Origin of the sequence: Corallococcus sp. CA041A, assembly GCF_003612075.1 — a bacterium.
In the GTDB taxonomy this organism is placed as follows: domain Bacteria; phylum Myxococcota; class Myxococcia; order Myxococcales; family Myxococcaceae; genus Corallococcus; species Corallococcus exiguus.
Genome location: NZ_RAWF01000055.1, coordinates 1 through 40,697 on the forward strand (window position 1 = coordinate 1; position 40,697 = coordinate 40,697).

The 40,697-nt window shown below is 69.7% G+C and carries 34 protein-coding genes; 10 read left to right on the plus strand and 24 right to left on the minus strand.

Annotated features, from left to right (window positions below; all coding sequences use genetic code 11):
- Window positions 1-106 precede the first annotated feature (106 nt).
- The 5 genes from rnk to D7V77_RS12290 form a co-directional block, all read right to left on the minus strand.
- Window positions 107-523, minus strand: a complete 417-nt coding sequence (gene rnk, locus D7V77_RS12265) for a nucleoside diphosphate kinase regulator (RefSeq protein WP_120576460.1) — start codon at window positions 521-523, stop codon at window positions 107-109.
- 363 nt (window positions 524-886) lie between these two features.
- Window positions 887-1,354: a DUF1629 domain-containing protein gene (locus tag D7V77_RS12270; protein ID WP_306770416.1), complete on the minus strand. Its 468-nt coding sequence runs from the start codon at window positions 1,352-1,354 to the stop codon at window positions 887-889.
- A gap of 131 nt (window positions 1,355-1,485) precedes the next feature.
- Window positions 1,486-2,685 carry an AHH domain-containing protein gene (locus tag D7V77_RS12275; RefSeq protein ID WP_306770415.1) on the minus strand — a complete coding sequence of 400 codons (1,200 nt, stop codon included), beginning with the start codon at window positions 2,683-2,685 and terminating at the stop codon, window positions 1,486-1,488.
- A 607-nt stretch (window positions 2,686-3,292) separates the two neighbouring features.
- Window positions 3,293-3,892 (minus strand): DUF1629 domain-containing protein, encoded by a 600-nt coding sequence (locus D7V77_RS12285; RefSeq protein WP_211486776.1) that lies wholly within the window; start codon window positions 3,890-3,892, stop codon window positions 3,293-3,295.
- The gene (locus D7V77_RS12290) at window positions 3,889-5,220 is read right to left on the minus strand and encodes an AHH domain-containing protein (RefSeq protein ID WP_120576464.1); all 1,332 of its coding nucleotides are present in this window, start codon (window positions 5,218-5,220) and stop codon (window positions 3,889-3,891) included. Before D7V77_RS12290 ends, D7V77_RS12285 begins: the two co-directional genes overlap by 4 nt.
- A gap of 85 nt (window positions 5,221-5,305) precedes the next feature.
- On the opposite strand from D7V77_RS12290, the gene opgC reads away from it, so the two are divergent.
- Complete coding sequence (opgC, locus tag D7V77_RS12295; protein WP_120576465.1) at window positions 5,306-6,415, plus strand: OpgC domain-containing protein; 1,110 nt, start codon at window positions 5,306-5,308, stop codon at window positions 6,413-6,415.
- Between the two features lies 1 nt (window position 6,416).
- Here opgC and D7V77_RS12300 read toward each other — a convergent pair whose 3' ends face one another.
- From D7V77_RS12300 to D7V77_RS12315, 4 genes are all read right to left on the minus strand, one after another.
- The gene (locus tag D7V77_RS12300) at window positions 6,417-7,493 is read right to left on the minus strand and encodes a nitronate monooxygenase family protein (protein WP_120576466.1); all 1,077 of its coding nucleotides are present in this window, start codon (window positions 7,491-7,493) and stop codon (window positions 6,417-6,419) included.
- 293 nt (window positions 7,494-7,786) lie between these two features.
- Entirely contained in the window at window positions 7,787-8,731 is a 945-nt protein-coding gene (locus tag D7V77_RS12305; protein WP_120576467.1) for a serine hydrolase, read from the minus strand.
- Between the two features lie 12 nt (window positions 8,732-8,743).
- Window positions 8,744-9,946 carry a DUF819 domain-containing protein gene (locus D7V77_RS12310; protein WP_233596901.1) on the minus strand — a complete coding sequence of 401 codons (1,203 nt, stop codon included), beginning with the start codon at window positions 9,944-9,946 and terminating at the stop codon, window positions 8,744-8,746.
- Complete coding sequence (locus D7V77_RS12315; protein WP_120576468.1) at window positions 9,943-10,962, minus strand: dipeptide epimerase; 1,020 nt, start codon at window positions 10,960-10,962, stop codon at window positions 9,943-9,945. Before D7V77_RS12315 ends, D7V77_RS12310 begins: the two co-directional genes overlap by 4 nt.
- A gap of 96 nt (window positions 10,963-11,058) precedes the next feature.
- Here D7V77_RS12315 and D7V77_RS12320 point away from each other — a divergent pair, with 96 nt between their 5' ends.
- Complete coding sequence (locus D7V77_RS12320; RefSeq protein WP_120576469.1) at window positions 11,059-12,453, plus strand: M20/M25/M40 family metallo-hydrolase; 1,395 nt, start codon at window positions 11,059-11,061, stop codon at window positions 12,451-12,453.
- A 137-nt stretch (window positions 12,454-12,590) separates the two neighbouring features.
- Here D7V77_RS12320 and D7V77_RS12325 read toward each other — a convergent pair whose 3' ends face one another.
- The 6 genes from D7V77_RS12325 to D7V77_RS12350 all read right to left on the minus strand — a co-directional run bounded on the left by D7V77_RS12325 (window position 12,591) and on the right by D7V77_RS12350 (window position 21,624).
- Window positions 12,591-13,124: a TetR/AcrR family transcriptional regulator gene (locus D7V77_RS12325; RefSeq protein WP_158624386.1), complete on the minus strand. Its 534-nt coding sequence runs from the start codon at window positions 13,122-13,124 to the stop codon at window positions 12,591-12,593.
- Between the two features lie 129 nt (window positions 13,125-13,253).
- Complete coding sequence (locus tag D7V77_RS12330; protein WP_306770414.1) at window positions 13,254-14,009, minus strand: class I SAM-dependent methyltransferase; 756 nt, start codon at window positions 14,007-14,009, stop codon at window positions 13,254-13,256.
- A gap of 134 nt (window positions 14,010-14,143) precedes the next feature.
- Complete coding sequence (locus tag D7V77_RS12335) at window positions 14,144-17,020, minus strand: HEAT repeat domain-containing protein (protein WP_120576472.1); 2,877 nt, start codon at window positions 17,018-17,020, stop codon at window positions 14,144-14,146.
- Window positions 17,013-18,230 carry a VWA domain-containing protein gene (locus D7V77_RS12340; RefSeq protein ID WP_120576473.1) on the minus strand — a complete coding sequence of 406 codons (1,218 nt, stop codon included), beginning with the start codon at window positions 18,228-18,230 and terminating at the stop codon, window positions 17,013-17,015. Before D7V77_RS12340 ends, D7V77_RS12335 begins: the two co-directional genes overlap by 8 nt.
- Window positions 18,227-20,539, minus strand: coding sequence for a DUF5682 family protein (locus tag D7V77_RS12345; RefSeq protein WP_120576474.1), 2,313 nt, complete (start codon window positions 20,537-20,539; stop codon window positions 18,227-18,229). The genes D7V77_RS12340 and D7V77_RS12345 overlap by 4 nt, the downstream gene beginning before the upstream one ends.
- Window positions 20,539-21,624: an AAA family ATPase gene (locus D7V77_RS12350; RefSeq protein ID WP_120576491.1), complete on the minus strand. Its 1,086-nt coding sequence runs from the start codon at window positions 21,622-21,624 to the stop codon at window positions 20,539-20,541. The genes D7V77_RS12345 and D7V77_RS12350 overlap by 1 nt, the downstream gene beginning before the upstream one ends.
- Window positions 21,625-21,901: 277 nt before the next feature.
- Between D7V77_RS12350 and D7V77_RS12355 the strand changes: the two genes are divergently transcribed.
- On the plus strand, window positions 21,902-22,603 hold the full coding sequence (locus D7V77_RS12355; protein WP_120576475.1) for a hypothetical protein: 702 nt from the start codon (window positions 21,902-21,904) through the stop codon (window positions 22,601-22,603).
- Window positions 22,604-22,768: 165 nt separating this feature from the next.
- The gene (locus D7V77_RS12360) at window positions 22,769-24,100 is read left to right on the plus strand and encodes a ferritin-like domain-containing protein (RefSeq protein ID WP_120576476.1); all 1,332 of its coding nucleotides are present in this window, start codon (window positions 22,769-22,771) and stop codon (window positions 24,098-24,100) included.
- An 11-nt stretch (window positions 24,101-24,111) separates the two neighbouring features.
- Here D7V77_RS12360 and D7V77_RS43690 read toward each other — a convergent pair whose 3' ends face one another.
- Window positions 24,112-24,273: a hypothetical protein gene (locus D7V77_RS43690; protein WP_158624387.1), complete on the minus strand. Its 162-nt coding sequence runs from the start codon at window positions 24,271-24,273 to the stop codon at window positions 24,112-24,114.
- A 185-nt stretch (window positions 24,274-24,458) separates the two neighbouring features.
- Between D7V77_RS43690 and D7V77_RS12365 the strand changes: the two genes are divergently transcribed.
- Window positions 24,459-25,721: a C39 family peptidase gene (locus tag D7V77_RS12365; protein WP_120576477.1), complete on the plus strand. Its 1,263-nt coding sequence runs from the start codon at window positions 24,459-24,461 to the stop codon at window positions 25,719-25,721.
- Between the two features lie 241 nt (window positions 25,722-25,962).
- On the plus strand, window positions 25,963-27,402 hold the full coding sequence (locus tag D7V77_RS12370) for a glutamine synthetase family protein (RefSeq protein WP_120576478.1): 1,440 nt from the start codon (window positions 25,963-25,965) through the stop codon (window positions 27,400-27,402).
- On the opposite strand, the gene D7V77_RS12375 is transcribed toward D7V77_RS12370, so the two are convergent.
- The 4 genes from D7V77_RS12375 to D7V77_RS12390 all read right to left on the minus strand — a co-directional run bounded on the left by D7V77_RS12375 (window position 27,399) and on the right by D7V77_RS12390 (window position 31,399).
- Window positions 27,399-28,247 carry a DUF1206 domain-containing protein gene (locus D7V77_RS12375; protein ID WP_120576479.1) on the minus strand — a complete coding sequence of 283 codons (849 nt, stop codon included), beginning with the start codon at window positions 28,245-28,247 and terminating at the stop codon, window positions 27,399-27,401. The two genes, D7V77_RS12370 and D7V77_RS12375, sit on opposite strands and share 4 nt — an antisense overlap.
- Before the next feature lie 128 nt (window positions 28,248-28,375).
- Entirely contained in the window at window positions 28,376-29,227 is an 852-nt protein-coding gene (locus tag D7V77_RS12380; RefSeq protein WP_120576480.1) for an aminoglycoside phosphotransferase, read from the minus strand.
- Window positions 29,224-30,537, minus strand: coding sequence for an AAA family ATPase (locus D7V77_RS12385; protein ID WP_120576492.1), 1,314 nt, complete (start codon window positions 30,535-30,537; stop codon window positions 29,224-29,226). Before D7V77_RS12385 ends, D7V77_RS12380 begins: the two co-directional genes overlap by 4 nt.
- Before the next feature lie 55 nt (window positions 30,538-30,592).
- Complete coding sequence (locus D7V77_RS12390) at window positions 30,593-31,399, minus strand: S9 family peptidase (RefSeq protein ID WP_120576481.1); 807 nt, start codon at window positions 31,397-31,399, stop codon at window positions 30,593-30,595.
- 119 nt (window positions 31,400-31,518) lie between these two features.
- On the opposite strand from D7V77_RS12390, the gene D7V77_RS12395 reads away from it, so the two are divergent.
- The 3 genes from D7V77_RS12395 to D7V77_RS12405 all read left to right on the plus strand — a co-directional run bounded on the left by D7V77_RS12395 (window position 31,519) and on the right by D7V77_RS12405 (window position 36,062).
- On the plus strand, window positions 31,519-35,085 hold the full coding sequence (locus tag D7V77_RS12395) for a serine/threonine-protein kinase (RefSeq protein ID WP_233596908.1): 3,567 nt from the start codon (window positions 31,519-31,521) through the stop codon (window positions 35,083-35,085).
- A 135-nt stretch (window positions 35,086-35,220) separates the two neighbouring features.
- Window positions 35,221-35,565: a VOC family protein gene (locus D7V77_RS12400; RefSeq protein WP_120576482.1), complete on the plus strand. Its 345-nt coding sequence runs from the start codon at window positions 35,221-35,223 to the stop codon at window positions 35,563-35,565.
- A 17-nt stretch (window positions 35,566-35,582) separates the two neighbouring features.
- A complete protein-coding gene (locus D7V77_RS12405; protein WP_120576483.1) occupies window positions 35,583-36,062 on the plus strand; it encodes a PaaI family thioesterase in 480 nt (159 codons plus the stop codon).
- A 293-nt stretch (window positions 36,063-36,355) separates the two neighbouring features.
- Here the strand turns inward: D7V77_RS12405 and D7V77_RS12410 are convergent, their stop codons facing one another.
- The gene (locus tag D7V77_RS12410) at window positions 36,356-37,258 is read right to left on the minus strand and encodes an SDR family oxidoreductase (protein ID WP_120576484.1); all 903 of its coding nucleotides are present in this window, start codon (window positions 37,256-37,258) and stop codon (window positions 36,356-36,358) included.
- 80 nt (window positions 37,259-37,338) lie between these two features.
- Between D7V77_RS12410 and D7V77_RS12415 the strand changes: the two genes are divergently transcribed.
- Window positions 37,339-37,971: a TetR/AcrR family transcriptional regulator gene (locus D7V77_RS12415; RefSeq protein WP_120576485.1), complete on the plus strand. Its 633-nt coding sequence runs from the start codon at window positions 37,339-37,341 to the stop codon at window positions 37,969-37,971.
- Window positions 37,972-37,998: 27 nt separating this feature from the next.
- On the opposite strand, the gene D7V77_RS12420 is transcribed toward D7V77_RS12415, so the two are convergent.
- From D7V77_RS12420 to D7V77_RS12430, 3 genes are all read right to left on the minus strand, one after another.
- Window positions 37,999-38,499 carry a hypothetical protein gene (locus D7V77_RS12420; protein ID WP_120576486.1) on the minus strand — a complete coding sequence of 167 codons (501 nt, stop codon included), beginning with the start codon at window positions 38,497-38,499 and terminating at the stop codon, window positions 37,999-38,001.
- A gap of 64 nt (window positions 38,500-38,563) precedes the next feature.
- Window positions 38,564-40,219: a sigma 54-interacting transcriptional regulator gene (locus tag D7V77_RS12425; RefSeq protein ID WP_120576487.1), complete on the minus strand. Its 1,656-nt coding sequence runs from the start codon at window positions 40,217-40,219 to the stop codon at window positions 38,564-38,566.
- A gap of 25 nt (window positions 40,220-40,244) precedes the next feature.
- A complete protein-coding gene (locus D7V77_RS12430; RefSeq protein WP_120576488.1) occupies window positions 40,245-40,628 on the minus strand; it encodes a hypothetical protein in 384 nt (127 codons plus the stop codon).
- Window positions 40,629-40,697 lie beyond the last annotated feature (69 nt).

The window sequence follows — 40,697 nt, forward strand, 5'->3', positions numbered from 1 at the left end:
GAAAGATCGTCGGCAGCGTCAGATGTGGATAAGAGACAGGGGTGGGAATGACGCGTCAGCGCGGGACGCGGACACGGCGCTGACGCGTCATGGGAGGACGCGGGGCCTACAGGTGGAAGTGACCGGCGGCCTCCGGCTGGTAGGGCACGGCGATGATGCGCAGGCGGCGGGTGCGGCCCTGGGGGAGGGGCCACTCCACGGTCTGGCCCACGGACAGGCCCAGGAGGGCGCTGCCCACGGGGGCGAGGATGGAGATGCGGCCGGCGTCGCTGTTGGCGTCCTTGGGATAGACGAGCGTGACTTCGCGCGTCTCGCCGGCCTCTTCGTCTTCATAGACGACGGTGCTGTTCATGGTGACGACGTCGCGGGGAATGGTGCTGGAGGACGTGACGACGGCGCGGGCGAGCTCGGACTCCAGTTGCTCCACGAGCTCGGCGTTGCGAGCGTTGCCGTATTGTTCGACGACGCGCTCCAGGCGCTGCAGGTCGGTGTCGGTGACAATGAGGGAGTGGTCGTGGGTCATGGCGGTTGCCTCCTGTGGGAAGGGGGATGGGGACGGCATGCACACCTGGAAAGGTGGGCGTGCGTGGCGCGAAGGTTCAGTGGGGGTGGAGCGGACGCCGTCCGTCGTGAGCTACGCGAGACGGGCGGCGTGGGTGACAAGCCAGGCGGTGGCTCGGCCGTGCGCGGGCAGCGTCCGGCGCACGGAAATCCGGCGCGGAGCACGCTGCAGGCAGGCTGTGAGCGAAACCGTCATCTGACGAGGAACCCGGGGGTTGCGACTGCGGTGAAGTGCTGAATGTAGCCGTGTGCGCCCTGATTGCAACCGAGCCTCGGAAACAAGCGGCCTGGCGGACAGTCGCCGTGACGCACGGAGGCGCGGAAATCAGCGGAGCGGGGACACGTCCTTGAACTGAACACCCGTGGCGCCAATCGATTCCAGCGCGAGCTTGATGTCCTCGGGGATGACGAGGACCACTTCCCAGTGCAGGGGCCGGAAGACCCTCGCGCTACCGAGCCGTGTGGTGTCGATGCGCATGCCCCAGACGGAGAGATAGGTTCCTACCTTCTCCGTCAGCCCATTCTTGGGCGTCCAGTACCGCGCTTCCTCCGAAGCCTCATCGTCGATGCAGTTCACGCGACGAATGGCGTTCAAGATGAAGAAGTCATCGGACTGTCCCTCGATGTTCACGGGGAAGAGCTGGATGTCGTTCGGAGCCAACCGCTCGAAGATGGCGGCGACCCGGGAGGTGACCACCGGCGTGCCGAATGCCGCATGGGAGTAGTCAAGCGTATTGCCTGGAATCTCCACCGGGACCCGCAGGCTTCCTTCCCACGAGCTTGGTCGACCCATCCTGAACTGCCAGGAGTCCTCAAGGTCCCGCCCCTGGGCGTCCTGTGGATGCCCCAGTTCCCAGCGGCCCTCAATGTACACGTCATCAGCGAGTTCGAAATATCGCAAGGACATGGGTCGGGTTCCTGCACTCACTCCGTGCGGGTCACCAGCTTGTTGAGGAAACTGCCCTTCTGGACGATTTCACTCGCCAGAACGCGCAGCGCACCTTTCAACGCCTCTCGGCATTGGTCGATGGTTTTGCAGGTCGACGTTACCTGTTCAAGTCGCTGATGGACTCTTTCATGGTACTCGCGAGGATGCGGACCTCGATGGCCGGGAACGTCCACCTGGTTCTCGGGATCGTTCAGTGACATCCCGCCCTTGTCGAAGATCCGCTGGTAGCGCGGAGTCCACGGGCCACCGTTCGCGGTGGACGTGCTGAACTTGTCCGAGGCGATATGGTGCTTGGGTCCTGGCACCTCCACAGGCCCACCGGTCGCCACCGCGCCCGGCGCCAGGGTGAGCAGGATGTCCCCCGTCGTGGACATGGCCACGGACTCCACCTGAGAGACCGCGCCCAGTCGGAAGCCGCCCTCCGCCACGCCCACGAGTGACGCCTGCGCCGAACCGGGCAGCTTGGGCAGCTTCGCGGCCAGCGTCTCCGCCGTACTGCCCAACGCCGCCGTGGCCAGCATGACGAAGGCCCGCGCGGCGTTCTCACCCAGCACCTCGCCGTACTGCTCCCCCGCGTCCCGAAGCTCGTCGAAGGTCGTGGCCTCCACCACCGCCTCCGAGAGCCGCATCCATCCCTGGATGAGGCTCCACACCGTGTCGACGCCCAGGTACGCGATGAGCACCGCCGTCATCGTCGCCGCGACGCCCTTCGACACCGGCTCGGGCAACAGCCACAATCCCAGATACAGGGCGCCGGTCGTGACGATCATGGAGAGCACCGCCCCGCGATCCGTCATCCCGCGCAGTGCGTCCTCCGTCTCGTCCCACACCGAGTCCAACGCGATGGAGAAGGCCAGCGTGCGCTTGCCGTCCTCATCCAACGTAGACCCGCGCTCCAGCAGGTGGAGACAATCGCCAGTGAGCGCCTTGCGTTTGCACCATCGGCCATACGCCGCCGCCAGCTCCACCTCCGGTGCATCGTTGAGTCGGAGGTGTCCGCGCCCAGGCTCCTGCACGGAGATGAGTCCCAGGTGCCCACGCACGTGAGCGTAGGGGCGTGACGGAAGCGAAGCTGCCAGCAGCCGGCGGGCCGCCTCCATGGGGTACGAGGAAACAGGCGCGGTGCGTGCGAGCCCCGCGACCGCGGACACGAAGGCGTCTTCGTCCAGCGCCACGGGCCGGACGCCCCGCTGTGGCGTGTGGACACGGGTGGGTTCTCGACCCGCACTGAGCCGCACGGTCCGGGACGCCGCACAGCCGGTCCCTACGAACAGCATCCACGCGATGACGGCTGCGTGCGTCATCCGGACAGTGACACTGGATCCGAGCGACCGGTGCGGTTTACCCGGGACGTGGGCCTGCGGCATGGGTGAGTGAAGTCTATCTCGAGCCTCTCCCTCGCCTTACTGAATTGGCCGCACACTGCGGACGGCGCGGCTTCGGTCTCCGTCACCAGGGCCCAGCCCTCGCGTGACAGGCCAATACCCTGCCCCGCCCACAAGGCGGCGCTGCCCACGGGCGAGGATGAAGATGCGGCCCGAGTCGCTGTTGACGTCCTTGGATAGACGAGCGTCACCTCACGCGTCTTATCGGCCACATACGGAGACCCGGAGCGAAGCACGCTGCAGGCAAGCTGTGAACGACACCCTCATCTCACGAGGGACCCGGGGGCTGCGGCTGAGGTGAAGCGCTGGATGCAGCTGCGTCCTCCCTGATTGCAACCGAGCCGCGGGAAACGGGTGGCATGGCGGACAGTCGCCGTGACGCACGGAGGCGCGGACTTCAGCGGAGCGGGGACACGTCCTTGAATTGCACGCCCGTGGCACCGATGGATTCGAGCGCGAGCTTGATGTCCTCGGAGACGATGAGCGCGATGAGCCAGCCCCAAGTGCGGAAGACCTTCGCGTCCCCCGTCCTGGCAGGGTCGATGCGCAGCCGATGAACCGCTTGATAGGTGCCGACCCGCTCGGGCCGTCCATCCTCCGGCGTCCAATAGCGCACCTCGCCCGAAGCGGTGTCGTCGATGCACTTCACGACGCGCACAACGTTGACGAGGAAGTACGGGTCCGGGGCGCCCTCCAACGTGACCGGGAACAACTCCACGTCCCCCGGAGCCAGTCGGGACAGAACCTCCGCGACCCGTTGGGAAACGATAGGGACAGCACCCGCGTCCGCGAGCGAGAAGTCGAGCGCCCTTCCCCGCGCATAGGACGGAACGCGCAGCGCGCCCTCCACCTGCGCGGGAGTTCCCTGCATGAACAGCCACGAGCCGTGGTCCTGCCCCTGGGCATCCACGGGCGTTCCAAGCTCCCAGCGGCCGGGCAGTGTCACGTCGTCCGTGAGCTTGAAGTACCGGGGCGTCACGCGGGCATCCTGCCTCATCCACCACTCCGGGTGACCAGCTTGTTGAGCCAGGTGTTCTCCGTCGCGAGTTCCTTCGCGAGGATCCGCAGCGCCTGCGTCAGGTCGACCCGGCACTGCTGAATCGTCCGGCATGTGCTGGTCGCGAGCCTCAACCGTTCAAAGACCTCCGCGTGGTACTCCTGCGGATGCGGCCCCCTGTGCCCCGGAACATGAACCTGGTTCTCCGGGTCGTTCAGGGACATCCCGCCCTTGTCGAAGAGTTGTTGATAGCGAGGCGTCCACGGGCCTCCGTTCGCGGTGGACGTGCTGAACTTGTCGGAAGCGATGTGGTGCTTCGGCCCCGGCACGTCCACGGGCCCGCCGGTCGCTACCACGCCCGGCGCCAGGGTGATCAGGATGTCACCCGTCGCGGACACGGCGACGGACTCCACCTGCGCGACCGCCCCCAGCCGGAAGCCGCCCTCCGCCACGCCCACGAGTGACGCCTGCGCCGAACCGGGCAGCGTGGGCACCTTCGCGGCAAGCGTCTCCGCAGTACTGCCCAGCGCCGCCGTGGCCAGCATGACGAAGGCCCGCGCGGCGTTCTGGCCCATCACCTCGCCGTACTGCTCCCCTGCGTCCCGAAGCTCATCGAAGGTCGTGGCCTCCGCCACGGCGTCCGCGAGCCGCATCCATCCCTGGATGAGGCTCCACACCGTGTCGACGCCCAAATAGGCGATGAGCACCGCCGTCATCGTCGCGGCGACGCCCTTCGACACGGGCTCCGGCAACAGCCACAAGCCCAGGTACAAGGCGCCAGTCGTGACGATCATGGAGAGCACCGCTCCGCGATCCGTCATGCCCCGTAGCGCGTCCTCCGTCTCGTCCCACACCGAGTCCAACGCGATGGAGAAGGCCAGCGTGCGCTTGCCGTCCTCATCCAGCGTGGCCCCTCGCTCCAACAGGTGGAGACAATCGCCATCGAGCGCCTTGCGCTTGCACCACCGGCCATACGCCGCCGCCAGCTCCGTCTCTGGAGCATCACTGAGCCGGAGGTGTCCGCGCCCAGGCTCCTGCACGGAGACGAGCCCCAGGTGTCCACGCACGTGGGCATAGGGACGTGACGGAAGCGAAGCCGCCAGCAGCCGGCGGGCCGCCTCCATGGGGTACGAGGAAACAGGCGCGGCGCGTGCGAGCCCCGAGACCGCGGACACGAAGGCGTCTTCGTCCAGCGCCACGGGCCGGACGTCCCGCTGCGGCGTGTGGACACGGGTGGGTCCTCGGCCCGTACCGAGCCGCACGTTTCGGGACGCCGCACAGCCGGTCCCCACGAGCAGCATCCACGCGATGACGGCCGCGTGCGTCATCCGGACAGTGGCACTGGATCCGAGCGACCGGTGCGGTTTACCCGGGACGTGGGGCTGTGGCATGGGTGAAGAGAGTCTACCCGCCATGAAACGCCGCCCCGAGTTCGACAGCCTGCGCGGAGTGCTGCTCGTCCTGATGACGCTGACGCACCTGCCCACCCGGCTGAGTGTCATCGGCAATCAGCCGTTCGGCTTCGTGTCCGCCGCCGAGGGCTTCGTGTTCCTCTCCGCGTTCCTCGTGGGCGTGGTGCACGCGAAGAAGCTGGGGACCTCGAGCCCCGTGGCGATGTTCAAGAGCCTCTGGAGCCGCGCCCTCAAGGTGTACGGCTACCACGTCGCCCTGCTCTCTTTCGCGTTCACCATCATCGCCACGCTGGGCGTCGCCGCGCGCAGGCCCGCCATCCACAACCTGCTCGGGTTCTTCCATCAGGACCCGTTCACCGCCCTGTGGAGCAGCCTGTTCCTCCTCTACTGTCCCCCGCTGCTCGACATCCTTCCGCTCTATGTCGTGCTGCTGCTGCTCACTCCCGCCGTGCTGCTCGGTGCGCGCAAGGAGGGCTGGTCCCGGGTGCTGGGGCTGAGCGCCCTCATCTGGGTCTGGGCGCAGGTGGGCCTCAAGCGCGCCCTGTATGACCTGCTCGTCGCCATCCCCGTGCTGCCGTGGCCGCCGTTGAGCATCGACCTGTCGGGCGCGTTCGACCTGTTCGCGTGGCAGTTCCTCTGGGTGCTCGGGGTGTGGATGGGCGTGGCCCGCGCCACCGCGCCGGAGCAGCGCGAGCCCGTGTCGCGCCGGCTCCTCACGGGCGCCATCGTCGTCAGCCTGGGGTTCTTCGTCGTGCGCCACCTCGACGTGGACCTGGGCGCCGCGGGGGTGCTGTTCGACAAGTGGTCGCTCGCGCCGCTGCGGCTCGTGAACTTCCTGGCCGTGGCGCTGCTGGCGAGTTGGCTCGCGCCCCGCCTGTTCCAATGGCTGCGCCCCAAGGTACTGGAGGCGCTGGGACAGGCGTCGCTGCCCGTGTTCGCCGTGCACGTGGTGCTGTGCCTGCTCAGCCTGTCGCTGCTGGACGAGAACGAGGACCCGCTGGACTACTGGGATGAAGTCGCGGTCCTCGTGGCCACGTTCTGCAGCATGTACTTCGTGGCGCTGCGCCAGCGCATCGCGGGCCGGAGCGTGGGCCCGCCGTCAACGTCCTGAGTCAGCCGCGCACGGCGGCCAGCGCGGCGTCGGTCTCCACCACCAGGGCACGCACCAGGTCCGCCGCGGGGCCCTCTCGCGAGAGGCCAATGCCCTGCCCCGCCCACAGGGCCATGAAGCGCGTGTCGTTCTGCTTCGACGACGCGGCCCGCAGCGTGCGCGTGGCTCCGTGCTGCTGCGGGAACGGCAGGATGGCTCCGGCCTCCTCCAGCGTGGTCGTCAGCTCGTTGGGAATCGCGCGGGCCGGGCGGCCGGAGAAGGCGCGGGTGATGCGTGACGATTCATCCCGGGCCTCGCGCAACAGCGCCTTGTGGGCCGCCGCCGCGCTGGACTCCTGGCACCGCAGGAACGCCGTGCCCAGCTGCACGGCCGCCGCGCCCAGCATCCGGGCCGCCGCGATGCCGCGTCCATCCATGATGCCGCCGCTGGCGATGACCGGCACCCGCACGGCGTCCACCATCTGAGGCACGAGCGCCATCGTGCCCACCATGCCCGCCTCGAACGAACCGCCGAAGGAGCCCCGGTGGCCTCCCGCCTCCGACCCCTGCGCGACAATCGCATCCACGCCCGCGGCCTCCAGGGCCTGGGCCTCGCGCACGTTCGTCGCCGTGCCCACGACAAGGATGCCGCGCGACCGGAACGCTTCCAGCACTGGCGCGGGCGGAATGCCGAAGGTGAAGCTGAACACCGTGGGCGCCGCGTCGAGCACGGCCTCCACCTGCTTCGCGAAGTCCGGCATCGCCGCCGCCGGAATCACGGGAGGAGGCAACCCCAGTGCCACATGGAAGCGCTCGATGATGGCGAGCGTGGGCGCCGGGTCCGCGGGAGCCACCGCGGGCTGGGGAGCGAAGAGGTTGATGGCATAGGGCCGAGAGGTGAGTGAGCGCACCGCGCGGGCCTGCTGGACGATGTCCTCCGGCTGCACGTACGCGGCGCCCAGCGAGCCCAGGCCTCCTGCCTCCGACACCGCCGCGACCAGCTCCGGCGGCGTCAGGCCCCCTGCCATCGGAGCCTGGATGATCGAATGCACCACCCCAAGCCGCTCCGAGAACCTACGCCACGCCTGCGGATCCATCATGGCCCCACCTCCCGTGACTCACGTCGGACAGCATTAACAACCCGAGTTCACGCGGGGACGCCATGCGCCCCAAAGGCATCAGTCCTGCTTTCACGGTCCATGCCAGGCACGGAGCGTTTCGTCCGCCTCTCCCGCCCGAACTGGCAAAACCTGTCCGACTGTCGGACAGGTTTCCGCCGCGCGGTCCCGGCCTGTCCGACGGTCCGACAGGTGTCCGTTGTCCGAACCTGTCCGACTGTCGGACAGGTTTTCGCGGTCCGCCTCCGGCGGGGGCCCGCTGGGTTCTCACCTTCTCATTCGCAGTCGTAGTTCGGCGCGGGCGCCCCGGGCTCCAACACGACGGGTGCAGGACCGCCATCCCGCGCCACGGCCTCCCCACAATCCAGCGCCGCGTCCTTCGCCAGGTGCCGGTACAGGACACACGACGCGCGCTCCACGAAGAACGCCTGCTTCGGCCAGTCCGGTCCTCGCGAGGCCAGGATGGCCACCGCATACCGTCCTCCGTCCGGCAACGTCACCAGCCCCACTTCATTGAGCACGTTGTAGCGCGCGTCATCTCCACAGCATCCCGGCGGCAGCCACCCGCCCTTGTGTTGGAGCGACGCGCGGGCGCTCGCGGGCAGGCGCGTTCCCAGCCAGCCGCCGCAGCCGTCCCGAGGCGTCAGTTCCATCCACTTCAGCAGCCGCGCCGTGGGCTCCGGCTCCAACAACTCCCGGCGGTCCAACCGCGCCAGGAACGACACCATGTCGTCCGCGCAGAAGTAGTTGTCCCGCCCCATCACGCGCGGAGAGTTCGTCGCCCAGCGCTCCCGGCCGTAGTTCCACTTCGTCAGCGCCGTGTGCTCCAGGCCCAGGCCGCGAAGATAGACATTGATGGCATCCGGGCCGCCCACCAGGTCGATGACCTCGCCGGATGCTTCGTTGTCCGACGTGCGGAACACCTTCTCCGCGAGCGGTGCCACCGTCGCCAGGTCCCGCTGTCCCAACGCCGCCGCCACCCAGAACACCTTCGCGGAGCTGGCGGAGATGTGCGGCTCCAGGCCGGAGACGCTCGCCGTCTCCCCCGTGCGCAGGTCCATCACCGCGAGCGACAGGTCCGTCCCGGGCGACAGGCGCGTGGCCTCGCCCGCCAGCGACTCCACCACCACCTTCAGGGACTCACGTGGAGCGCCCGGCTCCGGCTTCGTCGCGCAACCACCCATCGCCAGGAACCCTGCCCAGAGCAGCACCGTCCGCATCCGCGACTCCCTTCAGTGAATCAGCCGGTGCACCTGCTCCAGCATCAGCGCCGTCACCAGCCCGCAGTACGTCCCCAGCACATACCCCAGCACCGCGAGCAGCACGCCCACCGGCGCGAGCGCGGGATGGAACGCCGCCGCCACCACCGACGCGGAGGCCGTGCCGCCCACGTTCGCCTGCGACCCCACGGCCGCGAAGAACACCGGTGCCTTCAGCCAACGGCGCGTGCCCATCGTCACCGCCGCGTGGATGCACATCCACAGCGCTCCCACCGCCACCAGCGCGGGCGCATCCCACAGACGCCGGAACTCCGCCTGCGCGCCAATCGTCGCCACCAGCAGGTACAGGAACAGCGAACCCATCCGGCTCGCCCCCGCGCCCTCCAGCCTGCGCACCGGCGTGAACGACAGCACCACGCCCACCGTCGTCACCAGCAGCACCACCCACGTGAAGCCCGTCACCACGTTGCCCAGGTCCGGCAGCATCTTCGCCAGCGCCGTGCACACCACCGTCACGCCGAACGCCACCGCCAGCATCGAGAGCAGGTCGGACAAACTCGCGGGCCGGGCGGACGCCGCCTGGATGCGCGCGGACTCCTCGCGCACATGGTCCAGCGCGGTCCGGTCCGCGCCGATGCTCGCGTCCATCGCCTTCTCACGCCCGGCGAAGGACAGCAGCACCGCTGTCCACACGTTGGACACGCCCACGTCCACCACCACCAGCATGCTCAACGTGCTGTCCAGCGCGCCCACGCTCTGGCCAATCGCCACGAAGTTCGCGCTGCCTCCAATCCACGACCCGCTGAGCGCCGCCAATCCCTTCCACGCCTGGTCCCCCAGCTCCGCCGGCACCAGCCACCCCAACGCCAGATACGCGAGCGGCCCGCCCACCATGATGCCCAGCGAGCCCGCCAGGAACACGCCCACCGCGTTGCGCCCCAGCCGCGCGATGGCGGGCAGGTCCACCGACAGCACCAGCAACACCAGGCTCGCGGGCAGCAGGTATACGCGCGTGAAGCGGTACAGCTCCGACTGCGTGGGGATGACGCCCGTGTTCGACAGCAGCGTCGGCACGAAGTACGCGAACACCAGCAGCGGCACGACGTTGAAGAACCGCGCCACCGCCGGGTAGCGCTGCAACGCATACAATCCCGCCAGCACCGCGAGCAGCACGGCGAGCACCGCCATGGGGTCCTGGATGAGCGGTGGCGTCACCGGGGCTCCACGCCCAGGCCCGCGCCCGCTCCCAACTGGATGCGGCCCTGCACCACCGGATGCGCGCGGTACGGGTCCTCCGCGAGCAGCAGGTTGCCGTCCAGGTCCACCCAGTCCACCAGCGGCGCCAGGTGCGCGCCCGCCGCGATGCCCAGCCCCGTCTCCACCATGCAGCCCAGCATCACCTTCAGGCCGCACGCGCGCGCCGTCTCGATGATGCGCAATGCCTCACGGATGCCGCCGCTCTTCTGGAGCTTCACGTTGATGCCGTGGAAGCCCTCCGCCAGCTTCGGCACGTCCGACGCCTTCGTCAGCGACTCGTCCGCCACCAGCGGCAACGGCGAGCGAGCGCGCAGCCACTTCGCGCCCTCCACATCCGCCGCGGGCAGCGGCTGCTCCACCAGCTCCACGCCCTGCGTGGACAACCACTGGATGTGCGCCAGCGCCTCGTCCGGCTTCCACGCCTCGTTCGCGTCCACGCGGATGGTCTGCCCCGTGAGCGCGCGCACCGTGCCGAACACCTCCTGCACGCGGTCCGCGCCCAGCTTCACCTTCAGCACCGGGAAGTCCGCCGCCTCGCGCACCTTCACGGCCAGCGTCTCCGGCACGTCGATGCCAATGGACATGGACGTCACCGGCTGCCGCGTCGGGTCCACGCCCAGCATCCGGTACAGCGGCACGCCCATCACCTTGCCCGCCCAGTCATGCAGCGCCAGGTCCACCGCCGCCTTCGCCGCGGGGTTGTCCGGCAGCGCCGCGTCCACGGCCTCGGACACGTCGCGGAAGTGGCGCAGGTCGCGTCCCTCCAGCACTGGGGCCAACTTGTGGAGTGCCGCCTCCACCGTCTCCCACGACTCGCCGTAGCGCACGTTCGGAGCGGCCTCGCCGTACCCCACGTGGCCTTCCGAGCGCACCTCCACGAACACGTTGCGCTTCACCGTGCTCGTGCCCCGGGCGATGGTCCAGGCGTGACGCAGCGGCAGTTCCACGGTGCGAAAGCTCAACGGCGAGGCCATGGCGGAATCCCTCCAGGGCCCTTCCCTTAACACGGCACTCCTTGCAAACACCGCTTCCGTTGCCTTCCCAGGCCGGAAGGGGCGAGCCTCTCCACCATGCGTCTCCTGCCCCTCGTCATCGCATTGTTCGCGCTGGGTCCAAGCCACGCCGCGTCATCCCGTCCCGCGCCGAAGGACGAACTGAGGACGCTGCTCGCGGAGCTCATCGCCGCGGACACCTCCAATCCGCCCGGCAACGAGACGGCCGCGGCCCAGGTGGCGGCGAAGTGGCTGCGCGAAGCCGGCATCGAAGCGGAGCTCATCGAGCCCTCGCCCGGGCGCGGCAACCTGCTGGTGCGCTTGAAGGGCAGCGGCAAGGGCCGGCCGGTGCTCGTACTCGCGCACCTGGACACGGTGCCCGCCGTGAAGACCGAGTGGGTCACCGACCCGTGGACACTCACGGAGAAGGACGGCCTGCTCTACGGACGCGGCATGCAGGACAACAAGGGCATGGCCGCAGCGAGCATCCTCGCGCTGCGCCGGCTGAAGCAGGAGGGCGGCACGCGCTCGCGCGACATCCTGCTGTACCTGGGCGCGGATGAAGAGGTGGGCTCCGGACAGGGACTGGACTGGATGATGGAGCACCGCCCGGAGCTCAAGGAGGCGGAGTTCGCGCTCAACGAGGGCGGCCTCACAGAGCTGTCGCCGGACCGCAAGGAGGTGCGCTTCGTGGCGCTCCAGGCCGCGGAGCGCGTGTCCCGCAACGTGACGCTCAAGGCCACCGGCCCCGGAGGTCACTCCTCCGCGCCGCCCGTGGACGCGGGGCCCCTGGTGCGGGTGGCCGCGGCGGTGGCGCGCGTGGGCGCCCTCACCTTCCCCGCGCATCTGACGCCCGCCGCCAGGCTCCACGTGCAGGGCCGCGCCCAGGCGACTCCCGGCGAGCTGGGCGAAGCGTTGCGCCGCATCGCCGCATCGCCGGACGCGCCGCCCGAGGACGCAGTGACGACCGTGGCCCGGTTGGACCCCGCGCTGGGCGCCGTGCTGCGCACCACCTGCGTGCCCACGGTGTTCAAGGCGGGCACGAAGTCCAACGTCATTCCCGCCACCGCCGAGGCCACCGTGAACTGCCGCCTGCTGCCGGACGCGGATCCGAAGGCCGTGCGCGAGCGCATCGTCGCCGCGGTGAATGACAAGGACATCCAGGTGGAGATGGACGTATCGCCGCCGGACTCGCCCATGTCGCCCGTGGGGGACAACGCCATGTTCCGCGCGGTGAAGGCCGCCGCGGCGAAGGTGTGGCCAAAGGCGCCGGTGATTCCCCGCATGTCCACCGGCACCACCGAGTCCGCCACGCTGCGCCGCGCGGGCATCCACGCCTATGGCATCGACCTCTTCGCTCTCACTCCGGACGACGCACGCACCGCGCACGCACCCAACGAGCGCGTCCCGGTGACGTCACTCCAGCCCGGCGCGGAGTTCGTCTACCTCACGCTGAAGCACCTGACGCGCTGAACGCACCGGCACCACCTCATCACGGGCCCTCGCATCACATCCGGCTCTTGCTCAGGGGGCATGCGTGAACCCCAGCAGGACCGTGGTGGCTCTCCGGCTGGGTGAGCCACCGTCACGGAGCCTCGCGGGCAGCCAGGCTATTTGCGCGTGAGCTCTTCGATTCGGCGGATGACCGCCGCTCGCGTCTGGCTTGAGACCGTGCGGTGCTCGAGCATGTCCGACATCCACAACCCGTCGATCGCCAGACGGCAGAGCGTGAGCTCCGCCGACTCTTGCTCCTGAGGGCTGAGTTGCTCCTCCCGCGCCTCGTCCCAGATGGAGCTCCAGAGCTCCCGGACCTCCGGGTCGAAGAGCATGAGCCCGATGAGCGAGCGCATGACGCGGGCCTCGTCGTCATCAGGGGAAGCGGCGACCGTCACCCGGAGATACGCGCGGGTTCCCCTGCCGTTGGCGTCCGGATCCTTCGCCATCTCGGCGGCGACGGCCCCGGCGAAGCGCTGGGTCACGTCGTCGAACAGCGCATCGAGCAGGATGGGCTTGCTCTGGAAATGCTGCAGTAGGTCTTCCTTTGGGACACCTGCCCGCCCCGCGATGGCATCGAGCGTCACTGCCTGAAGCCCCTGAGCCAGGATGAGGTCCGCGGCCGCCCGAAGAAGCTTCTCGCGGGTCACGTCAGGCTCCTTGTTCCTCGACTCGGTCATCGCCATCACCTCTCGCGACAGGAACGCCGCCGCCCGTCTTTCCCAGTTAATCACGAGTAACGTCGGAATAGGCTCGGAGTCTCATCCGACCTTCCCGTGTCAGGGGGATGCGATGGGACCCGGAAGGTATTGCTGGAGCCAGACCTTCTCGAGCCCCCAGGTGAACAGCATCCAATGGGAGGAGTGGCCGCTGAAGCCCTCCGCCTCGATGGGACGGGTGACGGTGATGATGCGCGTGCCAGGGGCGCAGGTGCGCAGGTGGGTGACGAGCCGGGCCTTCGTCTCCGGGCTGAACGCCACCCAGTTGCAGAAGATGTGGGTCGCGTCACCCAGGGGCTCGCGGGTCATGTCGCCCACGGTGAGCGTGATGCCCGCCGGCTGAAGCCACGGCGCCACGCGTGCCACGTGGTCCGAAATCAGCTCCACGCCATGCGCCTCGGCGCCCCACCAGCGCGCGGCGAGCAGCACGCGTCCGCGCCCCGCGCCCAGGTCCACCACCCGGCTGCCGCGCCCCACGCCCGCCCTCTTGAGGAACCACAACGCCGTCACCAGCGGCGTCTCGCCGTACATCAACTCGCGGAATGACTGTCCCGTGGTCTGGAGCGCCCGCGTCATCTCGAAGGTGCGTCGCCAACGAAAGGGCGTCCACAAGATGCGCTGCCACCACAACCCGAAGTACGGCTTCAGGAGCCGGGGGCGGAGGAGCAACAGCAGCAGGTCGGTGACGCGCAGCACGACCGCGATGACGATGCCTTGCATCTGGAGCGACAGCCGCTCGAAGAACGGCAGCTCGAACTCGCCCATCGTGTCGTCGCGGCGCGGTGGGGGCGAGGGAGGAGGAGCGGGTTCCGTCATGCCGCGCGGAGGCTGTCCGGATTCGGGACGCCACGCAATGGCTGCGCGTCGGACCGGGACGCGCTGGGAGGCCGTTCCCCGTGCCGGCCTCCCCCACCCGCATCGACCTCACCTCGAAGCTGCCGAGCGGAGCGTCACAGCAGCTTCTTCGCCGCCTTGGCCAGGGCCTTGTCCGCGGCCAGCGCGGGCACCTCCATGAGCCGCTGGGCGATGTGCTTGCCCACCGCCGTACTCGACGCCGCCACCTTCAGGTACACGGCCGCGCGAGCCAGCAGGTCCGGATGTTCGAGGGACGCCTTGAGACGGGCCTCCAGCGCCCTGGCCAGGTCGGTGGGCTGGAAGTTCTCGAAGACGCTCCGGAACGCCTTCCGCTCCAGCTCCTCCGGGCGCCGCTCGGCCAGGTCCAGCGCTGGCTGCAGCAGGGCCAGCCCCAGCGAGCGCATGGCCTCCGCGACGACGCCGGGCTTCCACCCGTCCACGAACGCCAGCAGCAGGGCCTCCGCGCCGCGCACGTCGCCCAGCATGCCCAGCGCGTACACGGCGTGCTTCGCCTCCACGTCGTCGTGGCCTCGGCCCTGCACCATCAGGATGAACCGGTCGAGGACCTCCGCGTCCCCCATCCGGGCCAGCGCCTCCGCCGCCTCGCGCCGCACCTCGCGCGCCGGGTCCCCGTGCAGCACCTGGCGCAGCACGGGCATGGCCACCGTGCCCAGGTCCGCCAGCATGGCCACGGCCGCCCCGCGCGCGTCCTTCGTCGTCTCGGACAGCGCCGCCTGCATCAGCGGCACCGCCTTCTCCTTGCGGCGCCGCGAGAGTTCCACCACCGCCGCCTCGCCCGTCTCCCGGGCCTGAACGTCCTCCAGCGTCTCCTTCGCGAACAGGCGCAGGCCCATGTCATGGCCCTTGCGCGTCACCGCATCCAATTCGCGCCGCGCCTGCACTCCGCCCATCGCACCCAGCACGCGGAGGGCGGTGCGGCGCACCATGCGGCTGTGGTGCTCACCGAGCGCGCTCCGCACGGAGCCCAGCGCGTTCTCGCCCAGCGCCGCCACCGTCCGCGCCACGAAGGCGCTCGCCGCGCCGTCGCTCCACGTCGGGTAGAACTCCCTCGCCAGGACGTCCGGCCCAAGGCTCGCGTAGTAGCGCGCCGCGTGCGCCGCCGCCTCGTAGCGCGTCAGCTCCCCGCGAGCCCGGCGCACCATGGCCTCGCCCGGGGTCAGCACCTCCTCCGGCTTCTGCACGTGGATGCTCGGGTGAGTGGGCACGGACTCCAACTGGGACAGGTCCACCTGCACCGCGCCCGACAGCCGCACCAGCGCGATGCCCAGCACCTGGTACACCTTGATGAAGTCGTCCAGCCGCTCCGCCGGATCCGCCCGCTGCGCCAGCGCCTCCAGCAGCGCGCCCGGCTTCTCCAGCCCCAGCTCCTTCAGCCGGGACACCAGCGGCTCCACCGTGCGAGGGCTCACCGCCGACAGGCCGCTGGCGAACGCGTCCGCCAGCTCGTCGCGAACCTCCGCCAGCGCGATGGCCGCCCGCGACGCACCCGCCGCCCGAGCCGCGTCCGCCCAGCCGCTGCGGGGCAGCGCATTCGGCGCGGCCGGGGCCCGCACGCGTCCGCGACGGCGGGGCGACACGGGCACGTCCTCCGCGCGTCCCAGCGTGCGCAGGTCCAGCCCTTCCGGCGTCCGCACCACCACGGCCGAGGGGAACAGCGTGGGCAGCGCCGCCTCCAGGCCCACATCGCCCAGCACCGCCACGAGCTTCGCGTCCTCCAGCGCGGTGGACAGCGGCTCCTCCAGCGACGGGTCCACGGGCAGGAAGAGTCCGCGTCCCGTGCCATCCACGAACTGCGAGCGGGTCCCGCTGGCGAGCAGCGTCTCCGCGCGCACGGACACCGGCAGCAGGTCCGGCGCGAACACGTCCTTGCGGTGCTCCTGGAAGGCCGTCATCACCGCGCCCACGTCCGGCAGCGCCACCTCCACCAGCCGCTCCAGCGCCGCCCGGTCCACCGACGGCGCGTCCTTCCAAGACTCCAGGTCCAGCCGGTGCGGCGCGAAGCCCGGGTACTGCCCGCCGTGCGCACCCTGGAGCACGGCGCCCGCGTGGCTGTTCTTCGGCGCCACCGTCTTGAGGTTCGCGGGGAGGATCTGCTTCTCGCTGTAGTGCCCGCCCGACACCAGGTCCACGAAGCGGCTCTCACGGACCATGAACCGGTCCGGCGTCACCTTGGAGGAGAACGCGTACTCCACCAGCTTCAGCCCTTCGACGGGCGCGCGGTCCTTCTTCGTCCACGTCTTGCCGATGAGCTCCTCGACGTGGCGGGGCTCCAGCGCATCGCCGCCCAGGTGCTTCTCCACCTTGCGCGCGGTGAGCAGCATGTCCGCCACCAGGTCCGCGTACACCGGCGCCTCGAAGGTCCCCGTGCGAGCCGCCGCCGCGTCCAACAGGCCCGCCAGCTCCACCGCTCGCGCGGACAGCCGCCGCAGGCCGTTGGCCCGGAGCGCTTCACCCAGCGAGCGCACCTGCTCCGGCCGGTCCGCGCCCAGCGACGCCACGCCCGACAGACCCAGCTCGCGCACCAGCGTGGACACCTGCCCCACGCCCGCCTTCATCAGGTCGCCCGTTTCGGCCTTGCCCTTCTTCACGCTCTTCTTCGCACCACCGGAGCCCGCCGGCGCGGCCGGAGCCGCCTCCGCCGTCACGAAGGCCTGCGGGGCCCGGGCCCACGCCACCAGCAGCGCCGCCGCGTGCTTGCAGAAGGGGCGCGAGCGCGCCGCCATGCACGAGCACCGCCCCTTCACGTCCGAGCGCGCCTCGCCGAACACCAGCGACACCTTGTACGGCGTCGCCCCGGAGCCCGCCGCGTCCGCGAAGAGCCGGTTCTCGAAGCGCGACAGGTTGGTGAGCTGCTTGCCGTCGAACAGCTCCGAGCCCTTCTGCAGCTCCGCCTTGTCGCTGATGATCTCCGTCATTGCGCCCATCCCGATGACGGGCCGTACCTCAGCCATGACGCTCCCCCTTCTTGTCGACGGACGCGAGCAGCGGCGCCAGGTCCTGGTTGCGCATCACCCGCTCCACCACGTCCACCAGCTTGCGGGGCGTGCACCCGAAGCACGGAATCCCCAGCGCGGTGAGCTGCTCCGCCATCGCGTGGTCATAGGAAGGCCGCCCGCTGTCCGACAGCGCCAGCAGGCACAGCACCTTGGAGCGTGAATCCACCAACTGCCTCAAGCGGGCCACCAGCTCCTCGGCGTTGCCGCCTTCGTACAGGTCGGTGATGAGGATGAAGAGCGTCTTCTCCGGCCGGCGCACGTAGTGCTCCTGCGCGTACGCCACCGCCCGGTTGATGTCCGTGCCCCCGCCCAGCTGCGCGGAGAAGAGCACCTCCACCGGGTCCGCCAGCACGGGCGTCATGTCGACAATCTCCGTGTCGAACAGCACCAGGCTGGTTTTCAGCACGTCCAGCGACGCGAAGATGGCCGCCATCACGGAGCTGTACACCACGCTCTCCGCCATGGAGCCGGACTGGTCCACCACCAGCGTCACGTCCCACTCGTGGTGACGGCGCTGGTTGGGCCAGAAGTAGAAGCGCTCCGGAATGAGCCGCTTGCGCTCCGCATCCCAGCCCTTCAGGTTGGAGCGGATGGTGCGGCGCCAGTCGATGTTGCGCGCGATGGGGATGGGGCTCGTCCTGTCCCGCCTGAGCGCCCCCATCACCGCCGTGCGCAGCGGGGACTCCAGCTTCTTGCGCAGGTCCTCCACCACTTCCCGGATGATGGCGCGCGCGGTGTCCTTGGCCTGCTCCGGGATGAGCCCCCGGGCGCTCACCAGCGTCGTCACCAGCTCCAGGTTCTTGTCCAGGAAGGGCAGCGTCTCCGGCTCGAAGAGCAGCTGGGTGAGCCCCTTCTTCTCGATGGCGTCCTTCTGCACCAGCGCGATGACGTCGTCCTGGAAGAAGTCGCGCAGCGCGCCCAGCCACTTGGGCAGGTACGGCTTCGAACCGCCGCGCCCGGCCGAGCGCTCGCCGTAGACGAAGGAGAGCGCGTCATCCAGGCCCTCCAGGTCGTCGCCCGTCAGGTCCACCGTGCCCGCCCCAGCGCCCAGCGCGCTCAGGGAAGGGCAGGAGCCCGTCTTCTCCGCCTCCGGGCCCAGCGCCAGCCGCCAGCGCAACAGGGCGTCGCGGTCCTTCGGGTCCAGGTCCTTGGGGTCCACGCTCATAGCAGGTCATCCAGGTCGTCGAGCGCCTTGCCCAGGTCCGCGCTCAGGTCCTTCAGCGTCGCCTTGTCCTTCTCCTCCAGCACCGCCTTCACCGCGCGGCCCTTGTCCTTCAGCTGGCGCACGCCCATCACGTTCTCCATCAGGTAGCGGCGCTCCGTGGCCCCCAGCGCGCCCAGCGCCCGGCGCAGCACCGGCAGCGTCTGCCGGAAGCGCTCCGGCTCCACGCTGGTGAGGAAGTCATCCAGCGCCTTCACCACGTCGCGGCTCTTCACCAGCACCAGCGCGTTCACCTGGAAGAAGCCCTCCAGGTACGCCGCCGCGTCCGCGGGCTCCACCGCCGCCGACAGCCGCCGGCCCACCTCCAGCGCCACGTCCGCCTCCGGCAGCTCGCGAGCCAGGTACAACAGGCCCGTGGCCAGGCCCGACGTCGACGGGTGCACCGCGTGGCTCCCCATCAACCCGCGAGCCTCCGCGAGCCAGCCCTCCTTGTCCGCGCGGGGCTGGGACAGCGCCACCTCGTGCAGCGTGCGCAGCGCCTCCAGCACCGGGGGCACGCCTTCCGGAGCGCAGGCACTGGCCTCGCGCACACGCAGGAGCGCCCGGCCGAAGGTCTTCTCCCCCAGGGCCGCCACCGCCTCGTCGCCCACGTCCGAGTGCGCGCGCGAGGTGCCATAGGCCATCAACCCCGACAGCCCCCGCGCCGCGCTCGCCAGCGACGGCAGGTCCGCGTCCGTGGCCGCGAGCGCGTCACAGGCCTTGAGCGCCTGCGCCACCGTCTGGGAGCAGCCGGTGATGACGGACTCCAGGAGCACGTCCGCCGCCTCGGCCGTCGTCTTCGCCTGCGTCAGCCGCTCCTGGAGCACGCGCGTCGTCACGCCCTCCAGCGAGTCGCCCAACACAATCTTCTCCACCAGCGCCACGTCCGTGGACGGCGTCCACTGCGCCTGCCAGGCCTCGCGCACGCGCGTGAGCGCCGCGTAGCCGCCGGCCTCTGCTTCCGCGCCCTGCTTGCGCGACGAACCCGTCCCGGACAGTGACGCGTACGGGATGCCCGCCACGCGCAGCCGGTGGAGGAACACGGAGGAGCCCACCTCCACCGGGTTGTTGAGCCGCAGCGTGAACGTCTCCGGGCTGTCCGTGCGCGGCAGCCGCCGCTCGCCCACCTCGCGCCAGAACTCCGCCTGGAGCGAGTTCTGCCCGATGCGGCTCGCCACCTGCCCCACTTCGTGGCCGATGACGCTCTTCCACAGGAAGCTGTCCACGTGCGTCGCGTCACCACGGCACAGCGTGGCCACGGTGGCCTCGCGCAGCTCGTCCAGGCCCGGGGCGCTCTTCTCGCGCAGGTCCGACAGCGTCACCGCCAGCCGGTACGCCTCCAGCACGTCCGACAGCGACGCGGAGAAGCCGCGCATCCGCAGGTGCGACGCGAAGTCCAGCAGCACCTCCAGCGTGGCCCGCCGGAAGTCGCAGTTCGCCTCGTGGGCCTTCTGGTAGAAGTGCGGCGCCCGGTTGCCCGCGCCGTACCCCAGCTGCTCCGCCAGACGCGGGAAGCTGTACGGAATCACCGTCACCGCGCACGGCCCGGCCGCGGGCAGCTTCGCCTCCTCCTTCGGATCCACGTCCCCCGCCAGGAACGCCGCGGTGTGCGCCGCGCCCGCCACCACCGCCACCTTCTCCGGCGCCACGCCGCCTGCCACCACCTCCAGCACCTTGCGCGCCATGAAGGCGTCGCGCTGACGGTGGTAGGCCAGCCGGGGCCCCGCGTTGACCACGTCCGCCCAGGCGGTGAGCACCGGCCGGAACTGCTCCGGGCTCCAGTCCGGCGCCTCGAAGGACGCCTCCCAGAACTCCTCGAAGGAGCGGAACCCCTGCGAGCGCGCGAACGCCTCCGTGAGCGGAATGGCTTCATCGGGAACGGGCTCGCTGCCCTCCGGGGCCTCCGTCTCCACGCCTGGCCCGGGCACATGGCGGTCCACCGCGAGGCTGACGCCCACCGGGATGTCGATGAACTCCGCCCGCGCGCCGTTCGCCCGGGCCCACTTCAGCGCTTGGTACTCCGGCGAATACGCAGCGAAGGGCCACAGCGACGAGGACGGGGTGCCATCCGTGCGGTAGCCCAGGATGGCCACGGGCGGCCGGGTCTGCTTGTCGCACAGCACGTCCACCAGCGCCGTCGCGTCGCAGGGCCCCTCCACCAGGACGACGGCGGGCTTCACGCGCTCCAGCCACTTCATGAGCACCGCGGTGGTGCGCGGCGAGTGGTGACGGACCGGGAAGTGCTGCACCCGGGAGAGCAGTGCCAGGTCCATCAGCCCCTCAAGAGCTTCTTGCTCGCGGTGTACAGCTCCTTCCACGGGCCCGTGCGGCTCTTGGCCACCGTCTCCATGTATTCGCGCAGCGCCTTCACGTCGTCCTCCTGCTCCTTCACCACCGCGCCCACCAGCGACGCAGCCAGCTCCTGCGACGTCACCGTCCCGGAGCCGAACTGCTGCGCGAGGATGGAGCTGTTGAACAGCACGCTGATGGCCTCCGCCGTGGACAGCACCGCGCCCGGCGTGCGCACCTTCGTCTTGCCGTCCTTCGTCACGCCCTTGCGCAGCTCGTGGAAGAGCGTCAGCAGCACGCGCGACAGCTCCTCCGGCGGCGGCACGCCCACCTGGTAGTCCGTGCGCAGCTCCGCCTCGCGCTTGGTGACGATCTGGATCTCCTGCTCCAGGTCCTCCACCACCGGCACGGTGACGAAGTTGAAGCGGCGCTTGAGCGCGGCGCTCATCTCGTTGACGCCGCGGTCGCGCGTGTTCGCGGTGGCGATGAGGTTGAAGCCGCGCTGCGCGCTCGTGATCTCCCCCAGCTCCGGCACCGACACCTGCTTCTCCGACAGGATGGAGATGAGCGAGTCTTGAATCTCCGGCGACGTGCGCGTCACCTCTTCAAAGCGGGCGAACTTGCCCGTGCGCATGGCGCGCAGGATGGGCGACGGCACCAGCGCTTCGGGCGTGGGGCCCTGCGCGAGCAGCAGCGCGTAGTTCCACGAGTACTTGATGTGGTCCTCGCTGGTCCCCGCCGTGCCCTGGACGACGAGCGCGGACGTGCCGCTGACCGCCGCGGAGAGGTGCTCAGACAGCCAGCTCTTCGCGGTGCCCGGCTCGCCCACCAGCATCAGCGCGCGGTCCGACGCGAGCGTGGCGATGCACACCTGGATGAGCCCCTTGTCACCTACGTACTTGGGCGTGATGGCCACGCCCCCCACGGGCTTGGGACTGCCCAGGATGTACGTCTCCACGGCGCGAGGCGACAGCGCCCAACCCGGTGGGCGGGGCTTGTCGTCATGCGCGGCGAGGGCGTCCAGCTCGTTCTTGTACTTCGCTTCGGCAGGCAGGCGGATGTCCGGCATGAGCTGCACGCTATCCACTCGGTCTGACATCCGGCAAACGCTTCGGCTGCCTGGCGGGTTGTCTTGAAAGAGGTAGAGCGCGCCACCGGGACGCAGGTGCTCACGCAGCCGTGAAACCTCCACGCGGACGTCGTCCTCCGCGAACAGGATCCGCCCCTCAAGTTTTCGAGTCCTGCTCGGCTTTTCGAGCCCTCCGGCGCGCCCTCCCTCCTGTGAGGAGGTGTTGGCATCCCCATTGCTCAGGGCTCTGGACACACTGCCTGCCCAGGAGCCTCCCTTGAACATCCATCGACTGCGCCGTCTCTTCTCGCGGACCCTGCTCACCTCGCTCGCCATGCCCCTGGTGCTGGCGGGCTGTGGCGGACCGGAGGGCAGCGTGGACCTGACGGGCTACTCGGAGATCGCGTGCACGGACCAGGGCATCGCCATCAGCGACCTGACGCTGACCCCAGAGCCGGACTTCGTGCAACTGCGCTCCTTCGACCCCGACACCCTTGGAGACCAGACGCGCTCCCCCTCTGTCAGCGTGAGTTCCTCTGGCCAGCCCTGCGCGACGGCCACAGACGTCACCGCGTGTGAGACCGCGCTGGAGGACGCGACCGTCACCTCCGGCTTCCACTACAACTGCACGGGCGAATGCCGCCAGCACTTCCTGGTGACGACCCGGGGTGACGAGGTGAAAACGTATTCGTCGCAGGCGGAACTCCAGCAGTTGCTGGGCACCATCGACACGGAACAGGAGGCGGTGCTCCAGGCCTTCGCGTCCAGCTACTCCTTCGTCTGCGGGACCAAGGAGCAGGGGGCGGTGAAGAAGAACGCGGATGGGAGCTTCAATGTCATCGGGACGAATGGCTACGCCTGCGGACCGGGCACGAATCTGACGCAGTACGTGCTGCATGTGACCGCGTCCGGCAAGGTCGAGAAGCTGGAGACGCGCATCCTGGAGGAGGGAGACTCGGTCTGCCCCGACGGCCGGTAGGGCTCCAGGTCGACCTGCGAGCGCGGCGTCCATGTCCTGTCCCCCTCAACTTTCCGAGTCCATCTCGACTTTCCGAGCAACGCGAGATGGGGGCTTCGCCGGGAAGACGCCCTGGCATCCGCATTGCTCAGGGTCCCGGACACACGTCCTTCCCAGGAGCCTTCCTTGAACATCCATCGACTGCGTCGTCTCTTCTCGCGGGCCCTGCACGCCTCGCTCGCCACGCCCCTGGTGCTGGCGGGCTGTGATGGCTCGGAGGGCAGCGTGGACCTGACGGGCTACTCGGAGATCGCTTGCACGGCTCAGGGCCTGTCCGTCAGTGACCTGACGCTGACGCCGGAGCAGGACTTCGTGCAGCTGCGCTACATCAACGCCAACGGAGGCCAGGCGCCCGCCACCTACGTCAACGTGAGCTCCTCCGGCCAGCCCTGCGCGACAGCCACCGACGTCCCCGCGTGCACGACCGCGCTGGAGAGCGCGAACGTCACCACGGGCTTCCACCATGTCTGCATAGACTTCTGCAGCGAGTCCTTCCTGGTGACGACCCGGGGTGACGAGGTGAAGACGCACGCGACGCTGGAGGAGCTCCAGCAGGTGCTGGGCACCATCGACACGGAACAGGAGGCGGTGCTCAAGTCCTTCGCGTCCGACTACTCCCTCCTCTGCGGAGACAAGAAGTATGGCGCGGTGAAGAAGAACGCGGATGGCAGCTTCAACGTCGTCGCGACGAAGGGCTACGCCTGCGGACCGGGCACGGAGCTGACGCAGCACGTGGTGCGCGTCTCCGCTTCCGGCGAGCTCCAGGAGCAGGAGAAGCGCGTCCTGGAGAAGGGAGACCCCAACTGCAACATCGGCCGTCGGCCGGTGGGGCTCCAGGTCGCGGAAGCCTGCGAGAGCCCGGAGGCGCTGGGCCGCTACTTCGCGAACGCGGCGCACCTCGAAGCCGCGTCAGTGCATGCGTTCCTGCGGCTGCGGGATGAACTGGCGATGCACGGCGCGGACGTGGGCCTCCAGGACGCGGCGCGAAGGAGCGCCATGGAGGAGGTCCAGCACGCCCGGGTGACAGAGCGGCTCGCGCACCGCTTCGGAGGCACGCCCCAGCGTCCGGTGGTGGAGGAACTGCCCCCGCGCTCCCTGGTGGACGTGGCGCTGGAGAACGCGGTGGAGGGCTGCGTGCGTGAGACGTACGGCGCACTGCTCGCGCACCACCAGGCGCTGCACGCGCGGGACCTGGAGGTGCGCGAGGCCATGGTCCGCATCGCGGAGGACGAGACGCGGCACGCCGCGCTGTCGTGGGACATCGACCAGTGGGCCCGGCCGCGCCTGTCCGCGGAGGAGCGTGAGACGCTGCGCGAGGCCCAGCGGCGCGCGGTGGCGGCCTTGCGCGAGGACGTCGCGGTGCAGCTCGACGCGAGCGTCATCACGATGGCGGGCATGCCCACGCCGGAGGCGGCCCTGGCGCTGCTAGACACGCTGGAGCAAGACCTCTGGGCTTGAGCCGCCTCTTCTCATGAGTCTCTGAGGCTCTGCTCCGGCGCCTTCCACCGCATGGCCAGTTCCCGGGCCATGCGGAAACGTTCGCGCCAGGACTGCAACTCTGCTTGAGCGGAAGGCCCTTCAGCCGCGGACTCCTTCTCCACGAAGTCACTCAGATCCTTGAGCGTGCGCATGGATTCTCCAAGGGTGAGGCCATGCCTATGACCCACGGAGCGTGATGCCGCACCGCAGGGTCGCGCACGGCGATCTAGCAACCGCGTCTGACATTCCATCCCCTGGACCCGAATCTGTCTGCCCGGCTCGACTTTCCAGGAATCCAACTTGAGCCCACGCATGAGCGTTTGCGAAACTCGCCCCCGTGAACGCCCGCGCTCGCGTCCTCTCCGCTGTCCTGCTGGCCACCTGCATCTGGGCCTGCGCCTCCTCGCCGCCGTCGGCCCCGCCGGACACGTCGTCTCCGGAGGCCGGCTCGCCCGCGCGCCTCTGGCAGAAGACGTCCGTGTCAGGGGACCTCGCGCGCTTCTCCCGTGACGGCACGCGCGTCACCGCCGACGGCGCGCTGGAGCTGGACCCCGCCACCGCGAAGGACGGCACCGACCCGTTTCCCGCGGGCGGCTGGTTCGACGGCGGCAGCTTCTACAACGGCGGTACCTTCCGCGTCGGCACCGCCACCTCCGAGGTCCAATCCGTCCCCGGCGGCTTCGACAGCGTGGTGCCGTCCTTCGACGCGCAGACGCCTCCCGGCACCTGGGTGAAGCTCACCGTCTCCGCCCGCATCGAAGGCACCTGGACCAAGGACTACGAGCTGGGCGTCTGGGCCTTCGACACCACCACCGTCGCGCGCCACAGCGTGGACAACCAGGGCGACGCCGACGGCAACGTCCTCACCGACACCCTCAACCTCAAGCGCCGCGCGGATGCCCTGCGCGTCACCGCCCACCTCTTCTCCGAACGCACTGACATCAGCCCTCGCGTCCGTGCGCTCGCCGCCGCCGTCACCGATACGCGCCTCAAGCCCCAGGACGCCACGTCGGACCGCACCGGGTGGGGCGTCGTGCTCGACGTGCCGGGCTACTCGCAGATGATCTACCCCGACGGCGGCGAGGTCTGGTGCTCCCCCACGTCCACCACCATGCTGCTCGGCTACTGGAGCCGGAAGCTGGGCCGCGCGGACCTGGAACACCCCGTGCCCACCGCCGCCGCCCATACCTATGACTGGGTCTACAAGGGCACCGGCAACTGGAGCTTCAACACCGCCTACGCCGCCAGCATGTCCAACGGCGCCCTGCACGGACTCGTCGCCCGCTTCGACTCGTTCGCCCCCGTGGAGCGCCTCGTCGCCGCCGGCATCCCCGTCAGCATCAGCATCGCCTACGAACCCGGAGAGCTTCCCGGCGGCGCCTCCCGCCGCACCGACGGCCACCTCATCGTCGTGAAGGGCTTCACCGACACCGGCGACGTCGTCGTCAACGACCCTGCTTTCGGCTCCAACGAAACCACCCACGCCACCTACCCCCGCGCCGAGCTGTGGCGCGCCTGGCAGCACTCCCGGGGCGCCGCGTACGTGCTGTGGCCCGCCGGCACCGCCCTGCCCGAGCAGGGGCTCGTCCCCCTCCCTTGAGCTGCGCGTCCGAATGCGGACACGCGACCAACGCAGCGCGGCGCGCAGTGTCCACTGGCCGGGGCGTCAGACACCCCGTCCCTTGACGTTCAGGCGTCCGTGCGCGACCCGACAAGACCTTTAGCCTTCAGTCCGCCTAAATTAGGCTTGATTTTGGGTCGCGGAATGTAAATACCTGCGACCGCGATTTTGATGTTCCCGCCGGTACTCCGGAACCGGGGACACGCCTGGAGGCAGGACCATGGAGCAGAAGCCGCTGCGGGACTTCCTGGAGATTCCCTACGACGAGCTGGAGGAACTCAACCTCAAGGTGAAGCGCCAGCGCATCAAGCGCGAGTCGCCGGACAAGGTTCGCGAGGAGCGGATCAAGTACCTGACCGACGAGAAGCGCATCAAGGCCGTCACCGTGTGCTTCACCGACCTGGAAGGTCGGCTGCACATGCTGGATTACGACAAGAAGTTCCTCCTCAAGAGCGCGGACAACCTCACCTTCGACGGCTCCTCCATCCGCGGCTTCTCCGCGCAGGCGGAGAGCGACCTGCGCCTGAACGTGGACTGGAGCGCGTTCTACTGGCTGCCGTCCGACATCTTCGGCCCCGGCAAGGTGCTCGCGTTCTGCGAAGTGCTGGAGCGCGACGGCACGCCGTACCACTCGGACATGCGCGGCCAGCTCAAGCGCGCCACCGAGCAGCTGTTCCAGAAGGACGGCACGGTGTTCCACGCGGCGCCGGAAATCGAAGGCTTCCTCTTCAAGAGCCGTGACGCCGAGCGCCACTACCACGAAGAGGGCAAGTTCGAGTTCATCTCCATCGGCGGCTACTACCACGCGCTGCCGGGCGACGGGCTGCGCACCTTCATCGACAAGGCCGCGGAAGCGCAGCGCGCCATGGGCTTCGAGAACGAGAAGGACCACCCGGAGGTGGCGCCCTCCCAGTTCGAGATGAACTTCTCCTACAGCGAGGCGCTGGTCGCCGCCGACCAGATCCAGCTCTACAAGCTGCTCTGCCGCCAGGTCGCCGCGCAGCAGGGGCTGACGGCCAGCTTCCTGCCCAAGCCCGTCACCGGCGTGAACGGCAACGGCATGCACATCAACATGTCGCTGTCGAAGAACAACAAGAACCTCTTCTACGACAAGGGCGGTCAGGACGGCCTGTCGTCCATGGGCTGGGAGTTCATCGACCGCATCCTGAACAACGCGAACGACATCTGCCTGGTGCTCAACTCCAGCGTGAACTCGTACCGCCGGTTGGATCCGCACTACGAGGCGCCCAACCAGATCAAGGCCTCCGCGAACAACCGCGGCGCCATGGTGCGCATCCCGTTCGGCAACGAGCGCAGCGCGCGCGTCGAGTGCCGTTCGGTGGCGCCGGACGCGAACCCGTACATGGTGCTCTTCACGCTGCTGAAGACCGGCCTGGAGGGCCCGCAGCCGCAGGAGGACGCGGAGACCAAGCGCAGCCGCACGCGCTTCCTGCCGGACAACATCTACGACGCGGTGCGCTTCTTCAAGGGCAGCCAGTTCATCGCGCAGACGCTGGGTGAGCAGGTGCAGGGCAAGTACGCGGAGCTGAAGGTGTCCTCCGCGGACCGTTGCCCCAAGCAGCTGGGAACCCGCGTGAAGGACGCGGAGATCCAGTTCCACCATGAGGTGACGAACCAGTACCTCTGGAACCTCTTCTAGAGTTCGCGGTAGCGCGCCTGGAGGAACAGGTAGGCGGCGTAGGCCACCAGGCCCGCCGCCACCACTCCCAGCAGCACGTCGCCCGCGGGTTGGCGGGCGACGACGGCCAGGGCCTCGCCCAGGCCCTTGGCCTCGCCCGGGTTCGCGTCCACGCCCGCGAGCACCAGGAAGCCGCCGATGACGGCGAACACCACGCCGCGCGCGGCGATGCCGAACTGGCACACCCGCTCCACGCGGTGCTGATGCGCCGCCGCCAGGCCCGTGAGCGTGAGCTTCTCCCGGAACTTCGCCTTCCACGCCGTGTGGAACTGCTTCAGCGCGAAGCCGACGATGCCCAGCCCCACCAGCACCACCAGGACGCGGCCGAAGGGCTGCTCCATCAGCGTCGCCGTCCAGCCCTGGGTGCCCTTGCCCTTCCCCTGTGACGCGCCCACCACGGTCTTCACGGCGAACAGCGCCAGCGAGCCGTGGATGACGCCGCTCACGAAGTACATGGCGCGCGTGGCGATGCCCTTCGCGTCCGAGCCCTTGTCCTCCGTGTCCGCGAACGCCTGCGCGAATCTCCAGATGACGTAGCCGACGAGGCCCACGGCCAGCAGCGACAGGAGCACCATGCCGAAGGGCCCGCGCGCCACGGTGGAGACAGCGCCATGGCTGTCCGTGGCGCGTCCGCCCTCGCCCGCCGCGAGCTTCAGCGCGAGCACGCCGATGATGGCGTAGACGCAGCCCTTGGCCGCGTAGCCCATGCGGCCCAGCTTCTTCGCCCACGGGTGGTTCGCGGCTTCCTTCGCGCCGCGCGACAGCCGCTCCATGCCCGGCCCGCGCATCACGTCCATCGTCGCCATGCGGTCTGCTCCTCCCGGCCTTCTGGACCGAAAGGACAGGGTGCGCATCCGGCGGCGCGAACGGACGCAAGGCGCTCCCCCCGGTTCCCCATCCGGACCGGGAGCAGAGGGCCCGGCTGGCTGGCCGCTCAGGGAGCGGCAGCGCCCGGGATTGGCACCCAGGTCAGCGCCTCGGGCGCCTCGGCGAAGAGCGACTTCAACGCGGGAACCTTCGCGTGGTGCCGCTTCATTTCGACCCACACGGTCGGGTGGCTGATCTGCAGGAGCGCGTCTCGCAGCAGCTTCAGACGCTTGGCGGACGCACCTGCGCGCTTCTCCGCGCAGTACTCCCCCAGCCTCGCCCGATACCCGTCGAAGGCCTGCTTACGAGCGGTCGGTAGGGGGACACGATTGAGTCCGAGCACATTCAGCGTGTACTTCGCCCGGGCCTCGTCGCGCGTCCTGCCCTTCGCTGTCACGACGAATTCAAAGGTGTTGAGGATGTCGAGCGTCAGCCACTGCGTGGCATCATCCTTGCGCGGGTCGAGGAGCACCGGCTTGCCGGCGGCAGGTTTCTTGAGCGTGGGCGCGGGCTGGCCCTTCTTGCGCTTGGGGTGGGCGAGCAGCGTGGGGCTGCGGCTCGTGCCGACGAAGACCGCGAACTGGTTGTTCTTCGGACCGTTGCAGGGACCGCACGCGTAGCAGTAGTTGTCCCAGACAAAGGCACGCTCCGGATAGAGATCCTTCGGCCAGATGTGCTCGACCTCGTCGGCCACGGAGTCTTCACAGTAGGAACAGCGCCGTGCGCCGGAACACATTCGCGTGAGAACCTCCTTCACGCTCGTGAAGGTCGCGTTCTTCTTTGCATTGTACCGGGAGAAGAGCCGCTTCGCCTCCGCGACGCGGGCGGTGTAGCCGCGAAGGGCGAGGACCTCGCGCTGATACGCCTTCAGCCGCTTCGCGACCTTCGTGTCGAGGCGCAATGGGGACAGCCGGATCATGCCTTCGGCTCCCGCGGCTCCGAAACGTACGCGACGGTCGGGGAGGACCGCCGCAGTTCCTGCTGCCGCGCCATCTCCTTCTTCGTCAGTCCGTCCGTCAGTTCTTTGGCGTTCAGGCCCGCGAGCTCATCGACGCGCGCCTGCGACGTGCGCGAGCGGGTCGTCCGCTGCAGACCAAAAGCACCGGTTCCGAAAGCCTCAAGCACATTGCCGAAGACAAGACGTTCCCGGTCGAGGCCAGTGAGGAACCGCGACTCCTCGTCAGCACCCGGCGCGGCGAGCTTGAACACGGTGCCAGACTCCGCCGCCTGGCAGACCAGCGGGCTGTGGGTCGTGACGATGAACTGGATGTTGGGAAAGTGCCTGCAGAACCAGGGGCCAATCTCCCGCTGCCAGGTCGGATGAAGATGTGCATCGACCTCATCAATCATCACGACGCCGGGCCGGGAGACGATACTCCCCGTCTTGTCGAAGAGCGCGAGCTTGGGGTACGCGAGCGAGAGCTGCCGGAGCAATTCGAACGTGATGCTGAGGACGGCACGGTACCCGTCGCTCAGGTTCTCCGCTGGCACGCGCGCCTTGGAGGCATTGCGGAACACGACCTCGTGCGGTGTGACTTCGTCGATATGCATCCCATGGGGAAGAAACCCGGGCTGGTTCACGAACGTGATCACCTTGTCCACGGTCACGGGTGCAGCGCTCGGTTTCCGCCGTCCTCCCGGCGTGTACTCGAGCAGCGCGAGCTCGCACAGCCACCTGAGACCGGACGTCAACGCCACCGACTCGCCGAAAATCGAGAGGTGGCGAGCCACGCGCGACTGCGCCTCAAGGAGCTTCTCCCACTCCCGGTCACCGCCGGTGAATCGGCGGAACGGCCCGTAGGACGCCGAGAACCATCCGTGCGGGCTCCACCAGATGTTCGACTCGGGCGGCGCGCCGCGCGTCCTCCACTGCGGGGACCCGACGACCCGCGGTTTGGGGTGACGGAGCACGTCGACGCCCACGCGCAGCGGCCCTTTCACGGTGGACCGGTCGGGAAGCCGATCCGCCTTCGGATCGGTTTCGACCCGGAGATGGATTTTCGCCGAACTGGTACCGAAGCGCACCCAGTCATTCCAGTTGAGGCGCAGCATGGGCGCCTCTTCCCATCCGACGAGCGCGAGTGCCGCGGCCCTCAGGACGGAGCTCTTCCCCACTCCGTTGTCTCCAATGAACACATGCCACCCGGCTCGTGGAGCCTTGGGCGGCAACTCCCAGTCGAGTTCCTCGATGCCGCGGAAGTTCCGGATGGAGATTCGGCTCAGGTACATGAACGGCACGATACCAGTGCATACGACGACAGGGATGCCCGACTGGCATTGTCGCTCAGCGCAGGGTGCGCACGGCCTGGACCACGCGGGGCCACTCCTTGGAGCGCGGGTCGATGAGCTCGAAGTGGCCCGCGCCCTTCAGGGGGACCAGGTGCACGGGGTCCTTCTGCTGGATGCCCCGGGCGTGGAAGCCCTCGCTGACCTTCAGCGGAACGGTGTCGTCCTCGGTGCCATGGAGGAGGACCTGCGGCAGCTTCAGGGGCTGGAGCGCGGCGGGGGACGCCACGGCGTAGCGCTCCGGGACCTGTTCCGGGGTGCCTCCCATGAAGGTCTTCACGATGCCGTTGCCCAGGTCCAGCGCGGCGCCCTGCGCGAGGTCCAGCACGCCGGCCAGGGACACCACGCCCTTCAGCTTCAGCGGGGCATCGCGGTACAGCGGATGCTTCGGTGTGAGGCGGTGCCGCGCGGCGAGCCACATGGCCAGGTGTCCGCCCGCGGAGTGGCCCATGGCCACCACGTTGGAGAGGTCCAGCCCCAGCGACGGAGCCGCGCTCATCAGGTGGTCCGCCGCGGAGGCCACGTCCTCCAGGGTGCCGGGGAAGCCGCCGCCGTCCTGGCCCACGCGCCGGTACTCCAGGCTCCACGTCGCGAAGCCGCGCTTCGTCAGGTCCGCGCACAGGTGGCCCGCGTGCTCCAGGCCGTACTCCGCGCGCCAGAAGCCGCCGTGGACGAAGAGGACCACGGGGTGCGGGCCCTTGCCCTTGGGCTTGCGCAGCTCGGTGAACTGCTGCGGGGCTTCGCCATAGGCGATGCGCGCGTCCGGCGGCGGCTGCGGCGTTTCCAGGACCCACATGGAGCTCATGCCGCGCATCTTGGGAACGGGCGGCCGGGCACCGCAAGTCGCGCCGCGCCGCCGTGCGTGGAGGCCGGGGGCTCCGGTACGCTCCCCGCGTGCTTGAGGCGAATGAAGCGGAGCTGCGCATGGCCCTGGCCGAAGGCCTGCTCTCCCGTGAGGACGTGGACGCCCTGCGCGAGGAGGCGGGGCGGCGCGGAGTGTCCCCGTTGCAGCTCCTCGTGGAGCGGGGGCGGCTCACCGGGGATTCGCTCGTGTCGCTGCGCCGAAGCCTGGAGGTGGAGACGCCGCTCCCCGCGAGCAAGGGAGAGTCCCCGCGCGACAGCGCACCGCATGCACCTCCCATCGAGGAGGAACGTCCGCGCGACGGTGCGCCGCACGCCACGCCCGAGCGCGTGGCGCATCCGCCAGACACCGCCGACGACACGTTGCCTCCAGGCGCGGCCCCCGCCGCCGTGGTGGACGGTCCCGCGTTTCCGGTGCCGCACTGGACGCTCTACCGGCCCATTCGCTTCCTGGGTCAGGGCGGCATGGGGCGCGTCTTCCTCGCGCGGGACCTGCGGTTGCACCGCGACGTGGCGCTGAAGTTCGTTCGCGACGAGGACCCGGAGCTGTCCCGCCGCTTCATCTCCGAGGCCCGAGCCCAGGCCCGCGTGGACCACGAACGCGTCTGCCGCGTGTACGAGGTCGGTGAAGTCCAGGGCCGCGCGTACATCGCCATGCAGTACATCGCGGGGGCGCCGCTGCACACGCTCGCCGGCACGCTGTCCGTGGAGCAGAAGGCGCTCGTGCTCCGTGACGCCACGCTGGGCGTGCACGCGGCCCATCTGGCCGGGCTCGTGCATCGTGATCTCAAGCCCTCCAACATCCTCGTGGAGCGTGGCGAGGACGGCGCCCTGCGCCCCTACGTCATGGACTTCGGCCTGGCGCGCGATTGGTCCAGTGACGATGCCGCCACCGCCACCGGTACCGTGCTGGGCACGCCCCAGTACATGGCCCCCGAACAGGCTCGGGGCGAAGTCACCCGGCTGGACCGGCGCGCGGACATCTACAGCCTGGGCGCCACGCTGTACCACCTGCTCACCGGCCAACCGTCTGTCACCGGTGCCAATGGATTGGAGGTGCTCGGCCGCATCGCCACCCAGGAGCCTCGCCGTCCTCGGGAGCTGGACGCCGGGATTCCGGCGGACCTGGAGGCCATCGTCCTCAAGTGTCTGGAGAAGGACCGCTCGCGGCGCTACGGATCCGCGAGGACACTGGCGGACGACCTCACGCGGTTCCTCGAAGGCGACCGGGTGCTCGCGCGCACGGGCCCTACGTACCGCGTGCGCAAGTGGATGGCCCGTCACAGGGTCGCCGTCGTCGTCGCGAGCATCACCGGGTTCGCCGTGGCGGGCGCCGTGGGCCAGGGCGTGATGGCCCGGCGGGAAGTGTCTCGGCGCGAGGCCCTGACCCGGCGCTTCACCGAGGGCGTCGAACGCATCGAGGCCCAGGCCCGCTACTCCGGCCAGGCGCCCCTGCACGACACGCGGCCGGACCGCGAGGCGATGCGCGCCCGCATGCGTGACATCGAAGCCTCCATGCGCGACGCAGGTCCCGTCGCGGAAAGCCCGGGCCATTACGCCTTGGGGCGCGGGTTCCTGGCGCTGGGGGACGAGGAGTCCGCGCTCACGCACCTGGAGACCGCCTGGGCGAAGGGCTTCCGTGAGCCTCGCGTGGCGTATGCGCTCGCGCTGGTGCTGGGCCATCGCTACCAGCGCGAGCGATTGGAGGCGGACCGCATCCCGGACGCGGCCAGCCGCGAGGCGAAGCGGCGCGAAGCCTGGACGCACTCTCGTGACCCGGCACTGGCCTTCCTGGAGCAGGGCCGAGGCGCGGAGGTGCCCGCCCCCGAATACGCGGAGGCCCTTCGCGCCTTCCATCAGGAACGCTTCGAGGACGCGCTGAAGTCACTGGACGCGCTGGGCGCGCGGCTGCCGTGGTTCCACGAAGCGCCACGGCTCCGGGGCGACGTGCTGCTCGCTCGCGCCGTGCGCCATGCCCTGGCGAGTGAACGCGACGCGGCCCGGGACGACCTGGAGGCCGGACGGCGGGCCTACGACGCGGCGGCGGACATCGGCCGCAGTGTGTCCGCCGTGCACCGAGCGCGGGCGGAGTTGGAGCAGGAGGCCTTGTTCCAGGAACTGTCCGGCAAGGGAGACGTGCTGCCCGCGTACACGCGCGGGATGGAGGCCGTCTCCCGCGCGCGCACGGCGGCTCCCGATGAAGCGGATACCTGGGTGCTGGAGGCCCTGCTCCACCGGAGCCTTGCGCAGGCGAGCCTCAGCAGTGGAGGCGACGTGGAGCCGCTCCTCACACGCACGCTCGACGCGGCGAAGGAGGCGCTGCGGCTTGCTCCCGAGAAGGTGGAGGCGCGCCACGCGCTGGCCATGGGCTGGTGGCAGTGGGCCCGGTACCGTCAGGACCGGAACGAGGATCCGCGCGAACAACTGCGGGCCGCCGTCGCCGCCTTCGAATCCATTCCCGAGTCCTCGCGCGACTACGACTTCCACCTGGACCTGGGGCTCGTCTTCAAGGTGTGGGCGGATTCAGAGGACGGGCGAGGCGGGGACTCGCTGCCCTTCCGGCAACAGGCCATCGCGTCCTACCGACGGGCGTTGGCGCTGGACGCGAAGCGGCCGGATGCGTGGATCAACCTGGGCACGGCCTACGTGAACCGGGCCAACCATCCGCGCGCACCGTCGAAGGACGCGGACCTGGAGGAAGCTCGAACGGCACTGGAGCGCGCGAGCACGCTCGACCCGGGGCACGTCGTCGCGTGGTTCTACCTGGCGGAGGTGCACCGCGCGCTCGCCTTGCGCCTGCGAGATCACGGCGGCGACGCGGGGCCAGGACTCGCCCGCGCGCTGGAGGCCTATCGCCAGGGCGTCGCCATCAACGCGAAGCTGCCGCCGCTCCAGAACGGCGTGGGGACCATCCTGCTCGACCAGGCCCGCGAGGCGTGGGACCGGGGAGATTCACCAGAGCCCCTGTTGGACCAGGCGGAGCAGGCCTTCCAGCAAGCCATCGCCATCGCGCCCAAGGTGGGCTTCGCGCACAACAACCTGGGTGAAGTGCGCATGTGGCGCGCGACCTGGCGCCTGCTGCGCGACCAGGATCCCACCGCGAGCGCGAAGGAAGCTCAGGTCGAACTCCAGCAGGCCACCACGTTGCTGCCCGGACTCGCGGAGCCGTGGGCCAACCTGGGCCAGGTGCACCACACCGTGGCCGCGTACGCGCTGAGGCACGGGAAGGATCCACGACCTGCGCTCGCTCAGGCCACGGAGGCGCTGGAGCGTGCGTTGAAGCTCAACCCATCACTCGCACAGGCATGGCGCTGGCGGGGAGAAGCGCGGGCGCTCCAGGCTCGCGAGGAGGCCCGGCGGGGACAGAAACCAGACGCGTCCTTCCAGGCCGCGGCGAGCGATTTCCAGAAGGCACTTGAGCTGGATCCCGAGAACCTGGATCCGCGCCTGGCCTACAGCGCGCTCCTTCGCGAATGGGGCTCGACGGCCTCCAGTCCGGACACACGAGCCCACCTCCAGCAGGGACTGTCCCTGACAGAGACCGTGCTCACCGCGCGCCCCCGGTGGAAGGACGCGAGCATCTTGCGCGATGATCTGCGTCGCGCACTCGCGAAGCTGCCACCGGAATGACGGCACCCACTGCGTGCCGTGAGGAGGCATTGCTTGAGCCACCGCGCATGACGGCCTGGCGCGGGTTGGTGAATGCACGGCATCTTCGCCGCTCCAGGTGTTGCCGCGCAGATGCAACGTTCATAGCGTCGGCGCATGCCGCTCGCCCTCTACGCCGGAATCGCCGTCTCGGACTACGCCACGGCTTGCGACTGGTACTCGCGACTGTTCGGCGGACCGCCCACGCTCGTCGCCACGCCCACGAAGGCGGTGTGGGATCTCGCGGAGCACCGGTCCATCTTCATCGATGAACGCCCCGAGCACGCGGGCCACGCGAACCTCTCGATCTTCGTGGACGACCTGGACGGCCTCGTGGCCCGGCTCGCCGAGCGGGGGATCCACGCGGAGAAGCAGGAGACGTACAAAGACGGCGTCCGCAGGGCCACCTACCGGGACTCCGACGGGAACGAGCTCGGCTTCGGCAGCGCCCCCCAGCGCTGACCACCTGGAGCATTTCCATGAGCACAGGCAGGCCACCCTTTGGACCGCGGGTCTTCACCCCAGCGGACGCCGCTTTCGAGCAACGCGTTCGCGACAGCTTCGCGCGCCAGCGCGTCATGGACACGATTGGCGCGTCGCTGATCTCCGTGGCACCGGGCGAAGTCATCATCGAGCTGCCGTTCCGGGAGGACCTCACGCAGCAGCACGGCTATCTGCACGCGGCCATCGTCACGGCCATCGTCGACAGTGCATGCGGTTACGCGGCGTACTCGCTGATGCCCGTGGACGCCGCCGTCCTGACGGTGGAGTACAAGGTGAACTTCCTCGCGCCCGCCGCGGGCCGGAAGTTCATCGCGCAGGGCCGGGTGACGAAGCCCGGCCGGACGCTCACGGTCACCACGGGTGACGTGTTCGCGGAGACCGATGCAGGACTCAAGCCCATCGCGACCATGCTCGCCACGATGATGGCCGTGAGCCAGCGGGAGACTTCGGGCTGAGCTGAGTCATCCGGGGCAGCGTCGCCCAGACCTCCCCGCTCCCCACCTCCTGCCAGCGACCTTCCAAAACCTGTCCGACTGTCGGACAGGTTCGTGCGCTGCGGCCGGGGAGGCCCTGCCGGGCTCTCACCTTCTCATCCGTGCGGACGGACAGACTTGTCGTCCGATTTGCGCGAACGTGCGCCCTCCCCTCGCCCATCGGACAGCAGGACGCCGCCGGTCCAGCGACTCCCGAGCGGCCTCGTGTCAGACCCGGCCCGTAGAACCGGGACGCCAGCGCTCCTCCATCGCGCTCACAGGATCGTGCCAGCGTCCGGTGCGAAGTAGTGGTCGTCGTCGAGGTCCGCCAGGAGCCCGGGCCCTTCGGGTCGCCAGCCGAGCTGTTCACGCGTGCGGGCGCTCGACGCAGGAGCATCGATCGCGAAGAGCGTCCCCAGGAAGCCGAGGAAGTCGCCCGCCTCCGCTGGCGTCTTCGAAGCGACCGGCACCCCCAACCGGCGGCCGATGACAGCCGCGATGTCACGGGCTGGCACGCCCTCGTCGGCCGCGGCGTGGAGCCTTGAACCCGCGGGGGACCGCTCCAGCGCGAGCCGGAAGAGCCGGGCCGCGTCGGACCGGTGCACTGCGGGCCAGCGATTCGCCCCATCCCCGACGTAGGCGGCCACGCCCTTGCGCCGCGCGGAAGCGATGAGGTGCGGCACGAAGCCGTGGTCGCCCTTGCCGTGAACCGACGGTGCAAGCCGCACGATGGACGTGCGCACACCGCGCTCGGCCAGCGCGAGCATCATCGCCTCCGACGCGCCGCGCCCCGATGGAGCCGCCGCGTCGGTCTCCACGGCGATGCGTCCCGGCGCCAGGCCCAGCAACCCCGCCGCGATGACGAGGGGCCGCTGGGAACCCTCGAGCGCCTTGCCCATGGATTCAATCGCGCGCGCGTCAGCACGCACCGAGTCCGCGAAGCGGGAGAAGTCGTGGATGAACGCCAGGTGGATGACGCCGTCCGCCTTCGCCGCTCCCGCACGCAGGCTGTCCGGGTCGTCCAGCGAACCGCGATGCACCTCCGCCCCCGCCGCCTCCAGGGCCCGGGCCGAAGCATCCGAGCGGGCAAGCCCCACCACCTGATGCCCTGCCCCCAAGAGTTCAGGGACGACCGCCGAGCCGATGAAACCAGACGCACCCGTCACGAATACGCGCATGGAAAGCTCCTTGATGTCAGCTACTGACATCACTACTAACAAGTGATGTCAGTGACTGCAATCAGGTTAAGCTTGGACCCATGGGCCGCTGGGAACCCAACGCACGAGACCGGCTTGCACAGGCCGCGATGAGCCTGTTCCAGGAGCACGGGTACGACCGGACGACGGTGGAGGAGATCGCCGCGCGCGCGGGGCTCACCGAGCGGACGTTCTTCCGCTACTTCACCGATAAGAAGGAGGTCCTGTTCGGAGGCTCGGACGCGCTCCACAAGCGCATCGTCTCCACCATCGCGGAGGCCCCTCAGGGGACCGCGCCGCTCGACACGGTCGCCGCCGCCCTCGAGTCCCTGGCCCCCTTCTTCAAGGACCGCCGCGAGCATGCCCGGGCGCGCCAGGCGCTCCTCGCCGCGCACTCGGAACTGCGGGAGCGCGAGCTGATCAAGCTGGCCTCCCTCGCCTCGGCCGCCGCGGACACGCTTCGAAAGCGCGGCGTCACCGAGCCCACCGCGAGCCTGGCCGCCGAGGCAGGCATCGCCGTCTTCAAGGTCGCGTTCGAGCGCTGGCTCGAGGACCCGAAGGCGCAGGACCTCTCACGGCACATCCAGCTCGGCCTCGAAGAGCTCAAGGCCGTCACCGCGAGCACCAGTCCTCCCGTGGCTCCGGCCGCGCCGCCACGGCAGTCCGCCAGGCCGGTCAGGGCTCGCAAGCCCTGACGTGGTCCGCATCACGGGGCGCGGGCGTCAGTCCTCGTTGCGCCCGGTAACTTCCAGCGTGCCGTTGATGGTCTGTCGGATGCCATCGGACTGCGTGGGCTGCGTGCACTTGGAGCAGTCGCTCGTCGGGCAGGACCACAGCGACGTTCTCGTCCCCGGCTCATCCCCGGAGCTCAGCGTCCAGGAAGCGACCTGACACGCGGGCACCGACAGGGGGTTCCGCCGAGGGTCCTCGAGGAAACTGCTTTCATGCACGCGGATGCACCGGTCCTGCTGCACCTGGGACACGAAGCCCACCGTCTGCCCGGGCAGCACCTTCACCGTCGTGCTGCTGAAGTGCACCTTACCGTCCGTGCTGGCGGTGATGGTCACCAGCACGTCCGCCTGGGGCGGCGTCGGGTTCACCGTGCAGGGCTGCACCGGCTCGCTGTCGGACGACGCGGCTTCGGATGAGGTGGAACGGGCGCCACTGGCACAGGCCAGCAGCAGTCCGGTGAGGCACAGCGGGAAGAGGACGCGGCTTCGCATGGGGAACCCTCCAGGGGATGAAGACGGATGACGCGACGGCTCAGCAGCAAGCGTGCCACTGCGTTCATGGGACCTTCGCCGTAAGCCCCAACTCCTTCAACCGCCGCCCCAGCGCGCGCTTCGATACCTCCAGCGTGCGCACCATCGCGTCCAGGTCGCCGCCGCAGGTCTCGAAGCAGCGGATGATTTCGTCTGCGCCCAGGTCCCCGGCGGTGCGCAGGTTCGGGCTGCGCTCGATGAGGTCGTAGACGGACGGGCGTGGAATGCCCAACGCGTCCGCCGTGGCCTTCAGGTCCCATGCGCTCGCCCGCAGCGCGGCCAGCAGCTCCGCCTCCGTCACCTGCGATGGCTTGCGCCGGGGCACCGCCGCCTCGCGCGCCTCCGGGGCGTCGGCGCCTTGAGCCGGAGCCGCGGGAACGCCAGCCGAGGCCTGTGCTCCTCGCGGAATCGGCGCGGCCCCCGCTCCCGCCGCCGAGCCCAGTGCTTCCTCCAATTGGGGATCCAGCTGCAAGCGAGCCTGCCCCCGGCTTCCAATGACCAGCTGCCGCGTGAGGTTGCGAAGCTGCCGGATGTTCCCCGGCCACGCCGCCCGCACCAGCCGCGACGCCAGCGGCGCGGGCAGCCACGGCTCCGCGTGCGGATCCTCCGTGTCCAGCCGCGCCGCCTCTCCCAGTGCCGCCAGCTCCTCGCGCGCGAAGTGGAAGAACAACCGGCCCACGTCCTCGCGCCGCTCCCGCAGGGCGGGCACGCGCAGGTCGTAGCCCGCCAACCGGTGCAGCAGCGGCGCCTTGAAGCGCCCGTCGCGGATCTGATCCTCCAGGTGCGCGTCCGTCGCGGCGATGAGCCGCACGTCCACCTTCACCGGCTGGCTGGCGCCCACGGGGTACAGCTCGCCCGTCTCCAACACGCGCAGGAGCATCACCTGCACTTCCGGCGGCGCCTCGCCCACCTCGTCCAGGAACAGCGTGCCCCCGTGCGCGGCGCGGAAGAAGCCCTCGCGGTCCTGCGTGGCCCCGGAGTACGCGCCCTTCCGCGAACCGAACAGCTCCGCCGCCGCCAGCTCCTTGGGGATGGCCCCCAGGTTGACGCTGACGAAGTGCCCATCCCGGCGCGGTGACAGCTGGTGGATGGCCTGCGCCACCAGCTCCTTGCCCGTGCCCGTCTCGCCCCGGATGAGCACCGACACGTCCAGGTCCGCCACCCGCTCGATGTGCTTGCGCAGCCGCCGCAGGCCCGCGCTCTCGCCCACCATGCCCGGCGTGTCCGCCATGCCCTCGCCGTCCAGCTCCACCGTGTGCAGCAGCAGCACCACGCGGCCCGACAGCTCCAGCGCGACTCCGTCCATCAACTCCGCCGGCCCGAAGTCCCTCGCGCCATGGAGCGGCACGCCCGCCGCGACCACGTGCGTGCCGTCCTCCGGCACCGTCAGGCGTACGCCCCCATCCGGCAGGGCGGAGAGCTCCAGCGGCTTGCGGCTCACGAATGGATCCGCCAGCGGCAGCCCCAGCGAGCTGCCCGGCTTCGCGAAGTCCGGCCCGTTGCGCGACAGGGCCAGGGTCCGCCCCGCCACCACCGCGTCCAACAGCAGCCGCTCCCCCACGCGCCGGGGCACCGGATGGGACACCACCGTCAGCGCGGGCACGGCGCGGGGAGCCGCCCGCGAGCCTCCGCGCTCCTTCATCGCGGCAGTGGAGACATCGGCGAGGGGGTCGTGCGGCATGGCCCACGACCCTACCGCACGCGCGTCAGCGCTTCGCCGCCTTGGGCGCCAGGCTCACCGTGACGGTGTAGTTGCCGGAGCCCTGGCTGAACGACACCGTGGAGGAGATGTCGTAGTTGCTGCTCTTCGCGATGACGCCAGGGCCGGAGGCGTGCGACCAGCGGTTGTCCCACCACAGCACGAACTGGTCCGTCGACGGGCTGGCGCCGCACGAGTACGTCACGGCGCCCTCGTCCCCCATCAGCCCCCAGTTGGGCTCCGCGGTGAACAGGTTCTGCGGGCCCGCCTGCGTCGACACGTTGGGCGGCGCCGACGGGCTGAGGGCCCCGTGGTCGATGGTGGGAGTGCCCGGCAGCCAGTTGGCTCCGCTGGTGTTGTTGGCGACGAAAATCACGGAGGGAGTGCCCATGGTCTTGCTCCTAGGTGGGTTGAGGTGACGCCTCCTCCCCCAAAGCAACCGCGATGCCACGCCCCGCCC

Excerpts from the sequence above, each read along its gene's own strand:
- D7V77_RS12375 (WP_120576479.1), bottom strand. The coding sequence starts at position 28,247 with ATGGCGACGATGGACGTGATGCGCGGGCCGGGCATGGAGCGGCTGTCG.
- D7V77_RS12285 (WP_211486776.1), bottom strand. The coding sequence starts at position 3,892 with ATGAGGCAGGATGCCCGCGTGACGCCCCGGTACTTCAAGCTCACGGAC.
- D7V77_RS12345 (WP_120576474.1), bottom strand. The coding sequence starts at position 20,539 with ATGGACCTGGCACTGCTCTCCCGGGTGCAGCACTTCCCGGTCCGTCAC.
- D7V77_RS12410 (WP_120576484.1), bottom strand. The coding sequence starts at position 37,258 with ATGCGCGTATTCGTGACGGGTGCGTCTGGTTTCATCGGCTCGGCGGTC.
- rnk (WP_120576460.1), bottom strand. The coding sequence starts at position 523 with ATGACCCACGACCACTCCCTCATTGTCACCGACACCGACCTGCAGCGC.
- D7V77_RS12425 (WP_120576487.1), bottom strand. The coding sequence starts at position 40,219 with ATGCCGCACGACCCCCTCGCCGATGTCTCCACTGCCGCGATGAAGGAG.
- D7V77_RS12430 (WP_120576488.1), bottom strand. The coding sequence starts at position 40,628 with ATGGGCACTCCCTCCGTGATTTTCGTCGCCAACAACACCAGCGGAGCC.
- D7V77_RS12380 (WP_120576480.1), bottom strand. The coding sequence starts at position 29,227 with ATGATCCGGCTGTCCCCATTGCGCCTCGACACGAAGGTCGCGAAGCGG.
- D7V77_RS12405 (WP_120576483.1), top strand. The coding sequence starts at position 35,583 with ATGAGCACAGGCAGGCCACCCTTTGGACCGCGGGTCTTCACCCCAGCG.
- opgC (WP_120576465.1), top strand. The coding sequence starts at position 5,306 with ATGAAACGCCGCCCCGAGTTCGACAGCCTGCGCGGAGTGCTGCTCGTC.
- D7V77_RS12335 (WP_120576472.1), bottom strand. The coding sequence starts at position 17,020 with ATGGCTGAGGTACGGCCCGTCATCGGGATGGGCGCAATGACGGAGATC.
- D7V77_RS12330 (WP_306770414.1), bottom strand. The coding sequence starts at position 14,009 with ATGACGGAACCCGCTCCTCCTCCCTCGCCCCCACCGCGCCGCGACGAC.
- D7V77_RS12395 (WP_233596908.1), top strand. The coding sequence starts at position 31,519 with ATGGCCCTGGCCGAAGGCCTGCTCTCCCGTGAGGACGTGGACGCCCTG.
- D7V77_RS12400 (WP_120576482.1), top strand. The coding sequence starts at position 35,221 with ATGCCGCTCGCCCTCTACGCCGGAATCGCCGTCTCGGACTACGCCACG.
- D7V77_RS12385 (WP_120576492.1), bottom strand. The coding sequence starts at position 30,537 with ATGTACCTGAGCCGAATCTCCATCCGGAACTTCCGCGGCATCGAGGAA.
- D7V77_RS12320 (WP_120576469.1), top strand. The coding sequence starts at position 11,059 with ATGCGTCTCCTGCCCCTCGTCATCGCATTGTTCGCGCTGGGTCCAAGC.
- D7V77_RS12390 (WP_120576481.1), bottom strand. The coding sequence starts at position 31,399 with ATGAGCTCCATGTGGGTCCTGGAAACGCCGCAGCCGCCGCCGGACGCG.
- D7V77_RS12305 (WP_120576467.1), bottom strand. The coding sequence starts at position 8,731 with ATGCGGACGGTGCTGCTCTGGGCAGGGTTCCTGGCGATGGGTGGTTGC.
- D7V77_RS12290 (WP_120576464.1), bottom strand. The coding sequence starts at position 5,220 with ATGACGCACGCGGCCGTCATCGCGTGGATGCTGCTCGTGGGGACCGGC.
- D7V77_RS12350 (WP_120576491.1), bottom strand. The coding sequence starts at position 21,624 with ATGCCGGACATCCGCCTGCCTGCCGAAGCGAAGTACAAGAACGAGCTG.
- D7V77_RS43690 (WP_158624387.1), bottom strand. The coding sequence starts at position 24,273 with ATGCGCACGCTCAAGGATCTGAGTGACTTCGTGGAGAAGGAGTCCGCG.
- D7V77_RS12415 (WP_120576485.1), top strand. The coding sequence starts at position 37,339 with ATGGGCCGCTGGGAACCCAACGCACGAGACCGGCTTGCACAGGCCGCG.
- D7V77_RS12300 (WP_120576466.1), bottom strand. The coding sequence starts at position 7,493 with ATGATGGATCCGCAGGCGTGGCGTAGGTTCTCGGAGCGGCTTGGGGTG.
- D7V77_RS12420 (WP_120576486.1), bottom strand. The coding sequence starts at position 38,499 with ATGCGAAGCCGCGTCCTCTTCCCGCTGTGCCTCACCGGACTGCTGCTG.
- D7V77_RS12270 (WP_306770416.1), bottom strand. The coding sequence starts at position 1,354 with ATGGGTCGACCAAGCTCGTGGGAAGGAAGCCTGCGGGTCCCGGTGGAG.
- D7V77_RS12340 (WP_120576473.1), bottom strand. The coding sequence starts at position 18,230 with ATGAGCGTGGACCCCAAGGACCTGGACCCGAAGGACCGCGACGCCCTG.
- D7V77_RS12370 (WP_120576478.1), top strand. The coding sequence starts at position 25,963 with ATGGAGCAGAAGCCGCTGCGGGACTTCCTGGAGATTCCCTACGACGAG.
- D7V77_RS12315 (WP_120576468.1), bottom strand. The coding sequence starts at position 10,962 with ATGGCCTCGCCGTTGAGCTTTCGCACCGTGGAACTGCCGCTGCGTCAC.